This window comes from Arthrobacter sp. NPDC080086 (assembly GCF_040702285.1).
The window spans coordinates 1-46,241 of the sequence record NZ_JBFBKP010000031.1; the positions used below are offsets into that span (position 1 = coordinate 1).

Below are 46,241 nucleotides of genomic sequence, written 5' to 3' on the forward strand. Positions count from 1 at the left end.
GACCTTGCGCTTGATCCGCCCGAGCATCGCGGTCATGCCGCGCATCCGCAGCGGGGTGATGGCGCGGGTCAGGCCCAGCAGCTCGGGCATGTCGTCCGGCACCGCCAGGATCTCCGCGGGGCTGAGCCCGTCGAGTCCCTCGTGCAGGACACCGGCGAACCCGCGGGTGGTCGGAGCCTCCGGCGGGGCCTTGAAGAACAGCCGGACGCTCTGGGCCCCGGACTGATCCGCGGCGGGCTCGGTTTCGATCGTAAGAAACAGCGGCGACTGGCACTCGACCACCTGCTCCAGCAGCTCCGGGTGGTCCAGGAGCCGGGCCGGCGGGTCGGGCAGTTCGCGGGAGAACTCCAGCAGCAGCTGCAGGCGCTCGGATTCCTCGAGTGCCTGGAAGTCGTCAACGATCTCCGCCAGGGCGGTGGGCAGGGCAGTGGAAGTCACGATTCCAGCTTACTTTCCCGCGGGGACGGTGCCGCGCTCGGCGCCCCTGGCGATCGGGACGCGGACGGCGTTGCCCCACTCGGTCCAGGAGCCGTCGTAGTTGCGGACGTTCTCGAAGCCCAGCAGGTACTTCAGGGCAAACCAGGTGTGGCTGGAACGCTCGCCGATCCGGCAGTAGGCCACGACGTCGTCGCCAGGGGTCAGCCCGGCCTCGCCCAGGTATAGCGCCTCAAGCTCGGAGCGGTCGCGGTAGGTGCCGTCCTCAGCGGCCGCGCGGGCCCACGGGATGGAGGCGGCGGTGGGGATGTGGCCGCCGCGGAGGGCGCCCTCCTCGGGGTAGGCCGGCATGTGGGTGCGCTGGCCGGTGTATTCCTCGGGGGAGCGGACGTCGATCAGGGGCTTGCCCAGGTGGGCCAGTACGTCGTCCTTGAAGGCGCGGATCGGTGCGTCGTTGCGCTCGACCACGGGGTACTCGGCCGGTGCGACGGCGGTCTTGTCCGTGGTGAGCGGCCGGCCCTCGGCGATCCACTTGTCGCGGCCGCCGTCGAGCAGCCGGACGTCCTCGTGGCCGAACAGGGTGAAGACCCAGAGCGCGTAGGCGGCCCACCAGTTGGACTTGTCGCCGTAGATGACCACGGTGCTGTCGCGGGAGATGCCCTTGGCGGAGGCCAGAGCGGCGAAGGCTTCCCCGTCGACGTAGTCGCGGGTGACCTCATCGTTCAGGTCCGTATGCCAGTCGATCTTCACGGCGCCCGGGATGTGGCCGGTCTCGTAGAGCAGCACGTCCTCGTCGGATTCGACCACCACCAGCTGGCCGTTCCCGACTGCCCCGTCCTCCAGCGCGGCGGCGAGCCACTCGGTGGAGACCAACCGCTCGGGGTGGGCGTAGCCGGCAAATTTCTCGTTCTGCTCAACGGGGTAGGGCATCAAGAGCGCCTTTCACTGGAAGTCGGGGGTGCCCGGCGGACGCGTGTCGCGGCCCCGGGCCTATGACAACACTAACCACGGGCGCGCGGGATTGTTCCTTCGGGGTTCTCAGGGGGAAATATGGTCTTCGTCACGGCCGCGGCCGCCGCCGGTAGCCACTGCGGCTTTGCCGGTAGTCTTTCTGGGGACACGAGACCAGCAGAACGGACCACCTTGGTACAGATCGAACAGCTCGCCGCCAGAACCCCGGCGGTTTCCGTGGATGAACTCCTCAAGGGTTTTTATCCGTCGCCGCGCTTTGGTGAGGTCTCTTTCGCCAGCTACCGCCCCGATCCGGCCCAGCCCAGCCAGGCTCACGCCGTCCGGGCGCTGGAAACCTTCGCGGCCGGCGTCGGCGCCGGAAGCGGCGATGGCCTGTTCAAGCGGCTCTTCGGCAAGAAGGAAACGTCCCGCGCGGGCATCTACCTCGACGGCGGTTTCGGCGTCGGCAAGACCCACCTGCTGGCCTCTCTCTGGCACGCGGCGCCCGGGCCCAAGGCGTTCGGCACCTTCGTGGAGTACACCAACTTGGTCGGCGCGCTGTCCTTCCGGAAGACCGTGGAGGCACTGAGCAGCTACAAGCTGGTCTGCATCGACGAGTTCGAGCTCGACGATCCGGGGGACACCGTGCTGATTTCCCGGCTGATGCGCGAGCTCGCCGACGCCGGCGTCAAGCTCGCCGCGACCTCCAACACACTGCCCGGTTCCCTGGGCGACGGCCGCTTTGCCGCCGTCGACTTTCAGCGCGAGATCCAGGTGCTGGCGGACCAGTTCGACGTCGTCCGGATCGACGGCGAGGACTTCCGCCACCGCGGTCTGCCGAAGGCTCCGTCGCCGCTGCGCAACGACGAACTCACCCACCACATGCAGCGGGAATTCGACGGCAAGACCGTGGCCAAGGACGAATTCAGTACCTTGATCAACCACCTGGCCGGCGTGCACCCCAGCCGCTACCGGCAGCTGATCGACGGGATCGACGGCGTGGTGTGGCGGAACGTGGAGACCATCACCGAGCAGGCCGTGGCGCTGCGCTTCGTGGTGCTCGCCGACCGGCTGTACGACAAGGACGTCCCGATCCTGGCCAGCGGTGTGCCCTTCGACCGGCTCTTCACCGAAGAGATGATGACCGGCGGCTACATGAAGAAGTACTTCCGGGCGGTCTCGCGCCTGACCGCCCTGGCCCGCGAGGGCCAGAACCACGAACCGTCGTAGGACTCACGGCGGCGGTGGTCCCGCCGTCCGCCCCGGCGCCGCCGGCTGCCCGCGGCAGCCGCGCCGCGTCGGCGTCTCGGCGTCTCGGTGTCACTGATTAAACGACGAAGGTGCCGGCGCCGCCTCACGGCGGGACCGGCACCTCGCTGACGTACCTGGGCTAAAGGCCCTGCTGCCGGGGTTCCCCGGCTACTGGCGGGACCCCCGCGACGTGGGGTTCGCTGGCGGGACCCGTTTCGGGCCGTCCGTTGGCGTTGTCCACGTAATCGGAGGCGCTCCGCTGAACGGTGTCGACGCGGTCGGCGTACTTTCCGCCGGTCTTGGAATCGACGAAGTCACCGGCCTTCTCGATGCCGTCCTTGATAGCCGTTTCGTTGCCATCAATCAGCTTCTGAGCCTTGCCCTTTAGATCGTCAAGTAAACCCACGGGCACCTCCTTTCAGTCGCGGAGCCAGATCGCTCCTAGCGCTTTCGATCCTAGCCCCGGCCCGGAGGCATGCCAAGGGAACTGACGGTTTGTACGCCCAGAGGAGAAAGCCATGATGGAAGGGGCATCACGACGGCGGCCGGTCGTGGTGCCGGGAGGCGAGGAAACGAAAAAAGCAGCTCCCGGGGGAGCTGCTCTGAGAGTGGGCGATACTGGGATCGAACCAGTGACCTCTTCCGTGTCAGGGAAGCGCGCTACCGCTGCGCCAATCGCCCGCAACCGGAAGAATCCGGAGTGGATGGTAAAGAGAGCGGACGACGAGATTCGAACTCGCGACATCCACCTTGGCAAGGTGGTGCTCTACCAGCTGAGCTACGTCCGCATTTAGTCCGTCCGGCAATGCCGGCGGTACTGGATCAAGCAAGTTTCCTTGCTTTGGTGGGCGATACTGGGATCGAACCAGTGACCTCTTCCGTGTCAGGGAAGCGCGCTACCGCTGCGCCAATCGCCCTTATGCATCCGGCCGGAACCGGAAACCAGGGTTTTCACCGAGGTGGGTACGGGATTCGAACCCGTGTATACGGCTTTGCAGGCCGCTGCCTCGCCTCTCGGCCAACCCACCGTGTAGACAGAATCCGTGAAGATCCTTATCCGTGACAGTGTCCTGCGAGCGGACGACGAGATTCGAACTCGCGACATCCACCTTGGCAAGGTGGTGCTCTACCAGCTGAGCTACGTCCGCAGTGTTGATTGTTGATTTCCCGCCGCACTCGGCAGTTCCTCGCGTTCCAACGAGTAAGAACTCTATAGGAGGTTCAGGCAATCTACAAATCGAGGGCGCTCCGCCGGCTGCCAACCCCCGCGGATCCCTGTAACCACGCGGATTTTGCTAATTACAGGGCTGTAATTCGGGGCCGTTTCCGGCATCGTCGCGAGGGGCGGAGGCGACAGCTTGGCTGGGGACACGACCGGCCCGGCGCCGCTCCGGCGTCACGAATCGCTGGTCCGGCCATCCGAATCCTGGCTTTGTACGGCCGAAGGCTCTGCGGAGGATCCGACGTCGTCATCACGATTCGCGGACACCCCCGATATGGGCCCGGCCCGGGACCCGTCAGGCCGCCCCGCCCCAGTTGAAGGCCGATTTTAGATTTCCGCCGGGGTGGGCTAGCATTCAAGGGCACCCGGGGCGATTGGCGCAGTGGTAGCGCGCTTCGTTCACACCGAAGAGGTCACTGGTTCGAACCCAGTATCGCCCACCAACAGATGGTCCGTTCCGCTCTTAGAGCGGGGCGGACCATTGTTTTTTTGCGGTGAGGCGTCGTTATCGGCTGGGCCGGTCGGGCCGAGGACTGGACGGTCTCGGACAACTCGACGGACACCGACCGCGGGCAGCGCCTCCCGGCGATGTATTTGGCCACCGGCTACCGGCTACGCACACGCGGCGCCCGCAACCGCCGTCGTCGTTGATCGCCTCCACAGTTTCATATCGCGTCAGACCCCTGTGAAAGAGTTTTTGCCATGACAGCCCCACTCCTCGCCCACCCCACCGAGTATGGACGGATGTACGCCCGTTCCACCTCGGCCCAGTTCACGGTTCCCTCGATCACCACAGTGATCGGCCAGCAGCCGCACGGACTGGATGGCTGGTTCGGCTACATGGGCGCCAACAGCCTGGCCGCAGATCCATCGCTGCCGGAGATCCTGGGCAGCCCGGCAAAGGTCCGCCAGGCCGTCAGCCGGGCGGCGAAGGCAGCGGAAACCTATCGGGACGACGCGGCCAAGCGCGGCGACCGGGTACACAACTACTGCGAACAGGTTGCGTTGCGTGCCTTGGGCCGGCCGCACCAGATGAAGGAAACCCGCGAGGCACTGGCGGCTAACGGCGAGGAAGCCTTCGCGGCCCGCTTCGACGAGTGGTGGGAGCTGTTCCAGGTCGAACCGATCGCACCGGAGATCACCGTCTGGAACCAGACCGTGGGCTACGCGGGAACCCTCGACCTGGTAGCGAAGATCAACGGCCGCACCTGCCTGATCGACTACAAGACCAAGGGCACCACGCGGGACGGCATGGTAAAGCCGCTGGACGCCAAGGTGGTGATGCAGCTGGTGGCCGGTATGAAGGCCGAGGAGAGCCTGGTTGACCCGGTGGCCGGGGAGTGGGAGCCATGGCAGCACGGTGATTCGCCCATCCTGCTGGCCGTGGCCATCGGCGAGACCGAGGTCCGTCCGGAACGCGCCAACCCCAACGTGCTGAAGCATCACTGGTGGAAGTTCTGCGCGCTGCGACGGGTCTGGGAGATGTCGGCCGACACCGTGGCGGCGGGTCCCGCGCTGCTGCCGATCGCCCCGCCGATGGCACGCTAAACCTTCGCCTTAGCGCGTCTTTCGGGCCGAAACGCCCTTCCGCGAAGCGGTGCCGGCAGGCACGCTAGGGCATGACAGTTCGGCGTAGCTCTCGTTATCACTGCATGGTCGGTGCCCTCACGATGGCACTGCTAAGCGGTTGCGCGGCTCCCGGCGGGCCGGGAGAGGGGACGGCATCCGCAGCACCTACCGTGGATTCGGGATCCCCGACCGCTCAGGCTCCTGGACCAGCGACCACGCCGGCATCCCGGTCGGGCGCCCCAGCCACTACGGCCGTGCCGGCGTCTGAGACTCCTGAGGCCGTGCCGTTCAACCTCTTCACGCATTGCGGTATCCGCGAGGCATTGGTGGACGGGACGTACTTCCTCGCCGACAAGATCCTCTACGACGGCAATGGCAACCCACCCGCCGGCTGGGACAACCCCTACCAGGCCGGCACGATGACGGTCAGTGGCTCCACAGCGGTCTTCCGGGACGCCGCGGGACACACAGTGACTTTCCATTCGCGGCCGGGAGCCACCGGTTTCCTGAACATGTGTTCGTGAGAGCAATCCGGGCAGGCCCAGTCACGACGGCGGCGCCAGCCACTAAACGGCGGGAGGTAGCAGCCGGCCCCGCGGCGCCGGCCGGATGACCGCGGGACGTTGCGGCGGGTCCCGCGGCAATGGGACGAGGGAACCGGCCCCCGGTAGCGGGACGCAAGAACCGGCTAGGCAGCAACAGGACGGAAGAATCCGTTGCGGCACGGTCTTCGGCCGGGGTCCACGTGCGGTGGCGGGATGAACCATGGCACCCCCAGGCGGACTTGGATCTCCCACTGTTCCTTGTGGACGACGTGATGGTGGTGCGAGCACAGCAGCGCTCCGTTGTCAGTGCTCGTCGCGCCGCCCCTGGACCAATAGTCGATATGGTGCGCCTCGCACCACGGCGCCGGAATGGAGCAGCCGGGAAAGGCACATCCTTGGTCCCGAGCGACCAGTGCTTTCCGGATATGCGGCGGGAACACCCGTGACGCCCGGCCGATGTCCAAAATGCGGCCCTCACCGCCGAGAACCAAGGGAATGATGTCCGCGTCGCACGCAATCTTCCGCACCGTCGAGGCGGTGACCGGGCCCGAGAAGAGCATGGTCCCCGTGCCCTCGCTTGATTCGATCCGTTCCAATAGGTCCCGGTAGTCGATAGTCACCATCACCTGCGGCCTGAGCCCTCCGGCGGCCGGTAGCCCATCTGAGCCGGAGGCAACCTTGCAGCCACCGACAAGTCCATCGAGCCGCTTCTGGGCAAGGGAGCGCAGGTCGAGTCCCACCCCGCCGTCCACATCCGGGGGTGAACCAGAGACGCCGCCCTCGGTGCCCAGCCCTCCGCAGTTGGCGCCATCGCGGCCCTCTGCAGGGGTTACGGACCCGCCGTCGTCGTTCCCGATCCGCGGGTTCGTTGCCGTGTTCATGACGGTGATCAGGTGCTCGAACTGTTCGTCCGTGGCGAAAATCTCGAGGTGCTGCAGTCCGTGCCGCCGCCTCCGGATGAAAGCGCCCTGCAGCTGCCGGAGTAGCTCCTCCGACGGTTCGCTCCCGTCCGGGTCCACAGCGTTCAACCACCGCTGCGCGATCCGGACCAGGAAATCGGGGTCCTGTTCGACGGCCGTGCGGGTGAGGGCGTGTTCCATGCGCCGGAGCGTTTCCGTGTCGCAGACGGGTTTGGCCTTTGCCAGGGCCGCCACGGTGACGCCGGCCGACCGCGCAGAGACGTCGCCCGCTGCCACCGCGGCTCCGAGTTCCTCGTGGACCAGCGGCAGGAGTTTCCCGGTGAGGTCCTGCCGCGGCAACACCCCCTCGGCCAGCCGCAGCCTGCTCCGTGCCTCGGCGAGAGGGATATGCAGCCTGGCTCGGAGGAATTCCGCGCTATTCCGATAGCCATCGTCCGAGGCAGCGAACGGGGTGACGGCGGACTCATCGGTATCCGCCAATCGCGCGGGTACCGCTGTCGCTGCCGCCTCCGCGATTGCCGGTCGGGTCGGCTTGGCAGACTCCTGCCAGCCGGTGGTCCACCCGGGAGCGGCCTGAGCCTCCGGTGCGGCAAGCTTCCTGGTCCGGTCCACCGCCGCTGCGGCCACGAGTTGCCAATATTCGGTGAGCCGGGACAGCTCTTCAGCAGCGTCCGCCAGGTCAGCGGCCGCGTGGACATCGAGCAGGTAGGCGTCCCGCACCGCCTCCGGACCGGCCTCCCGCATCAAGGACAGGGCCGCATAAACTCCGGCGACCGACGTCGGTCCGGAATCGAGATCCGCGATGAAACCCCCGATGGCTTCCATGAACCAAGTCTCCTGCGGGGGTCTGACATTTTTAGCGGGGCGATGCACAAGGCAGGGAAAATCCCCGCCACGGAATCTGGCACTAAACTGGATGGAATCCCTGACCGCCCAGCTCGAAGGACAGATCACCCATGGCCATTTTGAACATCCGCATCATCGGGGACCCTGTGCTGCGCACAGTTGCCGATCCCGTGACGGAGTTCGGGCCCGAGCTGGAGAAGCTGGTGGCGGACATGCTCGAAACCATGGAAGACGTCGAAGGCGCCGGCCTGGCCGCCCCGCAGGTGGGCATCAGCCGGCGCGTCTTCACATACCGGATCCGCGGCGTCGAGGGTCACATCATCAACCCCGTCCTGGACAACAGCGAGGACTTCCAGCCCGACGAGGTGGAGGGCTGCCTCTCCATCCCCGGCCTGGGCTTCCCCGTCCGCCGCTTCCGCCACACGCGGGTGACCGGCGTCGACGTGCACGGCAACCCGGTGGAGCTCGAGGGCGAGGGCATGATGGCCCGCGTCTTCCAGCACGAGACGGACCACCTGGACGGGATCCTCTTCACGGACCGTCTCGAGGGTGAGGACCGGAAGGCCGCCCTGCGCGCCATCCGCAACGCCAACTATGACTCCATCACCGAACAGACGACGTCGAAGCGCGCCAAGACCGTCGGCTCCAGCTTCGGCGCCGGCGCATCCTTCGGTTCCGCCCAGTGAGGGTCCTCTTCGCTGGCACCCCCGCCGTCGCCGTCCCCTCACTTGACGCCTTGGTCGGCGCAGGGTTCGACGTCGTCGCCGTCCTGACGCGCCCCGACGCGCCGCTGGGCCGCAAGCGCGTCCTGACCCCGTCGCCGGTGGCGGCGCGGGCGGCCGAGCTCGGGATTGAGGTCATCCATGCAGCCAAGGTCGACGCCGATGTGACGGCCCGGATTGCCGCCGCCGCCCCGGACGTCGCCGCCATTGTTGCCTACGGCGGCCTGATTCCTCGGGCCGCGCTCGACGTCCCAGCCCACGGCTGGATCAACCTGCACTTCTCGCTGCTGCCGGCCTGGCGTGGCGCCGCCCCGGTCCAGCGCGCCCTGATCGACGGCGACGACGTGACCGGCGCCGTAACCTTCCGGCTCGAGGAAGGCCTGGACACCGGCCCCGTCTACGGCACCCTCACCGAGTCGGTCGGACCCGAGGACACCGCGGGGGAACTCCTGGAACGCCTCTCCCACAGCGGCGCCGTGTTGCTGGCCCAGACGCTCTCCGCGGTCGACGCCGGCAAGGCCGCCGCGGTCCCGCAGCAGGGGGATGTCACCCTTGCCCCGAAGCTCACCCTCGAGGACGGCCGCCTGGAGTGGCAGCTTCCGGCGCTGGCAATCAGCCGCCGCTCCCGCGGCGTGACGCCCGAACCGGGGGCCTGGACCACGCTGGACGGCCAGCGGATCAAACTTGAACCCGTCCGCCTGCGGCCCCAGGCAGCGGCGCTCCCGCCGGGACACGTGGCGTTGGATGGCAAGGCCGTCCTGGTGGGAACCGGCTCACACCCCGTGGAACTGACCCGGGTACAGCCCGCAGGCAAGAAAATGATGGCCGCCGCCGACTGGGCGCGCGGGCAGGCAACACTGGAAAGCGTGGTCTTCGAATGAGCGAGTCCGGATCGAACGGAAACGGCCGCGGCCGCAGCGGAGGCGGCGCGGGCAACCAGCGCGGCCAAGGCAACTCCGGCAGCCAGCGCGGAAAGGGCGGCGCCGGGGCCGACAGCTCCCGCGCCGGCGTGCGCCGCGACGCGCAGGGCCGCGAACGCAACCGGGGACCCAAGCGCAACTTCACCGAGAACGCCCCGGCCCAGCGCACCCGTCGCGCCGACCCGGCCCGGCTGGTGGCCTTCGAGGTGCTCCGCGCCGTCGCCGCCGAGGACGCCTATGCCAACCTGGTGCTCCCGGCGCGGATCCGCCACCACGGCCTGGACAAGCGCGACGCCGGCTTCGCCACGGAACTCAGCTACGGCGCCCTCCGCGGCCAGGGCACCTATGACGCCATCCTGGCCCGCTGCGTGGACCGGCCGCTGGACCAGCTGGATCCGGCGATCCTCGATGCCCTGCGGATCGGCGCGCACCAGCTGCTGGCCATGCGCGTTCCCGCCCATGCCGCGCTGGACGAGACTGTCGGCCTGGCCCGAGCCGTCATCGGCGCCGGCCCCTCCGGCCTGATCAACGCCGTGCTGCGCAAGGTCTCCGCCCACACGCTCGACGAATGGCTCGAGCTCCTGCTCGCTGGCGAAACGGATGAGACCAAGGGCGCCGCCATCCGCTACGCCCACCCTGAGTGGATCGTCCGGGCCTTCCGCCAGTCGCTGGTGGCCCACGGCCGCCCGGTCTCCGAGATCACCAGCCTGCTCGAGGCGGACAACGCCGCCCCGGTGGTCAACCTGGTGGCCCTGCCCGGCCTCGGAAGCCTCGACGAGGCACTCGAAAACGGCGCCACCCCCGGCGAGCTGGTGGAGGGCTCGGCGCTCTCCAGCGGCGGCGACCTGGGCCGGCTCGCCTCCGTCCGGGACGGCAGCACCCGCGTCCAGGACGTCGGCTCCCAGCTCGTGGCCCGTGCCCTCGCCGCGGTGGACCTCGCAGCCGAAGGCCACGGAGAAGCCAAGAACGACGACGGCGAACGCTGGCTTGACCTCTGTGCCGGCCCCGGCGGCAAGGCGGCCCTCCTCGGAGCCCTCGCCCGGCAGCACGGCGCCACGCTGCTGGCCAACGAACCCGCCCCGCACCGCGCCAAGCTGGTCAGTCAGGCCCTCAGCGCCGTTCCGCGCGAGACCTGGCAGGTCCGCACCGGCGACGGCCGCGAGGTGGGCACCGAGATGACCGGCCAGTTCGACCGCGTCCTCGTCGACGTGCCCTGCACCGGGCTCGGGGCCCTGCGCCGCCGCCCGGAATCACGCTGGCGCCGCACGCCCAAAGACCTCGCCGACCTCGGTCCGCTGCAGCGGGAGCTGCTCAAATCCGCACTCGACGCGGTCAAGCCCGGCGGCGTCGTCGCCTACGTGACCTGCTCGCCGCACCCGGCCGAGACCACCGCCGTCGTCAGCGACGCCCTGCGCAAGCGCGAGGACCTGGAGCTGCTCGACGCCGGCGCCGCCCTGGACGCCGTGAGCCTCACCGGTCACCTGGACGCCGGCCACGAGTCGACCGCCCAGCTCTGGCCACACCTGCACCGGACGGATGCGATGTTCCTGGCGCTCATCCACAAAAAGGCCTGATCCAGCGGTCATACTGGCACCACACCGGCACCACAGCAAAGGACTTCCATGTCGCACACCTGCATCAACCCCAGCATCCTCTCGGCCGACTTCGCGAACCTGCAGACCGAGCTGGCGAAGATCCGGACCGCGGATGCGGTGCATGTGGACGTGATGGACAACCACTTCGTGCCCAATCTCTCCCTGGGCCTTCCGGTGGTGCAGCGGCTGCAGGAGATCAGCCCGATCCCGCTCGACGCCCACCTGATGATCGAGCATGCGGACCGCTGGGCACCGGCCTATGCCGACGCCGGCGTCGCCTCCGTGACCTTCCACGCCGAGGCGTCCATCGCTCCGGTGAAGCTGGCGCGCGAATTGCGGGCCAGGGGAGCAAAGGCCGGGCTGGCGCTGCGCCCGGGCAGCGGCGTCGAGCCGTTCTTCGACATGCTCGGCGAACTGGACATGATCCTGATCATGACGGTGGAGCCCGGCTTCGGCGGCCAGGAGTTCCTGGAACTGACCCTCCCCAAGATCCGCCGGGCCCGCGCGGCCATCGACGCGTCCGGCCTGGACGTGCTGCTGCAGGTCGACGGCGGCATCACCGAGGACACCATCTGGCGGGCTGCCGAGGCGGGGGCGGATGTCTTCGTCGCCGGTTCCGCGGTCTATGGGGCCGACGATCCGGCTGAGGCGATCGAGCGGCTCCGCGAGGCCGGAAAGCGCTAACACCGGACCGAGCGTCTGGACGACGCTGCGGCTTCTGGACGACCCCGCGCCTGTTTCGTCCGGTGACGGCCGCGGGCCCGGAATACCCGGCCGCCAGGCGCGGTTGTGTCAGAATAGCTACACACATACGTGCTCCGGGGTCGGTGTAAGTCCGAACCGGCGGTGATAGTCCGCGACCCGCGAGCCGGCGCCTTCCCACAGGAGGGCAACGGCGGACGGTTGAACCGGTGGAATTCCGGTACCGACAGTTAAAGTCTGGATGAGAGAAGCACGTACAGCTGTTACTGCGGCGCCCTTTCGCGCCGCGGCACTGTGCTGTCGTATACCCCCGGAGCCATCGCGGTTCAGAGGAAAGGTATAGACAGACACATGAACCCCCTGCGATGGCTCTTCAACCGCACCGCGGTCCTCCGGGACCGGGCGGGCGGCCGATGAGCGTTCACCACACCACACCTGACTTCAGCGCAGCCGAATCGGCGGCCATGGACGCCGCCCTCGCCGCGGCCGCCCTCGGTCCCCGCGGCGCAAATCCGCTGGTGGGAGCCGTCATCATCGCCCCCGACGGGTCCCCGCTGATCACCGGCTACCACCGCGGCGCCGGCACCCCGCACGCCGAGGCCGACGCGATCGAGCAGGCGAAGCTGGCCGGGTTCGACCTCACGGGAACCACCATGGTGGTTACCCTCGAGCCCTGCAACCACGTGGGCCGCACCGGCCCCTGCGCCCGGGCCATCATCGACGCCGGCATCGCCAACGTCGTCTACGCCGTGGACGACCCGCATGATCCCGCCGCCGGGGGAGCGGCCACGCTGCGCGCCGCCGGCGTCACCGTCCGTTCCGGCCTTGCCGAAAAGACGTCACTGGAGCTCAACCGGCGGTGGTTCGACGCCGTCGCCGCCCAACGGCCGTTCGTCACCCTGCACATCGCCCAGACCCTCGACAGCAGGATCGCCGCCGCGGACGGCACCAGCCAGTGGATCTCAAGCCCCGAGTCGCTTGAAGATAACCACGCCCTGCGCGGCCGGATCGATGCGATCCTGGTGGGCACGCAGACCGTCCTGGTGGACAACCCGCGGCTGACGGCCCGCACCCCCGACGGCCGGAACGCGGACAAGCAGCCGCTACGCGCCGTGATGGGTCTGCGGGGCATCCCGGAGGACGCCGCCGTGCACGGCGACGACGGCAAGGTGCTGCACCTGCCCACCCGCGAGCCGGCCGAGGCGCTGGACCAACTGTTCGACGCCGGCGTCCGGCACCTGATGGTCGAGGGCGGCTCCAGGATTCTCAGCGCGTTCCTGTCCGCCAGCCTGGTGGACGAGCTGATCCTCTATCTCGCGCCCACCCTGCTGGGCTCCGGCACGGCCGCCCTCGAGGACCTCGGCATCGGCACCCTTGCCGACGCCCAGCACTGGGACTGGGACGAGGCCACCGGCGGCTCCGTGCAGCGGCTCGGCCGCGACCTGCGGCTGCACCTGCGGCCCCGCTCCGCCCACCCGGGCGCCGAGACAGCCACCCCTTCTTCATCTGAGACCACCCCGCGCCACGCCGCGGTCACCGCCCCAGGAGGCAACTGATGTTCACCGGAATTATCGCCGAACAAGGAAAAGTACTCTCGGTCGCCCGCGACGGGGACACCAGCGCCACCCTCCGGCTGCACGCACCCACCAGCACCGAGGGCCTGGCCCACGGCGGCTCCATCGCCGTCAACGGCGTCTGCCTGACCGCCACGGACATCGACGGGACCGACTTCAGCGTCGATGTCATGGGCGAGACCCTGGTCCGGAGCACCATTGGCAGCCTTGCCGCGGGGGACCGGGTCAACCTGGAACGTTGCCTCCCGGCGGGCGGCCGGCTGGACGGGCACGTCGTGCAGGGCCACGTCGACGGCGTCGGACAGCTCCTGGAGCGCGAGGCGCTGGGCAACTGGGACCGGCTGCGCTTCGGTGTGCCCGCGCCGCTGGCCCGCTACATCGCCGAGAAGGGCTCCATCGCCGTCGACGGCGTCTCCCTCACCGTCACCGCGGTCAGCCCCGCCCCGGCGTCCGAGCCATGGTTCGAGGTGGGCCTGATCCCCACCACGCTGGCCGAAACCGGGCTCGGTGCCAAGGAGATCGGCGCGCCTGTGAACTTGGAGGTGGACGTGCTGGCCAAGTACACCGAACGGCTCCTGGCCTTCGCCCCCGCCCGCACCGCCGGAGAGGACGCATCATGAGCACGCTGCAGAACCGCCAAGAGGACGCCGTCCGCGCCGCCGGCGCGGGCGCCCCGGTGCTGGACCCCATCGAGGACGCCGTCCGCGCCATGGCGGAGGGCCGGCCGGTGCTGGTGGTCGACAACGAGGACCGCGAAAACGAGGGCGACATCATCTTCGCCGCCGCGCACGCCACCCCGGCGCTGATGGGCTGGACCATCCGGCACAGCTCCGGCGTGATCTGCGTGCCGCTGGAGGACGACCGCGCCGACGCCCTGGCACTGCCCCCGATGGTCACCATCAACGAGGATGCCAAGGGCACCGCCTACACCGTCTCCTGCGACGCCGCGATCGGCGTCAGCACCGGAATTTCCGCCACGGATCGGGCCCTCACGGCCCGGATTCTGGCCGATCCCACCAGCGAACCCAGGTCCTTGACCCGGCCCGGGCATGTTTTCCCGCTCCGCGCCGTTAAGGGGGGTGTGCGGGAGAGGCCCGGCCATACCGAAGCAGCCGTCGAGCTGTGCCGGTTGGCCGGCGTCGAACCCGTCGGTGTGATCGCAGAAGTAGTGCACGACGACGGAGAGATGATGCGGCTGGACGGACTTCGGAGCTTCGCGCTGGAGCACGGCTGCCCGCTGATCTCGATCGCCGACCTGGTGGCGTACCTTGAGGCCGGGAACACCGGTAGCCACGCGGCGGCCTCCGCCTAGGACCTTGGACAGAGGAGAAACAATGACGACTTCCCCAGCGCAGCCGGCCACCCCGGCGCAGCAGCCGCATCCGGTCAGCGGCGGCCCGATCGTGCAGCTTCCCACCGCCTTCGGCGAATTCGTGGCCCAGGCCTGGACGGACCTGGAAACCGGTGCCGAGCACCTGGCGGTCAGCTCGCCGCTGCCCGCCACCGATGGCAAGGCGCCGCTGGTCCGGCTGCACTCGGAGTGCCTCACCGGCGACGTGTTCGGCTCCTACCGTTGCGACTGCGGCGAGCAGCTGGCCTACGCCCTGGAACTGATCCACGAGCACGGCGGAACCCTGCTCTACCTGCGCGGCCAGGAAGGCCGCGGCATCGGCCTCGCGAACAAGATCCGGGCCTACGCGCTGCAGGAAGCCGGCTTCGACACGGTCGAGGCCAACGAGCAGCTGGGCCTGCCGGTGGACGCCCGCTCCTACCAGGCCGCGGCCCAGATCCTGGCGGAGATGGGCCTGAACGAGGTCCGGCTCCTCAGCAACAACCCGGACAAGCAGGACCGGCTGGCCCAGGCCGGCGTGCACGTGGTCGAAATGGTCCCCACCGAGGTGCCCTCCCGCGAGCAGAACCTCCGCTACCTGCAGACCAAGAAGGACCGGATGGACCACCGCCTGGTCCTCGACATGCAGCCGGCCGCGCTGGACCCGGGAGCCGGTGCCGGAGCCGGTGCCGGCGCCGGCGTCGAATCCGGCGTCCAGGCCGGCTAGGCCGCACCTCCTCCCACCCACTTTCTCCCCACAGAACCAACAGCAAGGACACCCTATGAGCGGCCACGGCGCCCCCACGATCGACCTGACCACCCAGTCCGCGGAAACCGGCAGCCTCAAGGTGGCCATCGTTGCCGCCAGCTGGCACACCGCCATCATGGACGGCCTGCTCGACGGTGCCCTCCGCGCGGCCAAGGAGGCCGGCATTGACGATCCCACCGTCCTGCGCGTGCCGGGCACCTTCGAACTGCCCGTCGCCGCCGCCCGGCTGGCGCCGCACTTCGACGCCGTCGTCGCCCTCGGCGTCGTCATCCGCGGCGGCACCCCGCACTTCGAATACGTCTGCGAGGCGGCCACCATGGGCCTGACCGAGGTCAGCGTCCGCACCGGCACGCCGGTGGGCTTCGGCGTCCTGACCTGCGACACGGAGCAGCAGGGTATCGACCGGGCGGGCCTGCCCGGCTCGAACGAGGACAAGGGACACGAGGCGTTCACCGCCGCCGTCGCCTCCGCCGTCACGCTCAAGCAGTACCGCTAGGCTGTGGAATCCCTCACATCAGGGGAGTCATCAGGAGACCCGGCAGGCGGGGCTATGCCCCGAGCAAGTAGGCTGGAGGGTGTGAAGAATTTCGAGTCGCTGTTCGCAGAACTGAGTGAGAAGGCCGCCAGCCGTCCGGCAGGCTCCCGCACCGTCGCCGAACTTGAGTCCGGCGTCCATGGCATCGGCAAGAAGGTCGTGGAGGAAGCCGCCGAAGTGTGGATGGCTGCCGAGTACGAATCCGACGAGGCCGCAGCCGAGGAAATCTCCCAGCTGCTGTACCACCTGCAGGTCCTGATGCTCGCCAAGGGACTGACCCTGGAAGACGTCTACAAGCATCTCTAGCCACGCGGTTCCGCGTCCCCGGCCCACGCCGGCGGACGCGGAGTAGCCCGTGGCCCGCAGTGCCTGTTACCCCATGACGATCCACCCAGAAAGAAACCTCCCATGCTGAGAGTTGCCGTCCCGAACAAGGGATCCCTGTCCGAAGCCGCCTCGGCCATGCTCGCCGAGGCCGGTTACCGCCAGCGCCGCGACAGCCGCGAACTGGTCATGGTCGACCCGGACAACGACATCGAATTCTTCTTCCTCCGCCCGCGCGACATCGCCGTCTACGTCGGGCAGGGAACGCTCGACGTCGGCATCACCGGCCGCGACCTGCTGCTGGACGCCGAGGTCGACGCCGAGGAGCTGCTGCCGCTCGGCTTCGCCGCCTCCACGTTCCGCTTTGCCGGCCCGGTGGGTGACTTCAGCTCCATCGACCAGCTCGAGGGCAAGCGCCTGGCCACCAGCTACGACGGGCTGCTCCGCGGCTACCTGGCCGGGCGCGGCATCAACGCCAAGGTGGTCCGCCTGGACGGTGCGGTTGAATCCTCGGTCCGCCTGGGTGTGGCCGACGCAATCGCCGACGTGGTCGAGACCGGGACCACGCTCAAGGCCGCCGGCATGGAGATCTTCGGCGAACCGATCCTGAAGTCCGAGTCGGTGCTGATCGGCCGCAAGGGCGAGCAGAACCCCGCCGTCGAGATCCTCATCCGCCGTCTCCAGGGCGTGCTGGTGGCCCGCCAGTATGTGCTGATGGACTACGACATCCGCAACGAGCTCGTGGAGCAGGCCGCCGCGCTGACCCCGGGCCTGGAGTCGCCCACGGTGTCTCCGCTGCGCGACTCCGACTGGGTTGCCGTGCGCTCGATGGTGCCGAAGAAGGACACCAACCGGATCATGGACGAGCTCTACGACCTGGGCGCGCGCGCCATTCTGGTCAGCAGCATCCACGCCTGCCGGATCTAAGTCAGCCGGTCTTAGGTCAGCCAGGGCCCCCGAACAGCACGTCAACAGCAGGAGCAGTCATGTCAGTAGCCGTCCGCGTCATCCCGTGCCTGGACGTCGACGCCGGCCGCGTGGTCAAGGGCATCAACTTCGAGGGCCTGCGCGACGCCGGTGACCCGGTGGAACTGGCCCACCGTTACGACAACGGCGGCGCGGACGAGCTGACCTTCCTCGACGTCACGGCCTCCTCGGGCAACCGTGAGACCACGTTCGACGTCGTCCGGCGCACCGCAGAGGAAGTCTTTATCCCGCTCACCGTGGGCGGCGGAGTCCGCGGGGTGGCCGAGGTGGACAAGCTGTTGCGCTATGGTGCAGACAAGGCGGCGATCAACACCGCCGCCGTGGCCCGGCCGGACGTGATCGACGAGATCACCCGGCACTTCGGTTCGCAGGTGCTGGTGCTCTCCGTGGATGCCCGCCGCACCCGGCCCGGGTCCAAGCCCACGCCCTCCGGCTTCGAGGTCACCACCCACGGCGGCCGTCAGGGCACCGGCATCGACGCGCTCGAGTGGGCGCGGGAGGCCGCGGACAGGGGAGTGGGGGAGATCCTACTCAACTCCATCGACGCCGACGGCACCAAGGACGGCTTCGACCTGGAACTGATCCGGCTGGCCCGAGCCGCCGTCAAGGTCCCGCAGATCGCCTCCGGCGGCGCCGGCCGGCCCGAGCACTTCCCGCCGGCAGTGGCCGCCGGGGCCGACGCCGTCCTGGCCGCCTCCGTCTTCCACTTCGGCCCGCTAAACATGATCGCCCAGGTCAAAACCGCGATCCGCGACGCGGGGTTCGAAGTCCGATAGATCGGGCTGGGCTTTACCGAACCTTTTGTGGTGAGGATGGCGTGTTTAGGTCACCTGCGCTGGCGTCGCGAGTTTTGCGAGGTGCCTGGCGATGCGGTTCGCACGCAGACCTCTTGTCCGGGCGGTGGTTACATCGAGCAGTATCCGATAGCGGGCGCCGCTCGTGAGGGCATTGAAGGCAGCCTCTGCATCGGGCGCTGTGCGGAGAGCGCAGCGCAAGTCGTCGTGTACCTCTATTGACGCGGGCCCAGCATAGGCCCGGTCCCAGCGCCCGTCTGTCTGGGCGAGAGCTACTTCGGCGTGACCGCGTTCGCGCATGCGGCCCGCAGCGGTAAGTGCACCGACAATTTCAATGTTGCGTTCTGACCACATGGATCGTGCCCGGCGCGGAGTGAAGTGCTGGCTGTACGTTCGGGCATCGATCTTATTCTTGCGTCCATCGATCCACCCGCTGCACAGCGCTTCCTCAAGTGCTTGGGTGTACGTGAGTGTTGTTGGGGTACTGGTGTCCTTCTTGGCGAGGGTCAACCACACACCGTCGCTAGTGTGCTCGTTCTCGTTCAACCACTCCCTCCATGCACTGGCGTCTGCCACGGTCAAATGGGAGTGGATCATGGCTTCCCTGGCTCACAGCGGGTCGTGTCGTTGCCGCCCACCAGGGCACCGGCGTTGGCCGGGTGCGCGGACCAAGTGAAGTCAGAGCGGGCAGGGAACATGATTCTCTTTTCATGGAGGGTGGTGCGCAGCTGCGGAGGCCGTGGCGGGAGTCGACTGGACCCCGCGCCACGGCGTTTGGAGCAATTAGGCGGTAGTGACGCTGAAGCTCCAGGTAACACCGAACTGATCGGTAAGCATCCCGAAACCAGCGCTCCACTTCGAAGCGGCAAGCGGTTCGATGATGGTGGCATCAACGGCCAGCGCGTCCCAAAAACCCTGAAGCTCTTGGAGGACGTCGGATTCGATGGCGACGAAAAAGGCCTGGTCGGTGACAGTGGTGTTGTTCTCACGGCGGGTGGAGCCGCCTCCGACAATCGTGTTTCCGCTTTGGCCGGGAATGTCGTATCCCATCACGCGGAAACCGTTTTCCGCTCCGACGAGGCCAAAGACGATCTTGTCGGCCCCGGGTAGTTCAGTTGGCATGCCGAAGTCAGCGTAGGTGTTCAGCACGGTGTGTCCGCCGAATACGGACTGGTAGAACTCCAGTGCTTGGCGTGCGTCGCCTCGGAAGTTGAGGTGTGTGGTTGTTTGAATGGTCATTGGGCTCCTCGGTGAATTCGGCCTACCGGCTCGATGGAACCAGCATTACAGGTGTTTAGGTCAGGTTGTGTCCTAGACCTCCGATTATGCTGGAGTGCATGACAACGACTTCACGGCTGCTGAATCTGCTGTCTCTATTGCAGACCCGGCAGGACTGGCCAGGGTCACTCCTTGCCACCCGGCTGAAGATCAGTGACCGTACCGTCCGCCGAGACATCGACCGGTTGCGTGAGATGGGCTACAGCATCCAGGCCACCATGGGTCCGGACGGCGGGTACCGTCTCGACAACGCCGGCAGAGAGCTGCCACCGCTGCTCTTCGACGATGATCAAGCCCTCGCCGTGGCCATTGCCCTGCAGGCAGCCCCCGCCCTCGGCGCGGGAATTGAAGAAGCCGCAATCCGCGCCCTTGGCACTGTCCGCCAAGTCATGCCCTCAAGGCTCCGGCGCCGACTCGATGCGCTCACAGTCACGCCCGTCGGGCGCCCCGGCGACGCCGCGCCGAGAAACGTCTCCTTGAATACCCTTGTCACTGTGGCTAACGCCATCCGTGACCGGGAATCCCTTCGCTTCGACTACGCCGCAGACGAAGACACCTCCGAGACTGGAAATCAGGCGCCAACGCCCCGCCGCTCGGAACCCCATCACCTGGTGAGCTCTCACGGGCGGTGGTACCTGGTGGGCTGGGATCTGGACCGAAGCGACTGGCGCCTCTACAGAATCGATCGGCTCCACCCCCGTGAACCCCGTGGCGCCCGCTTCACCCCTCGCACGGTACCTGGCGGCGACGTCAAGGACTTTGTCTCCGCCCGCTTCAAAGGGTCCCATCTCAATCAGTGGCAATGCCGCGGCACAGTCATTCTTCACCTCCCCGCGCAGAAAGTCCTTCCCTTCGCCAACGACGGAACAGTTACCGCCATCGATGCCCGAACCTGCAGCCTCGAAGCAGGAGCCTGGTCCTGGGAAGCGCTGGCCGCCTCATTTGGAAAATTTGAAGCGCACATGGAAGTCGTAGGTCCCCCCGAACTCACCTCAGCCTTCACCAGCCTCGCCCAGCGATACTCCACCATTGGCAGAGTCAGCGAGCCGGACTAAGAGCGGGTGGAGACGAAGTCGATAGTCCGGCGCCGGATTCCCTTTAGGGCATCTCCGCCCGGCAGATTGCGGGCGGCCTGCACGGGACATCCTGAACGAGTATTCCGCAGTGTCGTACGTCAAACCTCGGTTGTCGCAGTGGGGGACCGGCATACGGGCGCGGTCAGGTCATTCCTTATCGCAGCGGGTTACTTCTCCTTATGACCGCATATGCGTCATCAAATGCAGCCGGCAAAGGTCGAGCGATAAACTTAAGAACCATATGTTTTCCCCAATTCGAAGACCTCAAACTACACGGCGCCCCGGCCCGCATCGTCTGGATCAATGAAGCGGGGTCCGCAGGCCGTGCTGATGCTCCGAAGACATGCGCCGTGAATCGTGCACTGTCCTACTACTGTGGGGCCATGACATTTGCGAATGTGGGAACGCTTGGCACAGTCTCTGGTAAGCGCAACGAACTGGTGCGTCATTTGACGCGGCGCAGCGAGACCCTTCGGCAGGTCGGCTGCCTTGCCTACGAGGTGGGAGTCAACGAGGATGACCCGGACACCGTGTTTGTCGTGGAGCTGTGGGAAAACGAGGAGGCGCATCGGTCGTCCCTCACATTGCCGGAGGTTCAGGCGTCTATCGCCCTCGCACGCCCGCTACTGTCCGGCGCATTTGGAGGGTTCCGATTCGAGGTTGTCGGGTCACCGCTCCGTGACTGAGCCACGACAGCAGCGTCGGCGCCAACAACGGCTCTTGCCGCTGCTAGGCAGAAGCGGCGGCCCCGACGCCATCGTTGGGTCCATGCTCGATGAGCGGGCCCAAGACGTCTCCGATCCGGGTACCCTTCTCGGTTGTTGCGCCCATGACCATCACTCCAAACTCGAAGCCCGAGTACCGCCTCCGCTTAAATGGGCCGGCCTTCGGCTCAGCATGCCCGCCGGGCCCGACCGCCGATATGAAGACGTCACGGGCCTCGTCACCACTGGCGACGAAGGTCACCCGACGGTGGAATGTCTCCGAGTCGAAACGGGCGCGTAGCTCGATGACAAACTCGCCACCCACCTTCACATCAGGATGCAGGATGCGCAGTTCGCCCAAGACGACTTCTCCTGAAGGCTCCAGGGTCCCGTCAGCCTGGCGGACCAAAATCGTGGCGCTACCTTCCCGGACCCTGCCATCTTTCGCCCAGGAGACGTCGTCGCGCGGATAACACCCCACAGTCACTTCGTCCGCTTTCACAACATGCGCCCTTTCCTGGTCCATTGGGCACAACCTTACGGTGAGGCGAATGGGATTCCGCCGGCATGTGGCTGGCGCCTTCACCAAAATCGCATAAACAGTCAGTGCGCCGTAACGCCGTTGGATTAGGGCGGCGGATACTTCCGCGGTTACGACCCGCTGCGGCCCGGGATTATCGGCGGTGGCCCGTATTATCCAGGCCGACAAAATGTGAATTGCCCAGGGTCTGGCCGCGGTGAAAGTCGCGAAGCGCCCGTTCCGAATCCGGGCCCGATACCGCTGGCGGCCGTAGCGACTTTCTTGAGACATCGCGCCAAATAGATGCAACGATAATGACCAGAGCGGCAATGCCTAAAAGAATCCATTCCATGACTTCCCCCTAGGTCATCAGTCTAGCCCGGGGCCTGCGGGCCGCCTTGAATCAGGGCTTTCCCACATGCGCAGCACGTCGGTGGGTAGCATGCGGAGGATGACGATCAAACTGGAGAACGTTGGGATTGCCGTCCGCGACATCGAGGCGGCGATCGCCTTCTTTGTTGACTTGGGCCTCGAACTTGTCGGCCGGGACACCATTGCGGGGGAGTGGGCGGACACCGCCGTCGGCCTCGACGGTAACCACGCCAAAATCGCCGTCCTGACGACGCCGGACGGGCACGGGCAGATCGAGCTCTTCGAATACCTCCACCCCGACGCCATCGAGACAGGCCCCACCCTGCCCAACGAGATTGGCATGCACCGCGTTGCGTTCTCCGTGGACGACATCGACGCGGCGCTGGACATAGCGTCCCGGCACGGCTGCTATCCGCTTCGCGGGGTGGCAACGTACCGGGACATCTACAAGCTCACGTACCTCCGCGGTCCGAGCGGCATTTTGGTCATGGTGGCCGAGGACCTGACGAAGAACAGAGGGCCGGCTGAGTAGCGTCCCTACTTGCGTCGGGCGGCCAAAAAAACAAGTAGTGCACTCTCTGTTGCCTCGCCGTCGCTTTGGATAGTTTGGGCGCCATCGCGCCAGCGAGCGGCGCGCGAGGGGGACGCGCTGCACCTGCCGTTGAGTCTGCGGGGCCCGGACCCGCGTGCTGCTTACCTGCGTTGAGCTAGACGCCGCACGGTCCGGCTCCTATCGGGGCACCGCATCCGGGTGGTGCCGGAGCGCGCCCCCCGGATCGGGAGGCGGACCGGTGATCCGAGAAGGGACGCCTCATGCAGCGAACATCCACCACGGCGGCGATCATCACGGCCGCCTTGCTTTCCCTCACCGGCTGCGGAACGGGGTCCGGCACCGGAGGAGGTACCGCGACGGCGGAGGCTACGCCGGCGGCGGCCCAGCCATCCTCGTCCACACCGACCCCCGTGAAGACCTTCAGCAACGCAGACCTCAGCGGCTTGCTCTCCACGCTCAGGGATGACCAGGGCCAGCCCCTGACCGTCGTTCCGGCCGCGCAGATCGATCAAGGCATTCTCAGGGCCAAAGAGCTGCTCAAGACCGCAGTGGTGAGCCCCGAAACCTGCAAACCTCTCGTCGACAGCAACGCCAATGTCCCGGACGGCAGTACCTACGCCGGAGGCACGTCCATCTCCGCGGCCGACAAAACGACGATCGCGGTGACGGTCATCGCACTGAAGGACACCAAAACCATGACCCAACAGCTTGCTGCCTCACAGGCTGCGGCCGCTCCGTGCAAGTCGTTCACCATCGAGGTGGGCGGCCAGAAAATAACCACTGAGACCACGCCCGTTGACGCCAAGTCCGACGGCGACGCGTCCTTTGCGGCGCTCACCACCCAGCACCTTGCCACCGGACAAGCCCAGACCGCACTGACCGTCACCGGCGTCAAGGGCAATCTCGCCATCACTGCGGTGAAGGCGGGGCCGGCGGTGACTCAAACGGCGTCGGCCGAGCTCATCAAGCTGATCAACACGGTCCTCGCCCACGACTGACGCGATGGTTGGTTCAGGGTCCCGCAGCGGACCCTGGACCAACGGCCGGCCTACGGGCCACCATGTTGGGTCTCGCGGCGCTGCTCGATCTCTGTGGCTATCCATCCGCTACACCGGGGCGGAGAATGACAGGATGAACACCATCGAGTGGTGGCCAAATTTGGACGCCGATGCACGGGCGTGGCTGATCGAACACAACGGCGAGGCTATCGCCGCTGATGTCGTGATCAAGATCGCGGCCGCCGGCGGCGACGTTGCATCGAACGCCTGGTGGATCGGGGAACAAAATCCCGAAGGAATTTATCTTTCCGACTAAGCCGTCGATTGGATCGAGGGAACCGCCAACGGCGAATGAACCGGAGCGTGCCAGAGGGAAGATTCACTGGCCCCGAAAGTCGTGATGGACCAGGCGGGTCGGTGATGACTGGAGGGCAGCACAGAGGGGAACCGCCCGGCCTCCGCGCGTAGGATCGGGTGATGAGCTGCCAGAAGGAATCCCCAGCCACGCAGGTCAAGAGAACCGGAATCATGCGGTGAATCCAGTGGATAGCCTGCTTTGATGTACTCGCAGGGCGGTCTTGGGGCCAGTCGGGGCCAGCTTTCCCGCCCTCCGTGGCCCAGCTCGCGGTCTATCCGGTGGGACAAGCGATTCCCTTGGGCGTGACGCCCGGCCTGTTGATACCTCAGGGCATGTTTTTACGCATTGAACGCCCCGCCAAACGAACAGAGAAGAGCAACCTCATGACCACTGTCCTCGTTGCCGGAGCCACCGGTGATCTCGGCCATCGGATCGTCCGCGAGCTGCTCGCCGCCGACGCCGAAGTCCTTGTTCGTGTTTTGACCCGCCCAGGCGGCGGCGCCGCTCAGGCGCAATACGGCGGGTGTGACCGCGTTGAGGTTCGCGCGGCGGCCTATACGGACCACACCGGCCTCGTCGACGCCCTCCGCGGCGCCGACGTCGTCGTGTCTGCCGTCAGCGGCGCGCGCTCCGTCATCGTCGACGCCCAGGAGGCGCTGCTGGCTGCGGCCGTTGAGGCCGGTGTGGCACGCTTCATCCCGTCCGACTACTCGGCTGATTACCGCCGGGTAACCCCTGGCAGCAACCGCAACTTCGAGCTGCGCCGGGAGTTCGCCGCCGCCGTCGATGCCACTCCGCTCCGGGCCACGTCCGTGCTCAACGGGGCCTTCGCGGACATGCTGACCGGGCAGGCTCCAATGATCCTGTTCAGGAGGCACAAGGTCCTCTACTGGTCCTCGCCCGACCAGCTGCTCGACTTCACAACCAAAGACGACGTCGCCCGCACCGTCGCTCGCGTGGCACTGGACGACGCCGCGCCACGCGTCGTCGAGGTGGCCGGGAGCCGGGTGACAGCCCGGGATATCGCGCGGATTATGACAGAGCTCACCGGCGCCGCGTTCAGCACCCAGTGGGCGGGCACCACGGGATTGCTGTCCGGCATGGCCCGGATCGGACGTCGCATATCAAGGGACGAGGACGCGACGTTCCCTGCCTGGCAGGGTATGCAATATTTCGTCAGTATGTTCAGTGGCGAGGGCCAGCTGCATCACGTGAACAACGACCGCTACGGGCCGCAGGCGTGGACCAGCATCCGTGACGTCCTTGAGGCGCACGTGAAGGACGGTGCGACCAGGGGCTGACGACGGCGACGCCGCCTCGGCTTGGCCCGCGGGAACGAGAAGGCGAGCTTGCGGTACTCGGCGGGGAGCATCACCCGCAGAAGTGTCATGATGGTCTGAAAGCCGGTGGGGCCGAGCTGCACGGCGCCCATGGGACAGGGGTGTGACTGTTTCGGTAACAGCGGCGTGGAAGGGCAGCCATGATTGATGAGCGGGTAGCCGCCGAGCGCTTTGACCGGATTGTCCTGATCTTCAATCCCGGCAAGCCCGGGATGGGTGCCAGGATCGATGAGGTGCGGCGAAGCCTGGCTGACGGATTGCCGGGTCTGCCGGTTGAGTCGATGCCGTCGGAGTTCGCCGGGCATGCCCGGGAGCTGGCGCGGTCCGCGGCCGCCAGGGGTGCGCCCCTTATTGTTTCCATCAGCGGCGACGGCGGGTACCACGAGGTCGTCAACGGGGTCATGGATGTACGCGACAGCAGGGCTGTGTGTACCGTCGTCGCGGCCGGCAACGCCAATGATCATCACCGCAGCATGCCCGCGCGTTCGTTGCCTGCTGCCGTGCGTGAAGGCCGGATCCGCCACATCGACTTGTTGCGCATCCGATTCAGCGGGGAACACGGCGAGCAGACGCAGTACGCCCATTCGTATATAGGCTTCGGACTCACACCCTTGATGGCGATCGGCATCGAGAAGGGCCGCAAGGGAAAAATCCTCGAACTCATATCCGTGGCCCGCACCCTTTCGGCGTTGAGTCCGTTTGAGCTCATTCGGGGAGACGGAGCCACTGCGCGCTTTGACAGCCTGATCCTTGCCAACATTTCCCGGATGGCCAAGTACGGAACGGTCAGCGAAATGGGCACTCCGGACGACGGCATGTTCGAGGTGGTGACGCTGCCACATGCCGGGCGGTGGAAGATGGCGTTGATGACGCTGCGGGCTGTGACGCTGGGCCTCGGCCACCAGCCAAGCGTGAGCAGTTACGCCTTCACCACGAGGGACGCCGTTCCGTGCCAGATCGACGGCGAGGTCCTTCACCTTCCGGCGGCAACGCACGTGCTGGTGGAGAGCGCCAAGGGGGCCTTGGCAGTCGTGTGACTCCTGAGGCCTTGCCCCAGTCGCTGGATGGTGGACCGCCGGGCGATCCGAACCCACCGCTTGACCATTGATGTGTCAGTTTCCACCTATCTCAGCGGACGAGGGCGTACAGTCAGAGTATCGGGACGGCCTGACTGGACATCCGGTATTCCGACTATTTGAAACTAGCTCCGCGCCCGCCGCCGGCACCATGCGGCTGCGACATCCGGTCACTGCAACCTCGTGGTGATGAGCTGGGATGACGAGGGCGGCCCCACCGTTCTGCCGCGTGCAGGCCGGACTCTTGCGGCCCTGCCCTCCCTACCGATAGGCCCGGTTTCGGGTTCGTCGACCTCCAGCCGCCGTTGATCCGCCCGTTTTCCGGCGTTGTCGACTGCGCATCTCCAAGAAATGTTGGCGCTATGCCATGACCACCACCCCAGTACAGCCCGTCCAAACCGTGGGGAGACTCGCCCTCAGCGGGGTTCTCGCCTCCGCCCTGCCTCACGACCTCGGCACGGCGAAGGCCGCGTCTCGATACATTGTCCCTGTCGTCTTCTCCCGTAGGCCCCAGCCCCGGGAACTGGACCTGCTTCATGATCAGAGCGTCACCCGGCGCTTGGCGGAAGAGGGCTACAGCGACGTCGAGCTGCGAGTCTCTGACCGCCGCCTCCTCATTACCAACACCAATCTGCAGGACCTTAAGTCAGGTCTTGCGCACCTGGTTGGCACGATCCTGCGCGAGATCTCAGTGCAAGCCGACGCGGAACGCGCGCATAGATCAGAAGAACTGGATACTTTGGGGCTTCTCGAAGAGCAGCGAATCGAAGCAGTCCGCCGGTCCGCGGCCGACATCAGCTTCGACGAATACTCCCAGGCGCACTGGCGCGAATTCTGCGCCGCGGGTTGCTTTCTCGGCACGTAGTTGGGGGCCGAGAAAGCATCGTCCTGGAACGACCCGCAACGGAAAAGGAAACAATGACTTCCATGCATCTTGAGGAACACTGGCACCGCCTGTCTCCGGCCAGCAAGCAGTGGTTTATCGACAACCCTGGTTGTGTAGTTCTACCCCGGACCATCTCGGCCGAAATCAATGCCGAATCCGGAGAGAACGCCGATTCTGATAGACACGGCGAAACGGTCCTGTCGCAGGAAAATATCGATTTCATCCGATCCAAAACACACCCGGAAGAACCTTCCATGGCGCAGCCGCCCTATCGGTTCTTCGACTCCGTGCAGCCCTGAACTGCTGCCGGCGGCCACCCAGGATTGAGGCCGGCCGGTTCCCTCGTGCCCGAATCATGTGGGCCCGCTCAAGAAGCAAACAAACAGATCCGCACGTTGCTGAGAAGACGGCTCGGCGGGGGATAGTTGGAGGTGTGGCAATTTACGACTCCCGGAGTTTTTACACGCGGGGTGATTCCATTAGCGTCGGTGCTTCACGGGAACACATCGAACGTTCCCTGCTGAACTTTGGGGCAACCGAGATTATTTTCAGCCAACGTGGCCATCTGAACGCTATTTCGTTCAGGGCCTGCGGAAGGCAATTCCGGATGGTGCTTCCGCTGGTGCCGGCAAAGGCGCACGCTACTGCTCCGGATGGAGTCTCCGAGGTCCCCGGCCGGGACGCTTCCGCACGAGTGCTCGAACTCGATGCCCGTCGCTTCTGGCACGCCTTAGCCCTGTCGACGGATGCCAAACTCGCGGCAGCGACAGCGGGCGTTGCAACGCTGGAGTCCGAATTTCTGGCCCATGTGGTGCTCCCCGGGAACCATACGGTGATGGATGAGCTTGGACCCGTCATAGCCTCGGCCTACAGGTCCGGGCAGCGACCCACGATCGGCACTGCGTGTCCTCCGACCGCGGCCAAGGCGAACACCATGACGTGAATCACCGGATTTCCCTGATTCCTATCGGACCGTTCCCGAGGGTTTAGAGTCGAGGCACAACTAATGGGGGGGAGTCTCGGTGCAGCAGCTGACTGGTCAGAACAGGCCGAATACAACGCCGGCGCCGGAACGTGGGCCGGCAATTGCTGTTGTCACCGCTGTGGCGGGTTCGCTGCTGCTCATTCTCTTGACGGGCTATCTCACGATGCAGCTTGTGATGTCCGGGATGAGCGCATTCATGACCTTTGATTCCCGCGCCGTTGGGATCTCAGCCGGCTGGTTGCCATACGTGTGGCGGCTGAGTCTGATTCTCCTCGCCCTCGCAGCGGTGATGGTGCACCGCAATATCCTCCGGGGCACAGCCGGCCGGATCGTAGCGCTGGCAACCCTGGCTGCTGTTGCGTTCATCGGCACTACGATGACGACTGGACAGCACCCCGCCGGGGAGCAGCAGTCCCTGATCCTGGTGATCGCTGCAGAAGGTGCCAAATCACCGCTAATCCTGGCTCTCATTGGGGTAGGTGTTGCCGACCTGGTTGCCCGCCGCCAACCGACGCGTGCGCAGTAACCTGCCGCGGCACCTGACAATTGACAGCTAGGGAAGCGTCCTTTGCGCGGTCATGCGACGGCGGGAATCCGCGGCGGCCTGCTCTCGGGACGTTGGGCACTGTCTCGTGGGCTCGGTGGGGTCTAGGGTTTGGACCCCTCTTGGTCGGCGTCGTGGGGGCGGTGCGCGGTTCCCGGGAGGGCCTGCTAGCCTCGGGCGGGAAACTACCCGCGTTGTCCTAAGCGGGCCCAGTGATTCATGGACGGCGCCTTTGGAGGCAAAGGCGACAGATCGGAACAGCAATGATGGCTGACCCGGAATTCCCTCTGCCCGTTGCCGCTCCTGGCGGCGGAGTGTACCTGTTGGACGACCACGAAATTGTGCGGCGTGGCGCGCGCTATTTGGTGGAGTCTGCCGGATTGGTCGTTGTGGGCGAGTCCGGGTCGGCGCGTGAGGCGTCCCGCCGGATTCCTGCCCTGCGCCCTGCCTTGGCCATTCTCGATGATGATCTTCCGGACGGCTCGGGAGCGGAAGTATGCCGCGCCGTCACCACGGCCGACCCATCTATCCGGTGCATCCTCATGACAGCCAGCGACGACGAATCGGTGCTCATCCGCTCAATCCTCGCGGGTGCCTGGGGTTGCCTTTCGAAGCTGGATGACAGCGGTGAGCAGCTCAGGCTGATTTCCCGCGTCCTCTCCGGCCACGCCGCGTACAGCCGCAGGTTTTACCCGGCCCTCATGGGACCGGCCCGGGATGTGCATCCAGGGGTTGACGAGATGAGGCTACGGGACCTGTCGAAGCGCGAATCAACAGTTGCCCTGGGCATCGCCACCGGGCTCAGCAATCGGCAGATTGGTCAGGAGATGTTCATCGCGGAGAAGACGGTAAAGAACATGGTCTCCTCGATATTGAGCAAGCTTGGCATGGCCCGAAGAACCGAGGTGGCCGTCATGGTAGCCGGGACGCTCAACCGTTCACGTGCCGTCGCTGCCGACGGCGCGGACTACCGGTCCTGCGCTTTCCCCGACCTGGTCTCCGATGTCACGGCCGCACTGCGGGAATGCGTCAGCGAGGATCCTTCACAATCCGAGGCCACAGGGGGGCGGACCGCAGCTGCTGCCAGGCTCGCCCGGACGCTGGCCGCCACCAAGCCTTGAGCTGTCCCAGCTCATGGCTTCCCTGCAGTCGTGCCCGCGGGCAGTCGCCTAGAGCCCGACTTCGGCGGACTGCAGGAGGGCGACGGCGTCGGGCTGGCCCTCGAAGGTGACCAGCGCGTGCCGGGTGCGGCCGTGGGCATGCATCAGCAGTTCGCCGGGCTCGCCGACGATCGCCACGGAGACGGGGGCCCGCTTGGCGACGTGCCGGGGTCCGGACGGGCTGACCAGCACGATGCCCAGGTCGACGCCGCGGTAGAGGATGGCGGCGCGCTTGATCAGGTCATCCCACAGCGCATCCGAATAGCCCTCGTCCAGCGCCCGCGGGGCCCAGCGGTCCACAGCCCGGCGCACGTCCTCTGTGTGGACGAAATATTCGGTCAGGTTGGAGCTCTCATCCAGCGCCTTGATCCGCATGGGGGACAGGGCGGGCGGACCGGCGCGGAAGGTGTTGACCAGCGTCGCGTACGCCTCAGGGCTCTTCAGGGTCTCCGCGAGTTCCGCCGTCGCCTCATCCGAGGTCTTCCTCAGGCTCTTGATCAGCAGGCCCAGTCCCACGCGCGCCTTACGCTCGCGCAGGTACAGGTGCGCGGCAAGATCACGCGTCTGCCAGCCCTTGCAGAGCGTGGGGGAGTCGGGGCCGGCCGCAAGCAGGGTTTCGGCCAGGACTTCTCGGGACGGGTCGACGAAATGCATCACTTGTGAAACTAGCACGAGACGCCCCTCCCTGCGCACAGGAAACGGCCGTCATTTCGCAACCCGTGGCCGTAACCCGTGGTGCGGGTGATGAAGGAGATAGGGCGACGACGGCGGGCCAAGCCCGGCGGCTGCCCCGGTGCACGGCGTCGAGGTCGCCCGGAGGTGGTTCGGTGGCGCCGAAGACTTCGCACTGGGACCCGGCGGGTGGCGTGTCCCGCGCAGGCACTAGACTTGGGGGTGATGTCTGAGCAGCCCGCCCCCGCCCCCGCCGCGCCTTCCGGCCCCCTCCCCGAGGACCTCGCACGGTCCCTTAAGCGGGACGCCGCCGGACTGGTCGCCGCGATCATCCAGCAGTTCGATACCGGCGAGGTGTTGATGCTCGGCTGGATGGATGACGAGGCGCTGCATCGGACCATGACCACCGGCCGGGTGACCTTCTACTCCCGGTCCCGCCAGGAATACTGGCGCAAGGGCGATACCTCCGGCCACGTCCAGTGGGTCAAGTCGCTGGCGCTGGATTGCGACGGCGACGCCCTGCTGGTCCGCGTGGACCAGGTGGGCGCAGCCTGCCACACCGGCACCCGAACCTGCTTCGACGGACGCGACCTCGACGCCGTCGTCGGCCACGCCGGCTGACCCGTCCGGCACCATCCGGCGCAGCCGGCGCCGCCGCAGCCGGGAACTACCGCAGCCGAACCAACCCGCACACCTTAGACCTACAGAACAGGTGGAAGTACGCAGCCATGCAGGACCTCGGAATCATCAGCCCCAGCCTGGAGGAGTTCCGCGAGCTCGCGGCCGGCAACCGCGTCATCCCGGTCCGCCTCAAGGTGCTGGCCGACGCCGAAACACCTATCGGCCTCTACCGCAAACTCGCCCAGGGCCAGCCGGGAACGTTCCTGCTCGAATCCGCTGCCGTGGGCGGATCCTGGTCCCGGTACTCCTTCATCGGTGCCCGGTCGCGCGCCACGCTGACCACCAAGGACGGCCAGGCGCACTGGCTCGGCGAACCGCCGGTGGGCGTCCCCCTGTCCGGCAGCCCCGTGGACGCCGTCCGGGACACCGTCCGCGCCCTGCACACCGAACGCTTCGAGGGCCTGCCGCCCTTCACCTCGGGCCTGGTCGGCTTCCTCGGCTGGGAGTCCGTGCGCCACTGGGAAAAGCTCACCAGCCCGCCCGAGGATGACCTGCAGCTGCCCGAGATGGCGCTGAACATGGTCACCGACATGGCCGTGCACGACAACATGGACGGCACCGTCCTGCTGATCGCCAACGCGATCAACTTCGACAACAGCTCCGAACGCGTGGACGAGGCCTGGCACGACGCCGTCGCCCGGGTCAAGGAACTGCTCGCCAAGGTCAGCACCCCCACGGCGCAGCCGGTCTCCGTGCTGGAATCCGCCGCCCTGGACTTCGCCTCCAGCGTCCAGGAGCGCTGGGACGAGAACCAGTACCTCGCCGCCCTGGACCGCGGCAAGGAGGCGATCATTGACGGGGAGGTCTTCCAGGTGGTGATCTCCCGCCGCTTCGAGATGGAGTGCGGCGCGGACCCGCTGGACGTCTACCGCGTACTGCGCAACACCAACCCCAGCCCCTACATGTACCTCTTCAGCCTGGCCGACGCCGACGGCCGCGAATACTCGATCGTCGGCTCCTCGCCCGAGGCGCTCGTGACGGTCACCGGCGACGAGGTCATCACCCACCCGATCGCCGGATCCCGCCCGCGCGGCAAGACCGTGGAAGCGGACAAGGCCCTGGCCGAGGAACTGCTCGCCGACGAGAAGGAAGGCGCCGAGCACCTGATGCTGGTGGATCTCTCCCGCAACGACCTCTCCAAGGTCTGCGTCGCCGGCACCGTGGACGTCACCCAGTTCATGGAGGTGGAGCGGTTCAGCCACATCATGCACCTGGTCTCCACCGTCGTCGGCCGGCTCGCCCCCGACGCCACCGCCTACGACGTCCTGAAGGCCACCTTCCCGGCCGGTACGCTCTCCGGCGCCCCCAAGCCGCGCGCCCTTCGCCTCCTCGACGAGCTGGAACCCCACCGCCGCGGCATCTACGGCGGCGTGGTGGGCTACCTCGACTTCGCCGGCGACATGGACATGGCCATCGCCATCCGTTCCGCCCTGCTGCGCGACGGACGCGCCTACGTCCAAGCCGGCGGCGGGATCGTCGCGGACTCGGTGAACGCCGCTGAGGCCCAGGAAACCATCAACAAGGCCGCGGCCCCCATGCGCGCGGTGCACACGGCCCAGTCCCTGCACACCATCACCCCGGACACGGTGCCGGGTGCCGAGGGGAGCCGGGCATGAGTGGCACGGTCAAGAGCACCAGCCCGGTGGTTCCCCGCTGGGCCCGCAAGTCCACCCTGGTCCTGCTGATCGTGGTGCTGGCCCTGGCGGTCTTCGGCGCCACCACCCAGACCTGGCTCACCGTCAGGCTGGACGCCGGGCAGTTGGGCCAGGCCGTCGCCAACCGTGACGGCCTCCAGGTGCAGGGGAGCAAGGCCGCGACGGCGGTCACGGCGCTGGCCCTCGTGGCCCTGGCCGGCGGACTCGCCGCCGCCATCGGCGGCAAGGTGGCACGCTGGGTCATTACGGTCATCATCCTGCTCGCAGCCGCCGGAATCGTCACCGCCGCCGGCACCGTGCTGGCTGACCCGCTGGCCGCCGCGCAGGGATCCATTGCCGCCGCCACGGGCATCAGCGGCAGCAACGTCTCGGTGGCCACCACCGTCTTCCCCGTCCTGGCCGTTGTCGCCGGGGCGCTCCTGAGCCTGTCCGCGCTGCTGATCGTCCCGGCCGGCCGGCACTGGAAGAGCCGGACGAAATATGACGCCGCCGCCGTCAAAGCCGGCACCGGGGGTCCCGCCGACGAAATCGACAGCTGGGACCGGCTCACCCGCGGCGACGACCCGACGTAGGCAGCGCCCCGCGCGGCCCGGCTCGCGTGCCGACCGTCCCGCTCGCGTCCCCGGCCATTGTCACGGCCAAAAAATGGCAGAATGTAAGCAGTATTGATCCTGAGGAGATTTCCATGAGCAAAGCCCCCATGTCTGCACCGAAGCCCGCCGCCGGCACCGGCATCTACGACGACGTCGACCACAGCGAGCCCACCGGCCACGGCAACAGCCCCGCCGCCTGGACCACCGTGATCATCATGCTGGTGGGCGCACTCATCGCATCGATCGCCTTCGTGATTGCCAACACCCCGATCTTCGTCGCCGGCGCGGTCATCATGCTGGTGGGCCTGGTCGTTGGCTTCGCCATGCGCAAGGCCGGCTACGGCGTGGGCGGCAGCAAGCTGAAGAACTCCGGCCACTAGGAGTGAGTGTTCTCGACGACATCAATGCCGGTGTCCGGGAGGATATGGAGGCCCGCCAGCGGCTGGTTTCGCTCGCCGAGCTGAAGGACCGCGTGGCGGCCGTCGCTCCGGCCCGCGATGCCTGGGCCGCCCTGGGCGGAGACTCCGCCAGGGACCAGCTGAAGGTGATCGCCGAGATCAAACGCAGCAGCCCCTCCAAGGGTGCGCTGGCCACCATCGGCGATCCGGCCTCGCTGGCCCGTCAGTACGCCGACGGCGGTGCGGCCGTGATCAGCGTCCTGACAGAGCAGCGCCGCTTCCACGGTTCCCTTGCGGACCTGGACACGGTCCGCGCCGCGGTGGACGTTCCGCTGTTGCGCAAGGACTTCATGATCGATGAGTACCAGTTCTGGGAAGCCCGCGCCCACGGCGCGGACCTGGTCCTGTTGATCGTCGCCTCCCTCTCCGACGCCCAGCTCCGTGATTATGCGGCGCTGAGCCACGAGCTGGGAATGAACGTCCTGGTCGAGACCCACACCCCGGAGGAAGTCGAACGGGCCGCGGCGGCGGGTGCCAGGATCATCGGCGTCAACGTCCGCAACCTCAAGACGCTCGACGTCGACCGCTCCGTCTTCGCCGACCTCGTCGCAGCCATCCCCGCCGGCGCGCTCGTCGTCGGCGAGTCCGGTGTGCGCGACGTCGAGGACGTCCGGCACTACGCGGCGCACGGCGCCAACGCCGTCCTCGTCGGCGAAGCCCTGGTCAAGAACGCGACCCCGCAGGAGCGGATCGCCGAATTCATGGCCGCGGGCGCCGAGGAAATCGCAGCACGGGCCTGACGCCGGGAGGGCACCGGGCCTCTGCGGTCCGGCCCTCCGACGCCTCCGTTCGGCCCCCAAGATCTAGTTAGCAGTGGAACAGGATGGTGAGACTGATGGTCGATGCACCCATGACCGGCTCAGAGGAAAGCCCCGCGGACGCGTTCCTGCAGGGCAACCGACCCGATGAAGCAGCGCAGGGCACGCCCTCGCTGCGGCACGCCCCGGGACCGTACTTCGGTTCCTACGGCGGCCGCTGGATGCCCGAATCCCTGATCGCCGCCCTGGACGAACTCGAGGACACCTTCGAGAAGGCCAAGGCCGATCCCGAGTTCACCGCTCAGATCGCCGAGCTGAACAAGAACTACTCCGGCCGGCCCTCGCTGCTGACCGAGGCCAAGCGGTTCGCCGAGCACGCCGGGGGAGTGCGGATCTTCCTCAAGCGCGAGGACCTCAACCACACCGGCTCGCACAAGATCAACAACGTCCTGGGCCAGGCCCTGCTGGCCAAGCGGATGGGCAAGACCCGCGTCATCGCCGAGACCGGCGCCGGCCAGCACGGCGTGGCCAGCGCCACCGCCGCGGCCCTGCTGGGGCTCGAGTGCGTCGTCTACATGGGCGCCGAGGACTGCCGCCGGCAGGCCCTCAACGTCGCCCGGATGGAGCTGCTCGGCGCCACCGTGGTCCCCGTGACGAACGGCTCCCAGACCCTCAAGGACGCCATCAACGAGGCGCTCCGCGACTGGGTGGCCAACGTGGACAGCACCCATTACCTGCTGGGCACCGCCGCCGGCGCCCACCCGTTCCCGGCCATGGTGCGCTACTTCCACGAGGTCATCGGCGAGGAAGCCCGCGCCCAGATGCTGGAACAGACCGGCCGGCTGCCGGATGCGGTCTGCGCCTGCATCGGCGGCGGCTCCAACGCCATCGGCATCTTCCACGGCTTCCTGGACGATCCCTCCGTGAAGATCTACGGCTTCGAGGCCGGCGGCGACGGCGTCGAGACCGGCCGCCACGCCGCCACCATCACACTCGGCCGCCCGGGCGTGCTGCACGGCGCCCGCTCCTACCTGATGCAGGACGAGGACGGCCAGACGGTTGAATCGCACTCCATCTCCGCGGGCCTGGACTACCCGGGCGTCGGCCCGGAGCACTCCTACCTCTCGGACATCGGCCGCGTCAGCTACGAGCCCATCACGGACAGCGAGGCCATGGATGCGTTCCGGCTGCTGTGCCGCACCGAGGGCATCATCCCCGCCATCGAATCCGCCCACGCCCTTGCCGGTGCCATCAAGATCGGCCAGCGCCTCGCCGCTGAAGCGGCCGAGTCCGGCAACCCGGAGAGCGTGCACGAGAAGATCGTGCTGGTAAACCTCTCGGGCCGGGGCGACAAGGACGTGGCCACCGCCGCGGAATGGTTCGACCTGCTGGACAAGAACTCTCCGGAAGCGGAGATCGCCAAGGAAGGGGAGCAGCTGTGAGCTCCGAGACGCCTGCCGCCGCAAACGCCGCAACGGCCAGCAAGTCCGCCGCCGCCATCGACCGCGCCCGGTCCCAGGGCCGCGCCGCGCTGATCGGCTACCTCCCCGCCGGGTACCCCACCGTCGAGGAAACCATCGCCGCCGGCATCGCGCTGGCCGAAAACGGCGCCGACCTGATCGAAATCGGGATCCCGTATTCGGACCCGGTCATGGACGGTCAGGTCATCCAGGCCGCCACCACCGAGGCCCTCGCCAAGGGATTCCAGGTGGGCCAGGTCTTCGACGTCGTCCGCGGCATCACCAGCAAGACCGACGCGGCCGTCCTGGTCATGACCTACTGGAACCCCGTGGTCCGGATGGGCGTGGACGAATTCTCGCGCCGCCTGGCCGAGGCCGGGGGAGCCGGGCTCATCACGCCCGACCTGATCCCGGACGAGGCCACCGAATGGATGGCCGCCTCGGACAAGTACGGCCTCGACCGGGTGTTCCTGGTGGCGCCGTCCTCGACTCCGGAACGGATGAAGCGCACCGTGGACGCCAGCCGCGGCTTCGTCTACGCGGTCTCCATCATGGGCGTCACCGGTGCCCGCACCTCGGTCAGCTCCGCCGCGAAGAACGTGGTGTCCGCGGCCCGTGCCGCCGGCGCCGAGCGGGTCTGTGTGGGCCTGGGCGTTTCCAACGCCGGCCACGTCCGCGAGATCGCCGCCTACGCGGACGGCGTGATCGTCGGCACCGCGCTGGTCGCGGCGATCGGTGAGGGCGGCGTTGATGCGGTAGCGTCCCTCACGAAAGAGCTCAGCACCGGCCTCACCAAGGAAGAAGCGTAGTCAATGCAGGCAGTCCTCCACGCGGCAGCGCTGGTTCCCACGAGCATACCGAGCCCGGTCTGGTCCGGGTTCGACATCCCGCTGCCCTGGGGTTCCCTGCGGATCCACGCCTACGCGCTGTGCATCCTGGCCGGCATCATCGCCGGCCTCTGGCTCACCTCCGTGCGCTGGGCCAAGCGCGGTGCCCCTGAGGGCAGCGTCTGGGACATCGCCATCTGGGCCATCCCGTTCGGCATCATCGGCGGCCGGCTCTACCACGTGGTTTCCTCCCCGGACGCCTACTTCGGCCCCGGATTCGACGGCACCGGCGACCTCTCGCTCATCCCGCAGATCCAGCGGGGCGGCCTGGGCATCTGGGGCGCCGTGGTGCTCGGCGCGGTGGGAGCCTGGATCGGCTGCCGCCGCTCCGGCGTCAAGCTCAGCGCCTTCGTCGACGCCGCCGCGCCCGGCCTGCTGCTGGCCCAGGCCATCGGCCGTTGGGGCAACTATTTCAACCAGGAACTCTTCGGCGGGCCCACCACCCTGCCGTGGGGCCTGCAGGTGGACCCCACCAACCCGAACTTCCCCGCCGGCATGCCGGCGGACACGCTCTTCCACCCGACGTTCCTCTACGAGTCCCTGTGGAACCTCGTCGGCGTCGTGATCCTGCTGGCCCTGGACCGGAGGTTCTCCTTCCGCCGCAGCCGGCTCTTCTGGCTCTACGCCATGTACTACACGCTGGGTCGGGTCTGGATCGAGGCCATGCGCATCGACGATGCCGAGCAGATCAGCCTGTTCGGCATCACCACCCGCCTCAACGTCTGGACCAGCCTCCTGGTCCTGGCCGGCTCGCTGCTGGCCTTCATCCTCCAGGGGCTGCGGAAGAAGACGGGCGAGGACACCGTGTACCTGCCCGGCCGCGAACCCGCCGCCGTCGAGGGTGACGCTGAGGATGCCGACGACGACCACGTCGCCGAAGGCAGCGCGGAAGAGCGCGACGGCGAACGGGACGCGGAGGACCGCGACGGCGACGCCGTCGAGGGCGGCCGCGACGCCGAGAAGGCCACCGTCCCGGCCGTCCGCCATTCGGACTCGGCTGTCTCAGATAATGAATCCCGTGATAATCTCCGGGTGAATACCAGCGGTCCGGACCGGGCTTCGGCCCAGGCCGTTGCCGCGGGCGAACCCAACGGCGGCCACGATGCCGCCGCCGCGGAGCCGGCAACCGGGAAAACCGGCCGCCGCGCCGCCGGACCCGCGCCGGAGACTGACGCCACCCCATAGTTCAGGACCGGCATTCGGGCTGCAGGGAAACCCCCGCCCGGGCCCGTTACCCACAGCGTCGTGGTCTCATAGGACAGCGCGTCCGGCACATAACCGCCGCGCGCAAGTCCGGCCGGCGGCCCGCGTAACTGTTCGTGCAGTATGCGGCTCTGGCCTACAATTCCAGTAGGAAAATCACACTGTTGTGCCCGTCACACCGGCGCAGCGTCACGGGCCAATGTTGTCCCTCCCATACGCTCGATCAGGAGGAAGGACGTCTCCCATGACCCAAACTCTGCACAGCCCCAGCTGGTCCGAACCGGACCAGCCCGCGACGGCACTCTCGCCTTTCCGGCGCTTCGCGGCACTGCCCGACGCCGCAGGCCTCTACAACCCGGAGCAGGAGAAGGACGCCTGCGGCCTGGCCATCATTGCCACCCTCCGCGGCGAACCCGGCTACGACATCGTCGATGCCGCCCTCACCGCCCTGCGCAACCTCGAACACCGCGGCGCCGTCGGAGCCGATGAGGGAACCGGCGACGGTGCCGGCCTCCTCATGCAGATCCCGGACGAGTTCTTCCGTGCCGTGACCAGCTTCGAGCTGCCCGCCGCCGGCCAGTACGTGGTGGGCACCGCCTTCCTCCCCGCCGAACAGCGCGAAGCCGACGCCGCGAAGGCAGGCATCGAAGCCCTCGCCGCCGATGAGGGCCTCACCGTCCTCGGCTGGCGTGAGGTGCCGGTGGTCGCCGACCTGGTCGGCGCCATGGCCCGGGCCTGCATGCCGTACTTCTCCCAGCCGTTCCTAGCCTCCAGCACCGGTGAGGCGCTCTCCCACAACGACCTGGACTCCCGGGCCTGGCGCATCCGCAAGCGAGCGCAGAATAAGTTCGGCGTCTACTTCCCGTCGCTCTCGTCCCGGACGATCGTCTACAAGGGCATGCTCACCACCGCGCAGCTGGAGCCGTTCTACCCGGACCTCTCGGACAAGCGCTTCAAGACCAAGCTCGCGATCGTGCACTCGCGCTTCTCCACCAACACCTTCCCGTCCTGGCCCCTTGCCCAGCCGTTCCGCACCATCGCGCACAACGGCGAGATCAACACCGTCAAGGGCAACCGGAACTGGATGCGGGCCCGCCAGTCGCAGCTGGCCAACCCGCTGCTGGGCGACAGCCCCGAGGAGCTGTACCCGATCTGCACCCCCGGCGCCTCGGACTCGGCGTCGTTCGATGAGGTCGCCGAGCTGCTCTGGCTCTCCGGCCGGCCCATCACGCACTCGATCATGATGATGATCCCCGAGGCCTGGGAAAACCACGCCACCATGGACCCCGCCCGCCGTGCGTTCTACGAGTACCACTCCCTGCTGATGGAGCCGTGGGACGGCCCCGCCGCGGTGTCCTTCACCGACGGCGCCCTGGTCGGCGCCACCCTGGACCGCAACGGCCTGCGTCCGGGTCGCTATTGGATCACCGAGGACGGCCTGGTGGTCTTCGCCTCCGAGGTCGGCGTGATCGACGTCGAGCCGGCCAAGGTGGTCAAGAAGGGCCGCGTCTCGCCCGGCAAGATGTTCCTGGTGGATACCGAGGCCGGCCGCATCATCGACGACTCCGAGGTCAAGGCCGAGGTGGCCGCGGCCAACCCCTGGGCCGAATGGCTCAAGGACAACCTGATCGACCTCAAGGATCTGCCCGAGCGCGAGCATGTGGTGCACACCGCCGCGTCGGTGAACATCCGCCAGCGCACCTTCGGCTACACCACCGAGGAACTGAAGATCCTGCTCGGCCCGATGGCCCGGACCGGTGCCGAACCCCTCGGCGCCATGGGTTCGGACACCCCGGTGGCCGTCCTCTCCAAGCGGCCCCGGCTCCTGTTCGACTACTTCGTCCAGTCCTTCGCCCAGGTCACCAACCCGCCGCTGGACGCCATCCGCGAGGAACTGGTCACGTCGCTGACCTGCGCGATCGGCCCCAACGGCAACCTGCTGGACACCAAGCGGGTCCGACAGCCTCAGGTCTCGCTGCCGTTCCCCGTGATCAACAACGACCAGCTGGCCAAGATCGCGAACATCGAGAACGCCGACGGCGACCGCGTCGCCATGAAGGTCCGCGGCCTGTACCGGCCCGAGGGCGGCGAGAACGCGCTCCGGGCCCGGCTGACCGAGATCTGCGAGCAGGTCTCCGGCGCGATCAACCGCGGCGTGCAGTACATCGTGCTCTCGGACCGTGACTCGAACGCCCAGTGGGCCCCGATCCCGTCCCTGTTGCTGGTCAGCGCCGTGCACCACCACCTGCTGCGCAGCGCCAACCGCACCAAGACCGCGCTGGTGGTCGAGGCCGGAGACGTCCGCGAGACCCACCACGTGGCCGTGCTGATCGGCTACGGCGCGTCCGCGGTCAACCCGTACCTGGCGATGGAATCCGTGGAACAGCTCATCGCCTGCGGCGACGTCACCGGCGTCACCCCGCAGGACGGCGTCTACAACCTGATCAAGGGCCTCGGCAAGGGCGTCCTGAAGATCATGTCCAAGATGGGCATCTCCACGGTGGCCTCCTACACCGGCGCCCAGACCTTCGAGGCGCTCGGCCTCGGCCAGGAACTGGTGGACGAATACTTCGCCGGCACCCACTCCCAGCTCGGCGGCGTCGGCCTCGACGTCATCGCGGCCGAGGTGGCCGCCCGGCACCGCATGGCCTACCCGGAGAACGGGATCGAGCAGCCGCACCAGCCGCTGCTGGGCGGCGGTGAGTACCAGTGGCGCCGCGACGGTGAACCGCACCTGTTCAACCCGGAGACGGTCTTCCGGCTGCAGCATGCCACCCGGGAACGCCGCTACGACATCTTCAAGGCCTACACCCGCGGTGTGGACGACCAGTCCACCAACCTCATGACCCTCCGCGGGCTGCTGAAGTTCAAGGACGGACTGCGCCCGGCCGTGCCGCTGGAGGAAGTGGAACCGGTCTCCAGCATCGTCAAGCGCTTCTCCACCGGCGCGATGAGCTACGGTTCCATCTCCCAGGAAGCCCACGAAACCCTCGCCATCGCGATGAACCGCCTCGGCGGCAAGTCCAACACGGGCGAGGGCGGCGAGGACGTCGAGCGGCTGCTGGACCCCACCCGCCGCTCTGCGGTCAAGCAGATCGCGTCCGGTCGGTTCGGCGTCACCAGCCTCTACCTGACCAACGCCGACGACATCCAGATCAAGATGGCCCAGGGCGCCAAGCCCGGCGAGGGCGGCCAGCTGATGGCCCAGAAGGTCTACCCCTGGGTGGCCCGGACCCGGCACTCCACGCCCGGCGTCGGACTCATCTCCCCGCCGCCGCACCACGACATCTACTCGATCGAGGACCTGGCGCAGCTGATTTACGACGCCAAGCGGGCCAACCCCTCGGCGCGGGTGCACGTCAAGCTCGTCTCCGAGGTGGGCATCGGCACCGTGGCCGCCGGCGTGACGAAGGCCAAGGCCGACGTCGTGCTGGTCTCCGGCCACGACGGCGGCACCGGCGCCTCGCCGCTGAACTCGCTCAAGCACGCGGGTGTGCCGTGGGAGCTCGGCCTCGCCGAGACCCAGCAGACCCTGATGCTCAACGGCCTGCGCGACCGCGTGGTGGTGCAGGTGGACGGCCAGCTCAAGACCGGCCGCGACGTGGTCATCGCCGCGCTGCTCGGCGGCGAGGAATACGGCTTCGCCACCGCGCCGCTGGTGGTCTCCGGCTGCATCATGATGCGCGTCTGCCACCTCGACACCTGCCCGGTGGGCGTCGCGACGCAGAACCCGGAACTCCGGTCCCGGTTCAACGGCAAGCCCGAGTTCGTGGTCAACTTCTTCGAATTCCTGGCCGAGGAAGTCCGCGAGATCCTCGCCGAACTGGGCTTCCGCAGCCTGGAGGAGGCAATTGGCCACGCCGAGATGCTGGACACCCGCGAGGCGATCAGCCACTGGAAGGCCGAGGGCCTGGACCTGGACCCCATCCTGCACGGGTTGGAGTTCGACGACGACGCGCCGCTGCGCAACCTCACCGGCCAGAACCACGAACTGGACAAGCACTTCGACCAGCGCCTGATCGGGATGGCCGCCGAGGCCCTCAGCGACCGGACGCCGGTGAAGATCTCTGTTGACGTGATCAACACGGACCGCTCCGTGGGCACCATGCTGGGCCACGAGGTCACCAAGACCTTCGGCACCGACGTGCTCGCCCCGGACACCATCGACATCACCCTGACCGGCACCGCCGGACAGTCGCTCGGGGCGTTCCTGCCCGCGGGCATCACGCTCCGGATGTTCGGTGACTCCAACGACTACGTCGGCAAGGGCCTTTCCGGTGGCCGCGTCATCGTCCGCCCGGACCGCACCAACGTCTTCCCGGCCGAGCGCAATGTCATCGCGGGCAACGTGATCGGCTACGGCGCCACCAGCGGCGAGCTGTTCCTGCGCGGCCAGGTGGGGGAGCGGTTCATGGTCCGCAACTCCGGCGCCACCGCCGTCGTCGAGGGCATCGGCGACCACGGCTGCGAGTACATGACCGGCGGCCAGGCGCTCATCATCGGACGGACCGGCCGGAATTTCGGCGCGGGCATGTCCGGCGGCACCGCCTACGTCCTGGACCTGCAGCCCGAACGGGTGAACAAGCAGGCCCTCGACGCCGGCGAGTTGCTGCTGCGCGAGCTCGACGCCGAGGACCGCGAGATCGTCCGCGCGCTGCTGACCCGGCACGTGGAGGAAACCGAGTCCCAGCATGCCGCCCGGCTGCTCGAGGACTTCGACGACACCGCCGCCCGCATCACTAAGGTCCTGCCGCGCGACTACGCGGCGGTCCTGCAAACCCGTCTCGACGCCATCGAAGAGGGCCTCGACCCCGACGGCGAAGAAGTTTGGTCTCGAATCCTGGAGGTTACCGGTGGCTGATCCACGCGGATTTTTGAAAGTACGCCAGCGTGAGACCCAGCCGCGCCGTCCCGTCCCGGTCCGCATCATGGACTGGAAAGAGGTCTGTGAGGCGCAGGAGAAGGGTGTCCTGAAGGCCCAGGCCGGCCGCTGCATGGACTGCGGCGTGCCGTTCTGCCACCAGGGCTGCCCTCTGGGAAACCTGATCCCGGAATGGAACGACCTGGTCTGGCGGGACAAGGGCGAAGAGGCGATGGAGCGGCTGCACGCCACCAACAACTTCCCCGAGTTCACCGGCCGGCTCTGTCCCGCCCCCTGCGAGGCGTCCTGCGTGCTGGGCATCAACCAGCCCGCCGTGACCATCAAGCAGGTTGAGGTTTCGATCGTGGACCAGGCGTTCGACAACGGCTGGGTCACCCCGCTGCCGCCGGCACGCCTCACCGGCAAGACGGTCGCCGTCGTCGGCTCCGGACCGGCCGGCCTGGCCGTGGCCCAGCAGCTCACCCGGGTGGGCCACACGGTCGCGGTCTACGAACGCGACGACAAGATCGGCGGACTGCTGCGCTACGGCATCCCCGACTTCAAGATGGAAAAGGACCACGTCGACCGCCGGCTGGACCAGATGAAGGCCGAGGGGACCCGGTTCCGCACCGGCGTCGCCGTCGGCACCGACGTGACCTGGGAACAGCTGCGCCGTCGCTACGACGCCGTCGTGATCGCCACCGGCGCCACCGTGCCCCGTGACCTGCCGATCCCGGGCCGCGAGCTCGAGGGTGTGCACTTCGCCATGGATTACCTGGTGCCCGCGAACCGCGTGGTGGCGGGGGAAGCCGTGGAGAACCAGATCAACGCCGCCGGTAAGCACGTGGTCATCCTCGGCGGCGGCGACACCGGCGCGGACTGCCTCGGCACGGCGCACCGGCACCAGGCGGCATCCGTGACCACCCTGGCGATCGGCAAGCAGCCAGCCACCGAGCGCGCCCCGCACCAGCCGTGGCCGACGTTCCCGACCCTGTTTGAGGTGGCCAGCGCCCACGAGGAAGGCGGCGAGCGGACCTACCTGGCCTCTACCGTCGAGTTCGTCGGCGAGAACGGCAAGCTCACCGGCGTCAAAGTCGCCGAGACCGAGTTCGTCGACGGCAAGCGCCTGCCCAAGGCCGGGACCGAGCGGATTATCCCGGCGGACCTGGTGTTCCTTTCGCTCGGCTTCACCGGCGCCGAACCGGCCGGCATCACCGAGCAGGTCAGTGCCGACTTCGACGGCCGCGGCAACGTGGCCCGGGACGGCTACTACATGACCAACACCGAGGGCGTGTTCGTCGCCGGTGACGCCGGCCGCGGCCAGTCGCTGATCGTCTGGGCGATCGCCGAGGGCCGGGCCTGCGCCGCTGCGGTGGACAAGTTCCTGATGGGCAGCACCACGCTGCCCGCGCCAGTCGCGCCGACGGACCGTGCCATCTCGGTCCTCTAAACCGGCTCCGGGCCGGCGGGGCGATCCCTCGCCGGCCCGTGAAGGACGCCTGCCGTTCTTCTCCCCGTCAGCTTAAACAACCAAGAGACTACTAGGGTAGGTATATGAGACGCGCTAAAATTGTGGCCACCTTTGGACCGGCGATCGCCAGCTTCGAGAACACTCTCGCCGTGCTGGAAGCCGGCGTGGATGTGGCCCGGATGAACATGAGCCACGGCGACTACTCCGTGCACGACAACACGTACGAGAACGTGCGCAAGGCCTCCAAGCAGCTCGGCAAGGCCGTCGCCATCATGGCCGACCTGCAGGGTCCCAAGATCCGCCTCGGCCGCTTCGTCGACGGGCCGCACCTGCTCGCCGTCGGCGACATCTTCACCATCACCACGGAGGACGTCCCGGGCACCAAGGACATCTGCTCCACCACCCTGAAAAGCCTCACCGAGGACGTCAACCCGGGCGATGCCCTGCTGATCGACGACGGCAAGGTGGCCCTGCGCGCGCTGGAGGTCGACGACGTCAAGGTTGTGGCCCAGGTGGTCGTGGGCGGCTTCGTGTCCAACAACAAGGGCATCAACCTCCCCGGCGTGGCCGTCAACGTGCCCGCGCTGAGCGAAAAGGACGAGGATGACCTCCGCTGGGCCATGAAGCGCGGCGTCGACATGGTGGCGCTGTCCTTCGTCCGCGATGCCTCCGACATCACCCGCGTCCACGAGATCATGGACGAGGAGGGCCGCCGGGTTCCGGTGATCGCCAAGATCGAGAAGCCGCAGGCCGTGGAGCAGCTGCCCGAGATCATCGACGCGTTCGACGCCATCATGGTGGCCCGTGGCGACCTCGGCGTGGAGCTTCCGCTGGAGGAAGTGCCGATCGTGCAGAAGCGCGCCGTCGAACTGGCCCGCCGCTGGGCCAAGCCGGTCATCGTCGCCACCCAGGTGCTCGAATCCATGATCGACAACCCGCGCCCGACCCGCGCCGAGGCCTCCGACTGCGCCAACGCCGTGCTCGACGGCGCCGACGCGGTCATGCTCTCCGGCGAAACCAGCGTGGGTAAATTCCCGATCGAGACCGTCAAGACCATGGCCCGGATCATCGAATCCACCGAGGTCCACGGCCTGGAGCGCGTCCCCCCGCTGGGCACCAAGCCCAAGACCCGCGGCGGCGCCATCACCCGTGCCGCCGTCGAGATCGCCGACCAGCTGGAGGCGAAGTACATCTGCACCTTCACCCAGTCCGGTGATTCCGCCCGCCGCCTCTCCCGCCTGCGCCCCACCCGCCCGGTCTTCGCGTTCACCCCGGTGGAGCACGTGTGGAACCAGCTGGCGCTGACCTGGGGCATCCAGCCGGTGCTGGTCCCGATGGTGGGCCACACGGATGAGATGACGGCCCAGGTGGACCGCAACCTCCTCGAGATGGACCTCGTCGACGACGGCGACATGGTGGTCATCGCCGCCGGTTCGCCTCCGGGCAAGGCCGGTTCGACCAACATGCTCAAGGTGCACCGCGTAGGCGACCTCGCCGACGCCGGCAGCCAGGGCGACGCGACCGTCACCAAGGACAAGCTCGGCCCGTGGCCGGAAAAGAAGAAGAAGAACAACAAGATCTAGTTCTTCGGACACAGAAAGGAGGGCCCCGCCCCAGCAAACCAGCGGCGGGGCCCGCCGAGTTTACGTGGTGGGTGGCGCTAATAGACCTGGGTGATTATGGTGTCGGCGGCCGCGCGCA

General features: G+C 67.5%; 47 protein-coding genes, 6 tRNA genes and 1 riboswitch. Of the genes, 39 read left to right on the forward strand and 14 right to left on the reverse strand.

Features of this window, described 5'->3' with window-relative positions; all coding sequences use genetic code 11:
- Both AB0305_RS12145 and AB0305_RS12150 read right to left on the reverse strand, forming a co-directional pair.
- Positions 1-438: SufE family protein (locus tag AB0305_RS12145; protein WP_366173040.1), on the reverse strand; the 438-nt coding region annotated here is incomplete at its 3' end.
- A gap of 9 nt (positions 439-447) precedes the next feature.
- Entirely contained in the window at positions 448-1,365 is a 918-nt protein-coding gene (locus AB0305_RS12150; protein ID WP_364137690.1) for a sulfurtransferase, read from the reverse strand.
- Positions 1,366-1,578: 213 nt separating this feature from the next.
- On the opposite strand from AB0305_RS12150, the gene zapE reads away from it, so the two are divergent.
- A complete protein-coding gene (zapE, locus tag AB0305_RS12155) occupies positions 1,579-2,616 on the forward strand; it encodes a cell division protein ZapE (protein WP_364137688.1) in 1,038 nt (345 codons plus the stop codon).
- Between the two features lie 160 nt (positions 2,617-2,776).
- Here the strand turns inward: zapE and AB0305_RS12160 are convergent, their stop codons facing one another.
- From AB0305_RS12160 to AB0305_RS12185, 6 genes are all read right to left on the reverse strand, one after another.
- Positions 2,777-3,049 (reverse strand): antitoxin, encoded by a 273-nt coding sequence (locus AB0305_RS12160; RefSeq protein WP_290258078.1) that lies wholly within the window; start codon positions 3,047-3,049, stop codon positions 2,777-2,779.
- Between the two features lie 197 nt (positions 3,050-3,246).
- Positions 3,247-3,318: transfer RNA gene (locus AB0305_RS12165), tRNA-Val, on the reverse strand.
- A 34-nt stretch (positions 3,319-3,352) separates the two neighbouring features.
- Positions 3,353-3,425, reverse strand: a tRNA-Gly gene (locus tag AB0305_RS12170).
- Between the two features lie 54 nt (positions 3,426-3,479).
- Positions 3,480-3,554, reverse strand: a tRNA-Val gene (locus tag AB0305_RS12175).
- 40 nt (positions 3,555-3,594) lie between these two features.
- Positions 3,595-3,665: transfer RNA gene (locus tag AB0305_RS12180), tRNA-Cys, on the reverse strand.
- A gap of 47 nt (positions 3,666-3,712) precedes the next feature.
- Positions 3,713-3,785, reverse strand: a tRNA-Gly gene (locus AB0305_RS12185).
- Between the two features lie 442 nt (positions 3,786-4,227).
- Between AB0305_RS12185 and AB0305_RS12190 the strand changes: the two genes are divergently transcribed.
- The 3 genes from AB0305_RS12190 to AB0305_RS12200 all read left to right on the forward strand — a co-directional run bounded on the left by AB0305_RS12190 (position 4,228) and on the right by AB0305_RS12200 (position 5,952).
- Positions 4,228-4,302: transfer RNA gene (locus AB0305_RS12190), tRNA-Val, on the forward strand.
- A gap of 259 nt (positions 4,303-4,561) precedes the next feature.
- On the forward strand, positions 4,562-5,407 hold the full coding sequence (locus tag AB0305_RS12195; protein WP_364137686.1) for a cytochrome: 846 nt from the start codon (positions 4,562-4,564) through the stop codon (positions 5,405-5,407).
- 275 nt (positions 5,408-5,682) lie between these two features.
- Positions 5,683-5,952, forward strand: a complete 270-nt coding sequence (locus AB0305_RS12200; RefSeq protein WP_366173044.1) for a hypothetical protein — start codon at positions 5,683-5,685, stop codon at positions 5,950-5,952.
- Positions 5,953-6,116: 164 nt separating this feature from the next.
- On the opposite strand, the gene AB0305_RS12205 is transcribed toward AB0305_RS12200, so the two are convergent.
- Positions 6,117-7,718: a DUF222 domain-containing protein gene (locus AB0305_RS12205; protein WP_364137682.1), complete on the reverse strand. Its 1,602-nt coding sequence runs from the start codon at positions 7,716-7,718 to the stop codon at positions 6,117-6,119.
- A 131-nt stretch (positions 7,719-7,849) separates the two neighbouring features.
- Between AB0305_RS12205 and def the strand changes: the two genes are divergently transcribed.
- The 12 genes from def (at position 7,850) to hisF (ending at position 17,973) form a co-directional block, all read left to right on the forward strand.
- Positions 7,850-8,425 carry a peptide deformylase gene (gene def, locus AB0305_RS12210; RefSeq protein WP_364137680.1) on the forward strand — a complete coding sequence of 192 codons (576 nt, stop codon included), beginning with the start codon at positions 7,850-7,852 and terminating at the stop codon, positions 8,423-8,425.
- Positions 8,422-9,342, forward strand: a complete 921-nt coding sequence (gene fmt / locus AB0305_RS12215; protein WP_364137678.1) for a methionyl-tRNA formyltransferase — start codon at positions 8,422-8,424, stop codon at positions 9,340-9,342. Before def ends, fmt begins: the two co-directional genes overlap by 4 nt.
- Complete coding sequence (locus AB0305_RS12220; RefSeq protein WP_364137676.1) at positions 9,339-10,955, forward strand: transcription antitermination factor NusB; 1,617 nt, start codon at positions 9,339-9,341, stop codon at positions 10,953-10,955. The genes fmt and AB0305_RS12220 overlap by 4 nt, the downstream gene beginning before the upstream one ends.
- Positions 10,956-11,003: 48 nt before the next feature.
- Complete coding sequence (gene rpe / locus AB0305_RS12225) at positions 11,004-11,660, forward strand: ribulose-phosphate 3-epimerase (protein WP_364137674.1); 657 nt, start codon at positions 11,004-11,006, stop codon at positions 11,658-11,660.
- 125 nt (positions 11,661-11,785) lie between these two features.
- Positions 11,786-11,936: riboswitch (FMN riboswitch) on the forward strand.
- Between the two features lie 155 nt (positions 11,937-12,091).
- Positions 12,092-13,234, forward strand: coding sequence for a bifunctional diaminohydroxyphosphoribosylaminopyrimidine deaminase/5-amino-6-(5-phosphoribosylamino)uracil reductase RibD (gene ribD, locus AB0305_RS12230; protein ID WP_364137672.1), 1,143 nt, complete (start codon positions 12,092-12,094; stop codon positions 13,232-13,234).
- Complete coding sequence (locus AB0305_RS12235) at positions 13,234-13,872, forward strand: riboflavin synthase (protein WP_290258069.1); 639 nt, start codon at positions 13,234-13,236, stop codon at positions 13,870-13,872. Before ribD ends, AB0305_RS12235 begins: the two co-directional genes overlap by 1 nt.
- Positions 13,869-14,564: a 3,4-dihydroxy-2-butanone-4-phosphate synthase gene (gene ribB / locus AB0305_RS12240; protein WP_364137670.1), complete on the forward strand. Its 696-nt coding sequence runs from the start codon at positions 13,869-13,871 to the stop codon at positions 14,562-14,564. The genes AB0305_RS12235 and ribB overlap by 4 nt, the downstream gene beginning before the upstream one ends.
- 22 nt (positions 14,565-14,586) lie before the next feature.
- Complete coding sequence (gene ribA / locus AB0305_RS12245; RefSeq protein ID WP_364137668.1) at positions 14,587-15,309, forward strand: GTP cyclohydrolase II; 723 nt, start codon at positions 14,587-14,589, stop codon at positions 15,307-15,309.
- A 55-nt stretch (positions 15,310-15,364) separates the two neighbouring features.
- Positions 15,365-15,847 carry a 6,7-dimethyl-8-ribityllumazine synthase gene (ribH, locus tag AB0305_RS12250; RefSeq protein WP_364137666.1) on the forward strand — a complete coding sequence of 161 codons (483 nt, stop codon included), beginning with the start codon at positions 15,365-15,367 and terminating at the stop codon, positions 15,845-15,847.
- 81 nt (positions 15,848-15,928) lie between these two features.
- A complete protein-coding gene (locus tag AB0305_RS12255; RefSeq protein WP_290258065.1) occupies positions 15,929-16,192 on the forward strand; it encodes a phosphoribosyl-ATP diphosphatase in 264 nt (87 codons plus the stop codon).
- Positions 16,193-16,294: 102 nt separating this feature from the next.
- Positions 16,295-17,137, forward strand: coding sequence for an ATP phosphoribosyltransferase (gene hisG / locus AB0305_RS12260; protein ID WP_364137663.1), 843 nt, complete (start codon positions 16,295-16,297; stop codon positions 17,135-17,137).
- Positions 17,138-17,196: 59 nt separating this feature from the next.
- Complete coding sequence (gene hisF, locus AB0305_RS12265; protein WP_366173050.1) at positions 17,197-17,973, forward strand: imidazole glycerol phosphate synthase subunit HisF; 777 nt, start codon at positions 17,197-17,199, stop codon at positions 17,971-17,973.
- A 45-nt stretch (positions 17,974-18,018) separates the two neighbouring features.
- Here the strand turns inward: hisF and AB0305_RS12270 are convergent, their stop codons facing one another.
- A complete protein-coding gene (locus AB0305_RS12270; protein WP_364137659.1) occupies positions 18,019-18,537 on the reverse strand; it encodes a YdeI/OmpD-associated family protein in 519 nt (172 codons plus the stop codon).
- 237 nt (positions 18,538-18,774) lie between these two features.
- Positions 18,775-19,230 carry a VOC family protein gene (locus AB0305_RS12275; protein WP_364137657.1) on the reverse strand — a complete coding sequence of 152 codons (456 nt, stop codon included), beginning with the start codon at positions 19,228-19,230 and terminating at the stop codon, positions 18,775-18,777.
- A 98-nt stretch (positions 19,231-19,328) separates the two neighbouring features.
- On the opposite strand from AB0305_RS12275, the gene AB0305_RS12280 reads away from it, so the two are divergent.
- Positions 19,329-20,324: a WYL domain-containing protein gene (locus AB0305_RS12280; RefSeq protein ID WP_364137655.1), complete on the forward strand. Its 996-nt coding sequence runs from the start codon at positions 19,329-19,331 to the stop codon at positions 20,322-20,324.
- A 404-nt stretch (positions 20,325-20,728) separates the two neighbouring features.
- A complete protein-coding gene (locus tag AB0305_RS12285; RefSeq protein WP_364137653.1) occupies positions 20,729-21,031 on the forward strand; it encodes a putative quinol monooxygenase in 303 nt (100 codons plus the stop codon).
- Positions 21,032-21,074: 43 nt separating this feature from the next.
- On the opposite strand, the gene AB0305_RS12290 is transcribed toward AB0305_RS12285, so the two are convergent.
- Both AB0305_RS12290 and AB0305_RS12295 read right to left on the reverse strand, forming a co-directional pair.
- Positions 21,075-21,575, reverse strand: a complete 501-nt coding sequence (locus tag AB0305_RS12290; protein ID WP_364137651.1) for a hypothetical protein — start codon at positions 21,573-21,575, stop codon at positions 21,075-21,077.
- A 148-nt stretch (positions 21,576-21,723) separates the two neighbouring features.
- The gene (locus AB0305_RS12295; protein WP_366173054.1) at positions 21,724-21,921 is read right to left on the reverse strand and encodes a hypothetical protein; all 198 of its coding nucleotides are present in this window, start codon (positions 21,919-21,921) and stop codon (positions 21,724-21,726) included.
- Positions 21,922-22,020: 99 nt separating this feature from the next.
- Between AB0305_RS12295 and AB0305_RS12300 the strand changes: the two genes are divergently transcribed.
- The 10 genes from AB0305_RS12300 (at position 22,021) to AB0305_RS12345 (ending at position 29,802) form a co-directional block, all read left to right on the forward strand.
- Entirely contained in the window at positions 22,021-22,473 is a 453-nt protein-coding gene (locus AB0305_RS12300; RefSeq protein ID WP_364137649.1) for a VOC family protein, read from the forward strand.
- Between the two features lie 281 nt (positions 22,474-22,754).
- Positions 22,755-23,492 (forward strand): hypothetical protein, encoded by a 738-nt coding sequence (locus AB0305_RS12305; protein ID WP_364137647.1) that lies wholly within the window; start codon positions 22,755-22,757, stop codon positions 23,490-23,492.
- 133 nt (positions 23,493-23,625) lie between these two features.
- On the forward strand, positions 23,626-23,808 hold the full coding sequence (locus AB0305_RS12310; RefSeq protein ID WP_364137645.1) for a hypothetical protein: 183 nt from the start codon (positions 23,626-23,628) through the stop codon (positions 23,806-23,808).
- 425 nt (positions 23,809-24,233) lie between these two features.
- Positions 24,234-25,151 carry an NmrA family NAD(P)-binding protein gene (locus tag AB0305_RS12315; protein WP_364137958.1) on the forward strand — a complete coding sequence of 306 codons (918 nt, stop codon included), beginning with the start codon at positions 24,234-24,236 and terminating at the stop codon, positions 25,149-25,151.
- Positions 25,152-25,330: 179 nt separating this feature from the next.
- Positions 25,331-26,227 carry a diacylglycerol kinase family protein gene (locus AB0305_RS12320; RefSeq protein WP_290258053.1) on the forward strand — a complete coding sequence of 299 codons (897 nt, stop codon included), beginning with the start codon at positions 25,331-25,333 and terminating at the stop codon, positions 26,225-26,227.
- A gap of 406 nt (positions 26,228-26,633) precedes the next feature.
- Positions 26,634-27,131, forward strand: a complete 498-nt coding sequence (locus AB0305_RS12325; RefSeq protein ID WP_364137643.1) for a hypothetical protein — start codon at positions 26,634-26,636, stop codon at positions 27,129-27,131.
- Between the two features lie 53 nt (positions 27,132-27,184).
- The gene (locus AB0305_RS12330) at positions 27,185-27,451 is read left to right on the forward strand and encodes a hypothetical protein (protein ID WP_366173058.1); all 267 of its coding nucleotides are present in this window, start codon (positions 27,185-27,187) and stop codon (positions 27,449-27,451) included.
- A 134-nt stretch (positions 27,452-27,585) separates the two neighbouring features.
- Entirely contained in the window at positions 27,586-28,095 is a 510-nt protein-coding gene (locus AB0305_RS12335; protein ID WP_290258050.1) for a hypothetical protein, read from the forward strand.
- A 79-nt stretch (positions 28,096-28,174) separates the two neighbouring features.
- Positions 28,175-28,663 carry a hypothetical protein gene (locus tag AB0305_RS12340; RefSeq protein ID WP_364137639.1) on the forward strand — a complete coding sequence of 163 codons (489 nt, stop codon included), beginning with the start codon at positions 28,175-28,177 and terminating at the stop codon, positions 28,661-28,663.
- A 341-nt stretch (positions 28,664-29,004) separates the two neighbouring features.
- Complete coding sequence (locus tag AB0305_RS12345) at positions 29,005-29,802, forward strand: response regulator transcription factor (RefSeq protein ID WP_366173061.1); 798 nt, start codon at positions 29,005-29,007, stop codon at positions 29,800-29,802.
- A gap of 48 nt (positions 29,803-29,850) precedes the next feature.
- Here AB0305_RS12345 and AB0305_RS12350 read toward each other — a convergent pair whose 3' ends face one another.
- Positions 29,851-30,495, reverse strand: a complete 645-nt coding sequence (locus AB0305_RS12350) for a TIGR03085 family metal-binding protein (RefSeq protein WP_364137635.1) — start codon at positions 30,493-30,495, stop codon at positions 29,851-29,853.
- 243 nt (positions 30,496-30,738) lie between these two features.
- On the opposite strand from AB0305_RS12350, the gene hisI reads away from it, so the two are divergent.
- The 11 genes from hisI (at position 30,739) to pyk (ending at position 46,123) form a co-directional block, all read left to right on the forward strand.
- Positions 30,739-31,134: a phosphoribosyl-AMP cyclohydrolase gene (hisI, locus tag AB0305_RS12355; RefSeq protein ID WP_364137633.1), complete on the forward strand. Its 396-nt coding sequence runs from the start codon at positions 30,739-30,741 to the stop codon at positions 31,132-31,134.
- A gap of 107 nt (positions 31,135-31,241) precedes the next feature.
- The gene (locus AB0305_RS12360; protein ID WP_364137631.1) at positions 31,242-32,810 is read left to right on the forward strand and encodes an anthranilate synthase component I; all 1,569 of its coding nucleotides are present in this window, start codon (positions 31,242-31,244) and stop codon (positions 32,808-32,810) included.
- A complete protein-coding gene (locus AB0305_RS12365; RefSeq protein WP_364137629.1) occupies positions 32,807-33,421 on the forward strand; it encodes a Trp biosynthesis-associated membrane protein in 615 nt (204 codons plus the stop codon). Before AB0305_RS12360 ends, AB0305_RS12365 begins: the two co-directional genes overlap by 4 nt.
- Positions 33,422-33,534: 113 nt before the next feature.
- Positions 33,535-33,822: an HGxxPAAW family protein gene (locus AB0305_RS12370; protein WP_290258043.1), complete on the forward strand. Its 288-nt coding sequence runs from the start codon at positions 33,535-33,537 to the stop codon at positions 33,820-33,822.
- A 2-nt stretch (positions 33,823-33,824) separates the two neighbouring features.
- Positions 33,825-34,640 (forward strand): indole-3-glycerol phosphate synthase TrpC, encoded by an 816-nt coding sequence (trpC, locus tag AB0305_RS12375; RefSeq protein WP_364137627.1) that lies wholly within the window; start codon positions 33,825-33,827, stop codon positions 34,638-34,640.
- 95 nt (positions 34,641-34,735) lie between these two features.
- Positions 34,736-36,100, forward strand: a complete 1,365-nt coding sequence (trpB, locus tag AB0305_RS12380) for a tryptophan synthase subunit beta (protein ID WP_364137625.1) — start codon at positions 34,736-34,738, stop codon at positions 36,098-36,100.
- Positions 36,097-36,927, forward strand: a complete 831-nt coding sequence (gene trpA / locus AB0305_RS12385) for a tryptophan synthase subunit alpha (protein ID WP_364137623.1) — start codon at positions 36,097-36,099, stop codon at positions 36,925-36,927. Before trpB ends, trpA begins: the two co-directional genes overlap by 4 nt.
- A gap of 3 nt (positions 36,928-36,930) precedes the next feature.
- The gene (lgt, locus tag AB0305_RS12390; RefSeq protein WP_364137621.1) at positions 36,931-38,190 is read left to right on the forward strand and encodes a prolipoprotein diacylglyceryl transferase; all 1,260 of its coding nucleotides are present in this window, start codon (positions 36,931-36,933) and stop codon (positions 38,188-38,190) included.
- A 262-nt stretch (positions 38,191-38,452) separates the two neighbouring features.
- Positions 38,453-43,069 (forward strand): glutamate synthase large subunit, encoded by a 4,617-nt coding sequence (gltB, locus tag AB0305_RS12395; RefSeq protein ID WP_290258038.1) that lies wholly within the window; start codon positions 38,453-38,455, stop codon positions 43,067-43,069.
- Positions 43,062-44,519, forward strand: coding sequence for a glutamate synthase subunit beta (locus tag AB0305_RS12400; protein WP_364137619.1), 1,458 nt, complete (start codon positions 43,062-43,064; stop codon positions 44,517-44,519). The genes gltB and AB0305_RS12400 overlap by 8 nt, the downstream gene beginning before the upstream one ends.
- Positions 44,520-44,623: 104 nt before the next feature.
- Complete coding sequence (pyk, locus tag AB0305_RS12405; protein WP_290258036.1) at positions 44,624-46,123, forward strand: pyruvate kinase; 1,500 nt, start codon at positions 44,624-44,626, stop codon at positions 46,121-46,123.
- The last annotated feature ends 118 nt before the right edge of the window (positions 46,124-46,241 follow it).

Excerpts from the sequence above, each read along its gene's own strand:
- AB0305_RS12370 (WP_290258043.1), top strand. The coding sequence starts at position 33,535 with ATGAGCAAAGCCCCCATGTCTGCACCGAAGCCCGCCGCCGGCACCGGC.
- hisI (WP_364137633.1), top strand. The coding sequence starts at position 30,739 with ATGTCTGAGCAGCCCGCCCCCGCCCCCGCCGCGCCTTCCGGCCCCCTC.
- trpB (WP_364137625.1), top strand. The coding sequence starts at position 34,736 with ATGGTCGATGCACCCATGACCGGCTCAGAGGAAAGCCCCGCGGACGCG.
- AB0305_RS12220 (WP_364137676.1), top strand. The coding sequence starts at position 9,339 with ATGAGCGAGTCCGGATCGAACGGAAACGGCCGCGGCCGCAGCGGAGGC.
- AB0305_RS12150 (WP_364137690.1), bottom strand. The coding sequence starts at position 1,365 with ATGCCCTACCCCGTTGAGCAGAACGAGAAATTTGCCGGCTACGCCCAC.
- AB0305_RS12300 (WP_364137649.1), top strand. The coding sequence starts at position 22,021 with ATGACGATCAAACTGGAGAACGTTGGGATTGCCGTCCGCGACATCGAG.
- pyk (WP_290258036.1), top strand. The coding sequence starts at position 44,624 with ATGAGACGCGCTAAAATTGTGGCCACCTTTGGACCGGCGATCGCCAGC.
- rpe (WP_364137674.1), top strand. The coding sequence starts at position 11,004 with ATGTCGCACACCTGCATCAACCCCAGCATCCTCTCGGCCGACTTCGCG.
- AB0305_RS12365 (WP_364137629.1), top strand. The coding sequence starts at position 32,807 with ATGAGTGGCACGGTCAAGAGCACCAGCCCGGTGGTTCCCCGCTGGGCC.
- gltB (WP_290258038.1), top strand. The coding sequence starts at position 38,453 with ATGACCCAAACTCTGCACAGCCCCAGCTGGTCCGAACCGGACCAGCCC.
- ribD (WP_364137672.1), top strand. The coding sequence starts at position 12,092 with ATGAGCGTTCACCACACCACACCTGACTTCAGCGCAGCCGAATCGGCG.
- AB0305_RS12235 (WP_290258069.1), top strand. The coding sequence starts at position 13,234 with ATGTTCACCGGAATTATCGCCGAACAAGGAAAAGTACTCTCGGTCGCC.
- AB0305_RS12305 (WP_364137647.1), top strand. The coding sequence starts at position 22,755 with ATGCAGCGAACATCCACCACGGCGGCGATCATCACGGCCGCCTTGCTT.
- AB0305_RS12325 (WP_364137643.1), top strand. The coding sequence starts at position 26,634 with ATGACCACCACCCCAGTACAGCCCGTCCAAACCGTGGGGAGACTCGCC.
- AB0305_RS12310 (WP_364137645.1), top strand. The coding sequence starts at position 23,626 with ATGAACACCATCGAGTGGTGGCCAAATTTGGACGCCGATGCACGGGCG.
- ribA (WP_364137668.1), top strand. The coding sequence starts at position 14,587 with ATGACGACTTCCCCAGCGCAGCCGGCCACCCCGGCGCAGCAGCCGCAT.
- hisG (WP_364137663.1), top strand. The coding sequence starts at position 16,295 with ATGCTGAGAGTTGCCGTCCCGAACAAGGGATCCCTGTCCGAAGCCGCC.
- AB0305_RS12350 (WP_364137635.1), bottom strand. The coding sequence starts at position 30,495 with ATGCATTTCGTCGACCCGTCCCGAGAAGTCCTGGCCGAAACCCTGCTT.
- AB0305_RS12360 (WP_364137631.1), top strand. The coding sequence starts at position 31,242 with ATGCAGGACCTCGGAATCATCAGCCCCAGCCTGGAGGAGTTCCGCGAG.
- AB0305_RS12320 (WP_290258053.1), top strand. The coding sequence starts at position 25,331 with ATGATTGATGAGCGGGTAGCCGCCGAGCGCTTTGACCGGATTGTCCTG.
- lgt (WP_364137621.1), top strand. The coding sequence starts at position 36,931 with ATGCAGGCAGTCCTCCACGCGGCAGCGCTGGTTCCCACGAGCATACCG.
- AB0305_RS12195 (WP_364137686.1), top strand. The coding sequence starts at position 4,562 with ATGACAGCCCCACTCCTCGCCCACCCCACCGAGTATGGACGGATGTAC.
- AB0305_RS12315 (WP_364137958.1), top strand. The coding sequence starts at position 24,234 with ATGACCACTGTCCTCGTTGCCGGAGCCACCGGTGATCTCGGCCATCGG.
- AB0305_RS12275 (WP_364137657.1), bottom strand. The coding sequence starts at position 19,230 with ATGACCATTCAAACAACCACACACCTCAACTTCCGAGGCGACGCACGC.
- AB0305_RS12290 (WP_364137651.1), bottom strand. The coding sequence starts at position 21,575 with ATGGACCAGGAAAGGGCGCATGTTGTGAAAGCGGACGAAGTGACTGTG.
- AB0305_RS12285 (WP_364137653.1), top strand. The coding sequence starts at position 20,729 with ATGACATTTGCGAATGTGGGAACGCTTGGCACAGTCTCTGGTAAGCGC.
- ribH (WP_364137666.1), top strand. The coding sequence starts at position 15,365 with ATGAGCGGCCACGGCGCCCCCACGATCGACCTGACCACCCAGTCCGCG.
- AB0305_RS12330 (WP_366173058.1), top strand. The coding sequence starts at position 27,185 with ATGACTTCCATGCATCTTGAGGAACACTGGCACCGCCTGTCTCCGGCC.
- AB0305_RS12205 (WP_364137682.1), bottom strand. The coding sequence starts at position 7,718 with ATGGAAGCCATCGGGGGTTTCATCGCGGATCTCGATTCCGGACCGACG.
- ribB (WP_364137670.1), top strand. The coding sequence starts at position 13,869 with ATGAGCACGCTGCAGAACCGCCAAGAGGACGCCGTCCGCGCCGCCGGC.
- AB0305_RS12295 (WP_366173054.1), bottom strand. The coding sequence starts at position 21,921 with ATGGAATGGATTCTTTTAGGCATTGCCGCTCTGGTCATTATCGTTGCA.
- def (WP_364137680.1), top strand. The coding sequence starts at position 7,850 with ATGGCCATTTTGAACATCCGCATCATCGGGGACCCTGTGCTGCGCACA.
- AB0305_RS12280 (WP_364137655.1), top strand. The coding sequence starts at position 19,329 with ATGACAACGACTTCACGGCTGCTGAATCTGCTGTCTCTATTGCAGACC.
- hisF (WP_366173050.1), top strand. The coding sequence starts at position 17,197 with ATGTCAGTAGCCGTCCGCGTCATCCCGTGCCTGGACGTCGACGCCGGC.